The sequence below is a fragment of the Streptomyces sp. ATexAB-D23 genome (genome assembly GCF_000373645.1).
GTDB classification, from domain to species: Bacteria; Actinomycetota; Actinomycetes; order Streptomycetales; family Streptomycetaceae; genus Streptomyces; species Streptomyces castrisilvae.
The window spans coordinates 442,535-499,580 of the sequence record NZ_KB892001.1 but is presented as its reverse complement, the minus strand read 5'-3'; the positions used below and the strand labels follow the sequence as shown (position 1 = coordinate 499,580).

Genomic DNA, 57,046 nt, shown 5'->3' with positions numbered 1-57,046 from the left:
GGAGGGCGAGCACGAAGCCCAGGATGCCCAGGTAGATCGGGTGGTCGATCAGGAAACCGATCGCGAGGATGACACCGAAGGTGACGATTCCCACACCCGCGACCACAAGACCGATCTTGGTGTCGGTCCGCCTGGTCATCTTGTAGGTCAGGGCGATCTGCTTGAGCCGCCCCGCGTTCTCGGCGCTGTCCGCGCCTTCAGTGGTGTTTGCCTTCCTCGCCATGCAAGGAAGTTTACGTGGCCCGGGAACGACGGGCGGCCACGGCCTCCCGTTCCAGTGCGTAGCCGGACTCGGCCCGGTCCTTGGCCCGGCGGCGGTCCTCCAGGACGGCCGTCCAGGCGTTGCGGCGGGCGGTGCGCTGGCCGCTGCTCAGCAGCAGCGACTCGACGGCGCGGAGGGCATCGGTGACGGTCGGGATGACGGTGGCGCGTACCGGCGCGGCCTGCATCGTGGAAGTCCCCTCAAAACGATGTGCGTGTGCTGCGCGGACTGGAGACGGGGCGCAGGGTCGGCGGTGGCGGTCGAAGTCACCGCGCTGCGCGTTCATCCAGCGTCACTGTCCGGTGTTACCAGCGCATGACCGGTCGGTCAAACACCAATGAAACCCTGATATCGGCGCCGCGCACGCCGACGCGGTCCGTCCGCGCCCCGGTGGCCTCTCGGACCTGCGAGGAGTGGAAGGACCGCGTCGGTTCGGCCATTACTCGGCGGTAGCCGCTTGTGCGCGATTTCACACAGGGCGGTCGCGCGGTGCTTACGCGGAAGGCGCCGCGATCTGGGCCCCGCGCCGGTCCATCGCCTGCTGGAACAGCCGGCCCGCGCGGTAGGAGGAGCGGACCAGCGGTCCGGACATCACGCCCGAGTAGCCGATCGCGTCGGCCTCGTCCTTCAGCTCCACGAACTCGTGCGGCTTCACCCAGCGCTCGACCGGGTGGTGGCGCGGGGACGGCCGCAGGTACTGGGTGATCGTGATGAGCTCGCAGCCGGCGTCGTGCAGGTCCCGGAGCGCCTGGCTGACCTCCTCGCGGGTCTCGCCCATGCCGAGGATCAGGTTGGACTTGGTCACCAGACCGGCCTCGCGGGCCCGGGTGATGACCTCCAGGGAGCGCTCGTAGCGGAAGCCGGGCCGGATCCGCTTGAAGATGCGCGGTACCGTCTCCACGTTGTGCCCCAGCACCTCCGGGCGCGAGGAGAAGACCTCGGCGAGCTGCTCGGGCTCGGCGTTGAAGTCGGGGATCAGCAGCTCGACCTTGGTGTGGCCGCCCTCCCGCTCCGCCGTCTGCGCGTGGATCTGGCGCACGGTCTCCGCGTACAGCCAGGCGCCGCCGTCCTCCAGGTCGTCGCGGGCGACGCCGGTGATCGTGGCGTAGTTCAGGTCCATCGTGACGACCGACTCGCCGACACGGCGGGGCTCGTCCCGGTCCAGCGCCTGCGGCTTGCCCGTGTCGATCTGGCAGAAGTCACAACGCCGGGTGCACTGGTCGCCGCCGATGAGGAACGTGGCCTCGCGGTCCTCCCAGCACTCGAAGATGTTGGGGCAGCCGGCCTCCTGGCACACCGTGTGCAGGCCCTCGCTCTTGACGAGTTTCTGCAGCTGGTTGTACTCAGGACCCATCTTGGCCCGGGTTTTGATCCACTCGGGCTTGCGCTCGATGGGGGTCTGGCTGTTCCGGACCTCAAGGCGCAGCATCTTGCGCCCGTCAGGTGCGACAGACACTCCGGCACTCCCCTTTGCTTTCACTGCATTGGATTCTTCGGCGAACACCAGGGTACGCCCGTAGTTCATTCGGCTTTACGTCTGCCCAACCTGGGGGCGGCAGGGCCTATTCCCGGAGGCGTGTTCCGTGGGTCACGCCGTGGCCATGGCGTCGTCGGCGCGGGCGACGACGCGCGGGGCCGGCTCGGCGTTCTCCAGGATGTCGCGCAGGTGCTTCTCGACGACCGGGAGGACCTCGGCGATGGTGATGTCGCGGCCGAGTTCGTACGCGAGCGAGGTGACGCCCGCGTCCCGGATGCCGCAGGGCACGATCCGGTCGAACCAGGTGTTGTCCGGGTTCACGTTGAACGAGAAGCCGTGCATGGTCACGCCCTTGGCGACCCGGATGCCGATCGCGGCCAGCTTGCGGTCCTCGCGGCGCTGGCCGGCGTTGGACGGGGCGTACTCCGGGCCGTTGAGCCGGGGGTCGAACTCGTCGTCCTGCATGCGCGGGTCGAAGTCGAGGGTGAGGCCGCCGACGGCGGGGCGCCGCTCGACCGGGTCGCCCAGGACCCAGACGCCGCTGCGGCCCTCGACCCGGGTGGTCTCGACGCCGAACTCGGCGGCGGTGCGGATCAGCGCCTCCTCCAGGCGGCGCACGTGCGCGACGACGTCCACCGGGCGGGGGAGCTTCTGGATCGGGTAGCCGACGAGCTGGCCGGGGCCGTGCCAGGTGATCTTGCCGCCGCGGTCCACGTCGATGACCGGGGTGCCGTCCAGGGGGCGCTCGCTGTCGGCCGTGCGCCGGCCCGCTGTGTAGACGGGCGGGTGTTCCAGGAGCAGGCAGGTGTCGGGGACGGTGTCCTCGAACCGTGCCGCGTGCACCTCGCGCTGCTTCTGCCAGGCCTCCTGGTAGTCGACGGCATCCTCGCCGAAACCCAGGCGGACGAACCGGAGCTCAGTCACGACAGCAGCCTCTCTACTCGCGGTGCCGTGGTCCGGAGGGTTTCCCCGGCACCGCGTCACCCTGCACGAATCGCGCCCGAGCCACTGTACGACCGTCGGGGGAGCGGGGGACGGGCAGGTCTTTCCCGTCAGCACCGCCCGCAATCCTCACACGATCGGATGAATGTGGAGCAAAGGAGACCGGGGCCGCCCCGCCGACAGTTAAATTCGCGCCGTTCGTCAGAGGAGGCCCTGAGGGCTGCCCGCCCGGCCCAGAAGGCAGGAGACCCTACAGCTGATGTCGGAACGACCCCCGCAGCGCACCCCCAACCGTCGGCTCGCCTCACTCATCACCGAGGCCGGATTCTCCAACGCCGGCCTCGCCCGCCGGGTGGATCAGCTCGGCCTCGAACACGGCCTCGACCTGCGGTACGACAAGACCTCCGTGACCCGCTGGCTGCGCGGCCAGCAGCCCCGGGGCACCACCCCCGCGCTGATCGCCGAGGTCTTCACCCGGCGGCTCGGCCGCCGGCTCTCCGCACAGGACCTGGGCCTGGACGCCTGCGCCCCCGTCTACGCGGGGCTCGAATTCGCCGCCACGCCCGCCGAGGCGGTCGACATCGTCAGCGGACTGTGGCGCAAGGACTCCGGCAGCCACGCCGAGCTGCGGAAGATCGCCTTCACCCCGGCGGGCCTGGTCGTCCCCAGCCGGGACTGGCTGATCGGCCGGGCGGACGAGTGGGTCGGCCGGGGCGGCCCCGTGAGCCCGGTCCGGACCGGTGGCGCGGTCCGGACCGGGGGCGGCGCCCCGGCCCCCGCGGCCTCCCGCGGCGCCTCCGGGCCGTACGCGGCACACGGCTCCGCGCCCGGCGCCCTGCCCGGCGTGCCCGAACAGGGCGGGGCCCCGGGGACCGGCGGCCGGCCCGGCGTCCGGGGGCCCGCGCCCTCCAGGCCCGGCGGGACGCCCGCCCCGCCCGGTGCCCCGGCCGCCGCCGTGCCCGGCGCCCCCGGCGTTCCCCGGCAGCGGCAGACCGAACGGGGCTCCGGACTGCGGGTCGGCGACGGGGACGTCGCCGCCCTGCGCTCGGTCGCCGAGCTGTTCCGCACCCTGGACCACGCCTACGGCGGAGGTCACGCCCGGCAGGCCCTCGTCCGGTACCTGGAGCACGAGACGGAGCCGATGCTGCGCGGCACGTACACGGAGGCCACCGGCCGGCGCCTGTTCGCGGCCGCCGCCGACCTGACCCGGCTGGCCGGCTGGACCTCGTACGACATCGCCGCCCACGGGCTCGCCCAGCGCTACTTCGTGCAGGCCCTACGGCTCTCCCAGGCCGCCGGGGACCGCGCCTACGGCAGCTACGTCCTCATCACCATGAGCCGCCAGGCGGTCTACCTCGCGCACGGCCGGGAGGCGGTCCAGCTGGCCAGGGTCGCCCAGCAGGGCATCGGCTCCGCCGCCCCCCACGCCGTCCTCGCCCTGCTGCACGCGGTCGAGGCGCGCGGCCACGCGGTGCTCGGGGACGCCAAGGCGTGCACCGCCTCGCTCGCGCGGGCCGAACGGGCGCTGGAGACGGCCCGCCCCGGTGACGAGGTGCCGCACTGGGCGCGCCACTTCGACGAGGCGCAGCTCGCCGACGAGTTCGGCCACTGCCACCGCGACCTCCAGCAGTACCGGCCCGCCGCCCAGCACGCGGAGCGCTCGCTCCAGCTGCGCGCCCCCGCGTACGCCCGCAGCAGGCTGTTCTGCCGGGTGGTGCTGGCCTGCGCCCGGCTCGGCCTCGGCGAGCTGGAGCAGGCCTGCCGGCTGGGCGCGGAGGCCGCCCAGCAGGCCGCCGAGATGCGTTCGGTACGGGCCACGGAGTACGTGCGCGACTTCGAGCGGCGGCTTGAGCCCTTCCGGGACGCGGCGGCCGTGCGCGGCTACCGCGAACGGGTCGCCGCGCTGGGCTGAGGCGTCAGGCGGCCCGGGGGAGCACCGCCCCGCCCCCGGCGGCCGGCCGTACGCCGAGGTCGCTCAGGATCGAGACGGCGGCCCGCCGGCCGGACGCCAGGGCGCCCCGGACCGTGCCGGTGTCGCGGTGGTCCCCGCACACGTACAGGCCCGCGAGCACCCGGACCGGGCGGGCCGGGTCGTGCGGCGGCGTCATCGCGGGCACCGCCTCCGGGTCGTGGTGGGCGGCCAGCAGTTCCCAGTCGTCGGTGGGCACGCCGTAGAGCGTGGCGAGGTGGGCGCGGACCGCGCGGTCGAGGCCGGGAGGCGGGGTGCCGAGCACGGTGGAGCTGATCAGGGTCCGGCCGCGCGGGGCGCGGGCCGGGTCGACCTCGCTCATCACCGCGGTGTGCGCGACGGGCCCCGAGCGGTCGGCGTCCAGCACCAGTGAGGCACCGGTCGGCGGGGGAGCGGGGGCGGTGTGGTGGAGCACCGTCACGGGGTGGAAGGACGGCATGCGCAGGCCCGGCAGCAGTTCGGCCGCGGCGCTCGCGCCGGTCGCGATCAGCAGGGAGCGGCAGCCCAGTTCGCCGTGTTCCTTGGTGCGGACCGAGGTGATGTCGGCGGAGGTGACGTGCACCCCGGTGCGTACGGTGCCGGGCGGCAGGGAAGCCGCGAGGAGTTCGGGCAGGGTGCCCGCCCCGCCCTCCGGTACGCACAGCCGCCCGCTCGCGTAGGTGCGCAGGGCGAGGTCGGCGTACCTGCTGGAGGTGGCGAGGTCCGGGTCGCTGAGCAGCGCGGTGAGCAGGGGGCGTACGAAGCCGTTGAGCGTACGGGCGGACAGCCGGCCGGACAGGGCGTCGAGTGCGGCGCGTTCGGGCCGGGCGAGGATGCGGGCCGGCGGGGTGGCGGCGAGGCGGGCCAGTGCCACGCCGAGCCGTGCGTGGTCGATCGCGCCGCCCATGGCTCCGCTGAGGGCGCCCGCCCGTGGCGGCCTGGGGGCGCTCGCGAGGGCGCGCGCCGCTTTCAACGCGCCCCGTGCGCTGCGTGGGCCCTGGGTGCCGCGCGTCTCCCCGGTCCGGTGGCGGCGGCCCTCGCTGTGGACGAGGACGCCGGGGTCGAAGGTACGCAGGACGAGACCGTCGAGACCGGGCGTCGTGCGCAGCTCCGGGTAGGCGGTGTTGAGCAGCGGGCCGACGTGGTCGAGGCGGAACCCGTCCACCTCGTCGGTCGTCATCCGGCCGCCGACGCCGGGGCCGGCCTCCAGGACGCTGACCCCGACTCCCGCGCTGGTCAGATGGTGGGCCGCTGACAGGCCGGCGATTCCGGCCCCGATGACGACGACGTCCGCGTGGTGTGCCGTGCTGAGCACGTGCCCTCCCCGATTCGGCGCGATTGGTGGGGGGCTCTTGCCCTCAACCGCCCACCGGAATGCGTGTGTTCATCAGGAGGCTAGGAGAGTGCCCGATCGTGCGCAGTCGCGCGCGTACGGGGGCACCGGTGCACGGGGTCGCACACCCGTCCGAGGCTGGTGCGGGTGGTGCGGGAGGTTCAGCGCAGGGCCGCGCGGATGGCGGCGTCGATGCCGGGGAAGGCGTACGAGAAGCCCGAGTCCAGCAGCCGTGCGGGCAGCACCCGCTGACTGCCCAGCACGTCCCCGGCGAACTCGCCCAGCGCGATCCGCAGCGCCGGCGCGGGCGCCGTGAACAGGGTGGGCCGCCGCAGGACCCGCCCCATCGCGGCCGTCACCTCGGCGTTGGTGACGGGCGCCGGGCCGGTCAGGTTCACCGGGCCGGACAGCTCCGGGGTGTCCAGGATGTGCCGCAGCGCCGCGATGTGATCGTGCAGCGCGATGAAGCTCCAGTACTGCCGCCCGTTGCCCAGCCGGCCGCCGAGCCCGGCCCGGAACAGCGGGAAGAGCCGGCCCCAGGCGCCGCTCTCCCGGGCGACCACCAGTCCGGTGCGGGCGTGCACCGTACGCACCCCGGCCTCCTCGGCGGCGGCCGTGGCCTCCTCCCACTCCACGCACACCGACGGCAGGAACCCGTCGCCCGGCGGCGCGTCCTCGTCGATCGCGCGGTCCGCGGTGTCGCCGTAGAAGCCGATCGCCGACCCGGACAGGAACACGGCGGGCGGGGTGTCCAGGGAGGCGACGGCGTCCGCGACGGCGGCGGTCCCGAGCACCCGGCTGTCCCGGATCTCCTTCTTGTACGCCTCGGTCCAGCGGTGGTCGCCCACCCCGGCCCCCGCGAGGTGCACGACCGCGTCGCAGCCCACCAGACCGGCCACGTCGACGTAGCCCCGCCCGGGGTCCCACTCCACCTCGTCACCGGCCCGCGCCGGGCGGCGGACCAGGCGGACCACCTCGTGCCCGTCGGCCCGCAGCGAGCGCACCAGCGCCGCTCCGATGAGTCCGGACGATCCGCTGACGGCGATACGGGAGTGCGGCATGGCACCCATCCTGCCCCATGGACCCCGCCCGGCACCGCCGTGGCACAGTGGCGGCCATGACCGAGTCACCCGCCGCCGCAGCCCCCGCCGTCCGCCGCGCCGTCCCGCAGGACGGCCCCGCACTCGGTGAACTGGACCGCGCCACCTGGTCGACGCTGCACGCCGTGCAGCCGCGCCCGCAGCCGCCCTACGAGCCGTTCTTCGACGAGCGGCACCTGCCCCAGGACATCCTGGTGGCCGAGGCGGTGAACGAGGCCGGGGTCCGGGGCCTGGCCGGATACATCCGGGTGGTGCCGCCCACCCCGCTGGCCTGCAACGCGCACGTCCGTCAGATACAGGGCCTCGCCGTCGCCGGCTGGGCGCGCGGCCGGGGCGTCGGGCGCGCGCTCGTCCGGGCCGGCTGCCTCGCGGCGCGCGGCGAGGGCGCGAACCGGATGACCCTGCGGGTCCTCGGCCACAACGCGCCGGCCCGCGCGCTGTACGAGGCGGAGGGCTTCACCGTCGAGGGTGTGCTGCGCGGCGAGTTCTTCCTGGACGGGCGGTACGTGGACGACGTGATGATGGGCCGGCCGCTCGCCCCGTGACCCGCGTGGCGCTCAGTGGCCGAACCGCTCCCACAGCGCGGGCAGCCGGGCCGCCGGCGCCGCGTCGTCGCCGGGGTCCAGCGGCGTGCCCTCCGGCTCCTCGGCCTGCGGCGGCAGCCCCAGATCGGGCGCGACCAGGCCGGTGAGCTGCTCGTACGCCTCGTCGGCCGCGTACCCCAGCTCCTCCGCGTCCCCGTCCAGCTCCTCGTCGAAGTCGTCCAGCAGCTCGGCCAGGCTGTCCGGGTCGTGCACCGCGCCCTCGAAGACCTCCCGGCCCCGGCCGATCAGCCAGCAGCGGAAGCAGTCGAAGGCGTCCTCGTCCGCGCCGCCGAGCAGCACGGCTGCCGCGGCCCACAGGTCCCAGCGGTAGGCGCGGTTGAAGCGGGCCTCGAAGTGCCGGGCGAAGTCCAGCACGGAATCGGGATCGAGCCGCACCAGCCGTTCGACCAGCAGGTCGGCATGGTCCTCGGGGTCGCCGTCGGCGGCCTCGCGGGTGCTGTCGATCAGCTCCCAGAACTCCGTCTCGTCCATCACGGGTCCAGCATCTGCCCTGGGGGCGGGCCACGCACGCCCAGTCACCGCGACGGGGCTCAGGAAGTGCCCCGGTAGAGCGCGTGCAGCCGGGCGGCGGCCGCCGCGAACCCGGCGCGCAGGGCCGCGGGTTCCAGCACCTCCAACTCCGGCCCGAGGCCCATCAGCTGGCCGCGGGCGACGTCCAGGGACTCGACCGGCAGGGTGACCGTGACCCATCCGTCGGCGCCGGGCGGCCCCGCCGCCTCCAGCGCCTCCCGCGCGGCGGCCCGGTCCACGGCGTGCGGCAGCAGACGCACGCCCGTCTCCGAGAGCCGTACCCTCACCCGCGCCCGCAGCAGCGACCGGGCGAACTCGGCCGACCGCTCCGCCCAGAAGGAGGGCAGGTCGAAGCCCTCGTCCCGGACGAACGGCGTGTCCGAGACGGCCGCGGCGGTGAACCGGTCGATCCGGTACACCCGGAAGTCGTCGCCCGCGCGGGCGCACAGGTACCAGACCCCGGCCTTCAGGACGAGGCCGTAGGGGGCCAGCTCCCGTTCCGCCCCGGTCTCCCGGCCGGCCCGCCGGTAGCGGGCGAGGAGCAGGCGGTCGCGCCACACGGCCTCGGCCACGGCGGGCAGCAGCTCGGGCGCGACCGGCTCCTGGTACCAGGCGGGCGCGTCCAGGTGGAAGCGGCGGCCCGCCCCGGCGGGGGCGTCCCGCAGGGCGGGCGTCAGGGCCGCCGAGACCTTCAGGCGGGCGGCGGACGCGGCGTCCGCGAGGCCCATCTCGCGCAGGGCGGACGGCAGGCCGGACAGGAAGAGCGCCTCGGCCTCGTCCCGGGCGAGCCCGGTCAGCCCGGTGCGGTACCCGCCGACGAGCCGGTAGCCGCCCGCCCGGCCGCGTTCCGCGTACACCGGGACACCGGCCTCGGACAGGGCCTGGGCGTCCCGGGTGACGGTCCGCTCGGACACCTCCAGCTCCGCGGCGAGCCCGGCGGCGGTCATACCGGGGCGGGCCTGGAGGAGCAGCACCATTCTGATCAGCCGGGCAGCACGCATACGGCCATTGTGGCCGTACGGAAACGGGACGAGCCCGCCCCGCGCACGGGGCGCGGGACGGGCTCGACCGTGCGCGGGATCAGAGACCGTACCGGTCCCGGGCCTCCTTGACCGCCGTCGCGGGGACCTCGCCGCGACGGGCCAGCTGGGCCAGGACCGCGACCACGACGGACTGGGCGTCGACACCGAAGTGGCGGCGGGCCGCGTCACGGGTGTCGGAGATCCCGAAGCCGTCCGTGCCGAGCGAGGACCAGTCCTGCTCGACCCACTGGCTGATCTGGTCCGGCACCGCGCGCATCCAGTCGCTGACCGCGAGGACCGGGCCCGGCGCGCCGTCCAGCGCCTGCGTCACGTACGGCACCCGCTGCTCGCCGCGGAGCAGCGCCTCGTCGCACTCCAGCGCCTCCCGGCGCAGCTCGCCCCACGAGGTCGCGGACCAGACGTCGGCCGTGACACCCCAGTCGGCGGCCAGCAGCTCCTGGGCCTCCAGGGCCCAGTGGATCGCCGTACCGGAGGCCAGCAGCTGGGCGCGCGGCGCGTCCGCCCCGGCGGGCGTGCCCTCCTTGAAGCGGTAGAGGCCCTTGACGATGCCCTCCTCGACGCCTTCCGGCATCGCGGGCTGCGGCTTCGGCTCGTTGTAGACCGTCAGGTAGTAGAAGACGTCCTCGGCGTCGGGGCCGTACATCCGGCGCAGACCGTCCTGGACGATCACCGCGATCTCGTACGCGAACGCCGGGTCGTAGTTGAGCGACGCCGGGTTCGTGGCCGCGATCAGGTGCGAGTGGCCGTCCGCGTGCTGGAGGCCCTCACCCGTCAGCGTCGTACGGCCGGCGGTCGCGCCGACCACGAAGCCGCGGCCGAGCTGGTCGCCGAGCTGCCAGAACTGGTCGCCCGTACGCTGCCAGCCGAACATCGAGTAGAAGATGTAGAACGGGATCATCGGCTCGCCGTGCGTCGCGTACGACGTGGCGGCGGCGATGAAGTCGGCCATGGCGCCGGCCTCGGTGATGCCCTCGTTGAGGACCTGGCCGTCCTTGGCTTCCTTGTAGTACATCAGCTGGTCGCGGTCGACCGGGTCGTACGTCTGGCCGAGCGGCGAGTAGATGCCGGCCGACGGGAACAGCGCCTCCATGCCGAAGGTCCGGGCCTCGTCGGGGACGATCGGGACCCAGCGCTTGCCGGTCTGCTTGTCCCGCATCAGGTCCTTGACCAGGCGGACGAAGGCCATCGTGGTGGCCAGCTCCTGCTTGCCGGAGCCCTTCTTCAGCGCGGCGAACGCGCGCTCCTCGGGCGTCGGCAGCGCCACCGCGTGCACCCGGCGGGCCGGGGCGGGGCCGCCGAGGGCGGCGCGGCGCTCCTGGAGGTAGCGGACCTCGGGGGAGTCGGCGCCCGGGTGGGCGTAGGGCACCAGGCCCTCGTCCAGCTTCGCGTCCGGGATCGGCAGGTCGAGCAGGTCGCGCATGGCGCGGAACTGCTTGCCGTCCAGCTTCTTCATCTGGTGGTTGGCGTTGCGCGACTCGAAGCCGGGGCCGAGCGTGTAGCCCTTCACGGTCTGCGCCAGGATCACCGTCGGCGCGCCCTTGTGCTCCAGGGCCGCCCGGTACGCCGCGTAGACCTTGCGGGCCTCGTGGCCGCCGCGCGAGGTGTGGAAGCACTCGGCGATCTTCGCGTCGGTGAGCAGCTTCGCCAGCTCGGCGAGGGCGGGCTCGGCGCCGAAGAAGTGCTCACGGATGTAGGCGACGTCGCGGGTGGCGTACGTCTGGAACTGCGCGTCCGGGACCTCGCGGAGCCGGCGTACCAGCGCACCCGCGGTGTCGAGCTGGAACAGCTCGTCCCAGGCGGTGCCCCAGAGCGTCTTGACGACGTTCCAGCCGGCGCCGCGGAAGGCACTCTCCAGCTCCTGGACCACGCGGAAGTTGGCGCGGACCGGGCCGTCGAGGCGCTGGAGGTTGCAGTTGATGACGAAGGTCAGGTTGTCGAGCTGCTCACGGGCCGCGAGGGCGAGGGCGGCGGTCGACTCGGGCTCGTCCATCTCGCCGTCGCCCAGGAAGGCCCAGACGTGCGAGTTCGACGTGTCCTTGATGTTGCGGTTGGCCAGGTAGCGGTTGAAGCGCGCCTGGTAGATCGCCGAGAGCGGGCCGAGGCCCATCGAGACGGTGGGGAACTCCCACAGCCAGGGCAGCCGCCGCGGGTGCGGGTAGGACGGCAGGCCGTTGCCGCCCGCCTCCTGGCGGAAGTTGTCGAGCTGCTGCTCGTCGAGCCGGCCGTCGAGGAAGGCGCGGGCGTAGATGCCGGGGGAGGCGTGGCCCTGGATGTACAGCTGGTCGCCGGAGCCCTCGCCCTCCTTGCCGCGGAAGAAGTGGTTGAAGCCGGTCTCGTACAGCCAGGCCGCCGAGGCGAAGGTGGCGATGTGGCCGCCGACGCCGAAGCGCGAGCCGCGGGTGACCATCGCGGCCGCGTTCCAGCGGTTCCACGCGGTGATCTTCGACTCCATCTCCAGGTCACCGTCGAAGGCGGGCTCCGCGGCGGTCGGGATGGAGTTGACGTAATCGGTCTCCAGCAGCTTGGGCAGCGCGAGACCGGCGCCCTCGGCGTGCTGGAGCGACCGGCGCATCAGGTACGCGGCGCGGTGCGGGCCCGCGGCCTTGGTGACGGCATCCAGGGAGGCCGCCCATTCAGCGGTCTCCTCCGGGTCGCGGTCCGGGAGCTGGTCGAGCTCGCTCGGAAGCTTTCCTACGGGGTCGGTCATGATCGCCGCCTTCCGGTGAGGAGGGGGGTGGAGAAGTCCCTGACTGGCAGGACAGGGCGATGGGGCCGGTGGGCCCGCGAAGTGAACTGTAAGTCGCCGATCGATGATCGATCAAAGGATGAAAGGAAAAACTTCTCGATCTGAAGAAAGTGGCATGCCGTGCCATGAAATGGGGCACCGAGTGACGGGATTTAGCGCGCAAAAGGGGCGTCGATCTGCACGGGTGAGCACTCCTGGTGACAGATGCGTCACCGGCCCGGTGCGGGGCTCAGGCGCGCGGCGCGCAGCCCAGCACGTGCGCCTTGACCAGGGTCCCTATGTCCGGGTCCTTGCGCAGGAAGGCGTCGATGAGCGCCTCGTGCTCCTCGGCGTAGGACTTCTGCACCGTCCCCAGCCAGCGGATCGACAGCGCCGTGAACACCTCGATGCCGAGCCCCTCCCAGGTGTGCAGCAGCACCGCGTTGCCCGCCGCCCGCACCATCTCGCGGTGGAAGGCGACCGTGTGGCGCACCTGTGCCTCGCCGTCCGCCAGCCGGTCCGCCTCGTAGAGCGCCGCCACGTGCGGGGTCAGCAGCGAGCAGTCCTCGCCGAGCCCGGGGGCCGCCAGCTCGGCGGCGATCTGCTCCAGACCGGCCCGTACCGGGTAGCTCTCCTCCAGATCGGCGGCCGTGAGGTTGCGGACCCGGACGCCCTTGTTGGGCGCCGACTCGATCAGCCGCAGCGTCTCCAGCTCCCGCAGCGCCTCGCGCACGGGCGTCTGGCTGACCTCCAGCTCGGTGGCGATGCGCCGCTCCACGATCCGCTCGCCCGGCTTCCAGCGCCCGCTGACGATCCCCTCCACGATGTGCTCGCGGATCTGTTCGCGCAGCGAGTGGACGACGGGCGGGGTCATGACGGGCTCCTTCGGACAGACCGGTACGCCTGCACCGGCACGGTGGCCGGGGCGACCGGTGGTGTCTAGACAATACGGCGGCGCCCCCGCCCGGGAGTGTTCCGGACGGGGGCGCCGATCGTGAGGCTGGTTACAGGCCGAGCTCGACCTCGAACTCGCCGGCCTCCAGGATCGCCTTGACCGCGGTCAGGTAGCGGGCGGCGTCCGCGCCGTCCACCAGACGGTGGTCGTAGGAGAGCGAGAGGTACGTCATGTCGCGGACACCGATGACGGTGCCCTCCTCGGTCTCGATGACCGCCGGACGCTTGACGGTGGCGCCGATGCCCAGGATGGCTGCCTGGTTCGGCGGCACGATGACGGTGTCGAACAGCGCACCGCGCGAGCCGGTGTTGCTGATGGTGAAGGTGGCACCGGACATGTCGTCCGGCGTCAGGCCGCCACCGCGGGCCTTGCCGGCCAGCTCGGCGGTCTTCTTCGAGATACCGGCGATGTTGAGGTCGCCCGCGCCCTTGATGACCGGGGTCATCAGGCCCTTCTCGGCGTCCACGGCGATGCCGATGTTCTCCGAGTCGAAGTACGTGATCGTGCCTTCGTCCTCGTTGATCCGGGCGTTGATGACCGGGTGGGCCTTCAGCGCCTGGGCGGCGGCCTTGACGTAGAACGGCATCGGGGAGAGCTTGACGCCCTCGCGGGCCGCGAAGCCGTCCTTCGCCTTGTTGCGCAGCTTCATCAGCTTGGTGACGTCGACCTCGACGACCGAGGTCAGCTGGGCCTGCGAGTGCAGCGCCTTCATCATGTTGTCGCCGATGACCTTGCGCATGCGGGTCATCTTGACCGTCTGACCGCGCAGCGGGGAGGTCTCCAGCTTCGGCGCCTTGGAGGCGGGGGCATGGCCCCCGGCGGTCACGGCGGCGGGCGCCGGGGCGGCAGCGGCGGCCTTGGCGGCCTCCGCGGCGGCCACCACGTCCTGCTTGCGGATACGGCCACCGACGCCGGTGCCCTTGACCGAGCCCAGGTCGACGCCGTTCTCGGCGGCGAGCTTGCGGACCAGCGGCGTGACGTACGCGCCGTCGTCGCCGGAGGTCGCGGCCGGAGCCTGCGCGGCCGGAGCCGGAGCCGGAGCCGGAGCGGCCGGAGCGGCGGGCGCCGGAGCCGGGGCGGGGGCCGCCGGTGCCGGAGCGGGCGCGGCGGGTGCCGGTGCGGGGGCGGCCGGAGCGGCCGGTGCCGGAGCCGGAGCGGCCGGAGCCGGTGCGGGGGCGGCCGGTGCCGGAGCGGCGGCCGGGGCGGCACCGGGCGCACCGATGACGGCGAGCTTGGCGCCGACCTCGGCGGTCTCGTCCTCGGCGACGACGATCTCCAGCAGCACGCCGGAGACCGGGGCCGGGATCTCGGTGTCGACCTTGTCCGTGGAGACCTCCAGGAGGGGCTCGTCCTCCGTGACCTCCTCGCCGATCTCCTTCAGCCAGCGGGTGACGGTGCCCTCGGTGACGCTCTCGCCGAGCGCCGGCAGGGTGACGTCGGTGCCGGAGGCGGAGGAGGCACCGGCGGTGGCCTCGGCGCTCGGCGCCTCGGCCGGGGCCGGGGCCTGGGTCTCGGTCGACGGGGCGGCCGGGGCCTCGGTGGCGGCCGGGGCGGGGACCGCGGCCGGCTCGGCGGCCGGGGCGGCCTCGGCGGCCGGAGCGCCCGAGCCGTCGTCGATGACGGCCAGCTCGGCGCCGACCTCGACGGTCTCGTCCTCGGCGACCTTGATGGAGGAGAGGATGCCGGAGGCGGGGGCCGGGATCTCGGTGTCGACCTTGTCGGTCGACACCTCGAGCAGCGGCTCGTCGGCCTCGACGCGCTCGCCCTCGGCCTTCAGCCAGCGGGTGACAGTGCCCTCGGTGACGCTCTCTCCGAGCGCCGGCAGGGTTACGGAAACCGACATGGTTTCAGTTGCTCCTAACGAAAATGCGGAAGTGGTCGGTCGTCGCGCCCGGTCGACTGGTCAGTCGTGGGAGTGCAGGGGCTTGCCGGCCAGGGCCAGGTGGGCCTCGCCGAGCGCCTCGCTCTGGGTCGGGTGGGCGTGGATGAGCTGGGCGACCTCGGCCGGCAGCGCCTCCCAGTTGTAGATCAGCTGGGCTTCGCCGACCTGCTCGCCCATACGGTCACCGACCATGTGGACGCCGACCACGGCACCGTCCTTGACCTGGACGAGCTTGATCTCGCCCGCGGTCTTGAGGATCTTGCTCTTGCCGTTGCCCGCGAGGTTGTACTTCAGCGCGACGACCTTGTCCGCGCCGTAGAGCTCCTTGGCCTTGGCCTCGGTGATACCGACGGAGGCGACCTCGGGGTGGCAGTACGTCACCCGGGGAACACCGTCGTAGTCGACCGGGACGGTCTGGAGACCGGCCAGCCGCTCCGCCACGAGGATGCCCTCGGCGAAGCCGACGTGCGCCAGCTGGAGCGTCGGGACCAGGTCGCCGACGGCGGAGATCGTCTCCACGTTGGTCCGCATGTACTCGTCGACCAGGACGTAGCCGCGGTCCATGGCGACCCCGGCCTCCTCGTAGCCCAGGCCCTGCGAGACCGGGCCGCGGCCGATGGCGACCAGCAGCACCTCCGCCTCGAAGGTCTTGCCGTCGGCGAGGGTCACCCGGACGCCGTCCTGCGTGTACTCGGCGCTCTGGAAGAACGTGCCGAGGTTGAACTTGATGCCGCGCTTGCGGAACGCGCGTTCCAGGAGCTTCGAGCTGTTCTCGTCCTCGACCGGGACGAGGTGCTTCAGGCCCTCGATGATCGTCACGTCGGTGCCGAAGGAGGTCCACGCGGAGGCGAACTCGACGCCGATGACGCCGCCGCCCAGCACGATCGCGGACTTCGGCACGCGGTCCAGCTTCAGCGCGTGGTCCGAGGAGATGATGCGGTTGCCGTCGATCTCCAGGCCCGGGAGCGACTTCGGCACGGAGCCGGTCGCCAGGAGCACGTGGCGGCCCTGGATGCGCTGGCCGTTCACGTCCACCGAGGTGGGGGAGGAGAGCCGGCCCTCACCCTCGATGTAGTGCACCTTGCGGGAGGCGACGAGACCCTGGAGACCCTTGTACAGGCCCGAGATCACGTCGTCCTTGTACTTGTGGACGGCCGCCATGTCGACGCCCTCGAAGGTGGCCTTGACACCGAACTGGCCGGCCTCGCGGGCCTGGTCCGCGATCTCGCCCGCGTGCAGCAGGGCCTTCGTGGGGATGCAGCCGTTGTGCAGGCAGGTGCCGCCGACCTTGCCCTTCTCGATCAGAGCGACGTCCAGGCCCAGCTGCGCTCCGCGCAGGGCCGCGGCATACCCGCCGCTGCCACCGCCGAGGATCACTAGGTCGAAAACGGTGCTGGCGTCGTTCGCCACGTCACGTCCTCCATGCATGTGCGCCGTACGCCGGGCCCCGTCCTCGGGGTGTGACCGGCCGGTCGGCTGGTGTGCGGCCGCTTTGTCTTCGGCCCTGTGGTGGGGGCCCTGTCCTGCCGAGAACCCATCTTCGCACTTGTTGACGGTGGGCGGGACGCGGGGCCCGTGTCCGGGACGGATGATCGTCCGTCCCAGTGGATTACCGCTGGGTAGGAAACAGGGGATTTCGTCGAGAGCGAAACCGTCCCTTTCCCGGTCGCGGTGCCGTGAGGGGAACGCGTACGGCCCCGGACGTATGCCCGGGGCCGCAGGGGCGCCTCGCCGGTCGTGGCCGGGGCCGCGGCGCGACGCCCCTGGCGCGGCCGCTGCCTCAGCCGAGGTCGCCGTCGGCGGTGCGCTCCGCCAGCCTGACCAGGGTGCGGATCGCCGATCCGGTGCCGCCCTTGGGCGTGTAGCCGTACGGGGCGCCCTCGTGGAAGGCGGGGCCCGCGATGTCCAGGTGCGCCCAGGCGATGCCCTCGCCCACGAACTCCTTCAGGAACAGACCGGCCACCAGGCCGCCGCCCATCCGCTCGCCCATGTTGGCGATGTCGGCGGTCGGCGAGTCCATGCCCTTGCGCAGGTCGGCCGGGAGCGGCATCGGCCAGGACGCCTCGCCGACCTCGTCGGCGATCTCGTGGATCGAGGTCCGGAAGGCGTCGTCGTTGGCCATGATGCCGAACGTGCGGTTGCCCAGGGCCAGCACCATCGCGCCGGTCAGGGTCGCCACGTCGACGATCGCGTCCGGCTTCTCCTCCGACGCGCGGGTCAGCGCGTCGGCCAGGACGAGCCGGCCCTCGGCGTCGGTGTTGAGGACCTCGACGGTCTTGCCGCTGTACATGCGCAGGACGTCACCGGGGCGGGTGGCGCTGCCCGACGGCATGTTCTCGGCGAGCGCCAGCCAGCCGGTGACGTTGACGCGCAGGCCCAGACGGGCGGCCGAGACGACGGTCGCGAACACGGCGGCGGCGCCGGCCATGTCGCACTTCATCGTCTCGTTGTGCCCGGCCGGCTTCAGCGAGATGCCGCCCGAGTCGTAGGTGATGCCCTTGCCCACGAGGGCCAGGGTCTTCTCCGCCTTCGGGTGCGTGTAGGCGAGCTTCACCAGGCGCGGGCCGCGGGCCGCGCCCTGGCCGACGCCGAGGATGCCGCCGAAGCCGCCCTTGACGAGCGCCTTCTCGTCGAAGACCTGCACCTTGACGCCGTGCTCCTTGCCGGCGGCGGTGGCCACGGCGGCGAAGGACTCGGGGTACAGGTCGTTCGGCGGGGTGTTCACCAGGTCGCGGGCGCGGTTGATCTCCTCGGCCACGGCGAGGGCGCGCTCCGCGGCGGCCTTGAACGCCTTGTCACGCGGCTTGGCGCCGAGCACGGCGACCTCGGCGAGCGGCGGCTTCGGGCCGCCGGCCTTGGCGTCCTTGGGGGCGAGCTTGTTCTCGCCGGCCTGGTAGGCGGTGAAGGCGTACGCGCCGAGCAGCGCGCCCTCCGCGATGGCCTCGGCGTCCTCGACGGAGGCGATGGGCAGCGCGAAGCCGGCCTTCTTGGCGCCGGCCAGCGAGCGGGCGGCCGCACCGGCGGCCCGGCGCAGCGCCTCGGCGTCGTACGCGCCGTCCTTCTCCGGGGCCGCGCCGAGACCGGCCGCGACGACGACCGGGGCCTTGAGGCCCTCGGGTGCGGGGACCTTGGTCAGCTCGCCCTCGGCACCCGAGGCGCCCAGGGTCGCCAGGACGGCGGCGAGCTTCCCGCCGAACGCCTTGTCCACGGCCTCGGCGCCCGGTGCGAGGACGAGGTCCCCAGACTTGGAACCAGCGCCCTTGGCGACGCCCACGACGAGGGCGTCGGCGCGCAGCGTCGCCGCACCGGCAGTGCTGAGAGTGAGAGCAGTCACGGTGGTGAAATCTCGCTTCCGTTGAGTTTTTTCCGGTCTGTGTTGGTCGAAGGGGTGGCCGACCGGGCCCGGCGCATCGTAGACGCCGCCGCAATGTGCCGGGAATGAGCCTACGCGCGCCTTTGCTGCCTGATCACGGCGGCGGGGCGTCCGGCGTCCGCGGGCGTCGTACGGTGGTGGTCCCGGGAAGATCGTCCCGGCGGAACGGGCCCCGGACGCAGAGGTGTTGGCGGGGGCCGAGGGAGCATGGGGGAACGATGCGCGACCGGACGGCCGCTCGGGTGACCGCGGGGCGCGGTGCTCTCGCCGTCACCGTACTGATGGTGCTGGTGGCGCTCACGGGCTGCTCGTCGCGGTCCGAGCGGGCCCCCGAGGGCAAGGAATCCGCCTCCATGCGGCCCGCCGCAGCGCGCTGGCAGCCGGAGCCGGGCACCGACTGGCAGTGGCAGCTGTCGGGCGGGCTCGACACGACGGTGGACGCCCCGGTGTACGACATCGACGGCTTCGACCGGGACGCGGCCGACGTCGCGGCGCTGCACGGCGCGGGGCGCAAGGTCATCTGCTACCTGTCCACCGGCGCCTGGGAGGACTTCCGCCCGGACGCGGCGCGGTTCCCCACCGCCGTCCTCGGCAAGGGCAACGGCTGGAAGGGCGAGCGCTGGCTCGACATCCGGCGCACCGACGTCCTGGAGCCGCTGATGGAGACCCGGATCGCGATGTGCGCGAAGAAGGGCTTCGACGCCGTGGAGCCGGACAACATGGACGGCTACCGCAACAAGAGCGGCTTCCCGCTGACCGCCGCCGACCAGCTGCGCTACAACCGGCTCGTCGCGCGCCTGGTCCACCGCCACGGGATGGCCGTCGGCCTGAAGAACGACCTCCCGCAGATCCCGGAGCTGGTCGCCGACTTCGACTTCGCGGTCAACGAGCAGTGCGCCCAGTACGAGGAGTGCGAGGAGCTCACCCCGTTCGTGAAGGCGGGCAAGGCGGTTTTCCACGTCGAGTACGAGCTGCCCGCGGCACGGTTCTGCGAGCGGTCCCGGAAGCTGGGGCTCAGCTCCCTGCGCAAGGAGTACGAGCTGGGCGCCGAGCGAGAGACCTGCGCGCGGGGCTGACGGGCCGCCTCAGCCGAGCGCCAGGCCCACCAGTGTCACCGTCGCCGCCGTCTCGGCCAGGGCGCCGAACACGTCCCCGGTCACCCCGCCGAACCGCCGCACGCAGTGCCGCAGCAGCAGCTGGGCGACCACGAGCGCGGCCACCGCCGACAGGGCGCAGCGCGGCGCCCCGTACCCGCCGAGCAGCGTGCCCGCGCCCGCGCACGCCGCCAGCGCCACGAGTGCGGCGGCCACCGCGCCGGCCACCGGGACCGTGCCGGCGACGGCCGCGCCCAGCCCCTCGGGCCGGGCCGCGGGGACGCCGCGCCGGGAGGCCAGGGTGAGCGCGAGCCGGGCGGTGACGGCGGAGACGACGGCCGCCACCGCCCCGTGCGTCCAGCCCCGCGCGTACAGCTGCTGAAGGACCGCCACCTGGGCCAGCAGGACGAACAGCAGGGTGATCACGCCGAAGGGCCCGATGTCCGACTGCTTCATGATCCGCAGCGCGTCGTCGGCCGGCTTGCCGCTGCCCAGTCCGTCGGCGGTGTCGGCGAGACCGTCCAGGTGGAGCCCCCGGGTGAGGGCGGCCGGCACCGCGGCCGAGGCGACGGCGGCGAGCAGCGGCCCCGCCCCGCCCCACAGCAGCAGGCTGCCCGGGACGGTCGCGAGCACGCCGACGACGAGCCCGGCCAGGGGCGCGCACAGCATCCCGGCACGCGCGGCCTCGCGGTCCCAGCGGGTGACGCGGACGGGAAGCACGGTCAGGGTGCCGAAGGCGAAACGTACGCCGTGGCTGTTCAGGGAGGTCACGGCGCGCAGGCTAATCGGTGGGGGAGCCCGCTAGATTGTCCGAAATACCGCATAACGGGGCAGAAGTGGATTGTCGGGAGTGAGTGGCATGGGTCACTGGTTCGATCAGAACTTCGTCGAGCCGGGGAAGCTGCCGCTGCTCCTGGCCCTGGCCGCCTTCGTGCTGACGTTCGGGATCACCCGGGTCATCACCCGGATGATCCGGGCCGGGAAGGGACCGTTCCGCAACATCACACCCGGCGGCATCCACGTCCACCACGTGGTGCCCGGCGTGGTGCTCACCGTGGTCGGCGGCTTCGGCGCGGTGGCCGGCGGGCAGCACGGCGTCACGGCCTCGGTCTGCGCGGTCGTCTTCGGGATGGGTGCGGGGCTGGTGCTGGACGAGTTCGCGCTGATCCTGCACCTGGACGACGTGTACTGGACCGAGGAGGGGCGCCAGAGCGTGGAGGTCGTGGTGCTCACGGCGGCCCTGGTGCTGCTGGTGCTCGGCGGGTTCTCCCCGCTGGGCGTGGACGACCTGAGCGACGATCAGCAGCAGGGCCGCCTCGGCGCCGTGCTCACCGTCGTCGTCAACTTCTGCTTCGTGCTGATCACCCTGTTCAAGGGCAAGGCGCGGATGGCCGTGGTCGGCACGCTGATCCCGTTCGTCGCCCTGGTCGGCGCCGTCCGGCTGGCCCGGCCGACCTCGGTGTGGGCCAGGCGGTTCTACCGCGGCCGGCACCGCGCCCGCTCCCGCGCGGTGCTGCGCGCCTACCACCACGACCTCCGCTGGGCCGGCCCGCGCCGCAGGTTTCAGGACCTGATCGGCGGGGCGCCGGACCGGGTCCCCGCCCCGTCGCCCAAGCCCTGACCGTCCCGCCGCCTCCCGCGCACCACCGGGGTCGCGCACAGGGCGACGGCCGCCACGATGGCCGCCAGGTGCTCCCGGCCCGCCAGGTTGTCCTTCACCACGGTCTCGGCCGCCATCGCCGCGATCACCAGCGCCCCGGTGACCCGGGCCCGGTGGACGCAGCAGACGCAGACGGCCAGCGCGACGACCGCCGCCGACGGGCCGGTGTCCACGATCCACGCGTCGGAAGCGGGCAGCCCGAAGAACCCGTCGGGCCCGGCCGCTATGCCGACCCGCGCGTACAGCGTCCCGGCGAGCGTCGCCGCGTACGCGATCAGCAGGGTCCGCCACCGGCCGAGGCAGATCTCCGCCGCCCCGAACACCACCAGCATCTGCACCAGCGCGCCCCACACCGGCAGGTCCGGAGCGGGTACGAACAGCGACAGCGGGGTACGCAGCAGAGCCATGCCGAGCGGGTCCTGGGCCCGCACCGCGCCGAGCGCCTGCACCGGCCCGTAGCCCCAGGGCCGGTTCTGCACCACCTGGAGCAGCCCCGTCAGGCACACCGCCGCCAGCGTCATCGGCACGGCCCGCGGCCCCTTGGCGGCGAGCGGGGCGCTTACGGCGGACCGGAGCGGGCCCCACTCGTGGCGGGCCGCCCGGCGGAGCACGCCCAGGACCTTCATCCACGCGGTCCCGACGGGACGTCGCGGCCCCGGCCGAGCCGCGAGCGGTGCAGCCACTTGGGCAGGCCCGGAGCCTCCAGGAACCCCTCGGCACGGCCGGCCGCGACGCCGATGCGCAGCAGGTCCGCGCTCTTCTCGAAGAGCAGGAACCGGGGCTCCCAGATCGGGCGGTACTTGGCGTTGGCGCGGTAGAGCGACTCGATCTGCCACCACCGCGAGAAGAAGCTGAGCAGCGACCGCCACATGCGCAGCACCGGCCCCGCGCCGAGCCGCGAGCCCCGCTCGAAGACCGAGCGGAACATCGCGAAGTTCAGCGACACCTGCGTCACGCCGATCTTCTCGGCCCGTTGCAGGAGTTCGATGACCATGAACTCCATCAGCCCGTTCTCGGCGTCCCGGTCACGCCGCATCAGGTCGAGCGAGAGCCCCTCGGGCCCCCATGGGACGAAGCTCAGCAGGGCCCGCAACTCGCCCCGCGTACCGTCCTCGCCGGGGGTGGCGTCCCGGCACTCCAGCATCACGCACTGCCCGTCGGCCGGATCGCCGAGCCGGCCCAGCGCCATCGAGAAACCGCGCTCGGTCGCCCCGTCGCGCCAGTCGTCGGCCCGCCGCACCAGCTCCGCCATCTCCTCTTCGGGGATGTCGGCGTGCCGGCGCACCGTCACCTCGTAACCCGCGCGCCGCACCCGGTTGTAGGCCTGGCGGACCGTCCTCATCGCCCGGCCCTCCAGGGTGAATTCGGCGGTCTCCACGATCGCCTCGTCGCCCAGCTCCAGGGCGTCGAGGCCGTGCCGGGCGTAGACCGTGCCGGCTTCCTCGCTCGCCCCCATCACGGCCGGGATCCAGCCGTGTTCGCGGGCCTCGGTCAGCCACGGTGTGATCGCCCCCGGCCAGGCCTCCGGGTCCCCGATCGGGTCGCCGGACGCCAGCGAGACCCCGCCGACCACCCGGTAGGCGACCGCCGCCTTCCCGGTCGGCGACCAGACGGCGCTCTTCTCGCGGCGCAGCGCGAAGTAGCCCAGCGAGTCCCGCTCGCCGTGCCTGTCGAGCAGCGCCCGCAGCGCCGTCTCGTCCTCGGGGGTGATCGGGTCGACCGCGCGGCGGGAGCGGAAGGCCGCGTACACGACGGCGATCAGCAGCAGCGTGGACAGGACGTTGACGGCGACGTCGACCCAGCCCGGCGCGGTGATGCCGGGGAACCGGTAGTCGCTGGCCGCGACGGACACCAGCCGCAGCGCGCCGTAGCCCCAGCGGTCCAGGAACGTCGAACGGTATTCGTCGTGCGCGGTGTTGGTGACCGTGACCAGGAGGGCCGCGAGCAGCGAGGTGATCAGCAGCCCGCCGACCGCCACCGCCGCCGCGAGCTTCGGGTTGGACCGGTCGCCCTTCGCGTAGAACTCGCGCCTGCCGAGGGCCAGCGCGACCACGAACGCGGCGGTCAGCGCCAGCGAGATCCAGTTCTGCGGGTACCGCCGGACCTCCGGGAAGCCGATCACGGCGGCGAGGAGCAGCAGCGTCAGCCCGCTCAGCACCATGTTGACGATCCAGGCGGCCCGTTTGCGCCGCCGCATGGTGACGGCCAGGAAGAGCGCGACCACACCCGAGGAGAAGCCCGCGGTGAGCAGGTACGGGGTGAAGTAGTTGTCCGTGTTGTGGCGGCGCAGATCCTGGCCGAAGGTGACCCAGACGGCGCTCAGGAAATTGATGAACGACACGACGCGCAGGTACCAGATGACCAGGGCCGCGCCGCGCCGTGAACGCTGTGTGCTGGGTCTGCGGGCGGCACTCCGCCCGGATTCCTCACCGGCCATCTGGACCTCTCCCATGAAAAGCGATCATATGGGGCATCACACTTCATGGGGGCTGCTCCGCGGCCGGTGTCAGGCAGCCGCGGAGCGAGGAACCGGCAGCCTGCCGTCAGTCCTCCGCGTCGCCCTTCCCGGCGTCCGTGCCGTCCTCCTGTGCCACCGGCTCACGCTCGGGCAGCTCCGCCGCCAGCGCGGCCGCGGCCTGGACGAACGGCAGGGCGAGCAGCGCCCCGCACCCCTCACCGACGATGACGCCGTGGTCCAGCACAGGGTTGAGCGCCATCCGGTCGAGCGCCTTCGCCTGCGCCGGCTCACCGCTCAGCTGCCCCGCCAGCCACCAGTCCGGCGCCCGGAACGCGGCCCGCTGGCCGACCAGCGCCGCGGCCGCGCCGACCACCCCGTCCAGGACCACCGGGAGCCGTCGCACCGCGCACTGGAGCAGGAAGCCGGTCATCGCGGCCAGATCGGCGCCGCCCACCGTGGCCAGCAGCTCCAGCTGGTCGCCCAGCACCGGCCGGGCCCGCCGCAGCGAATCGCGCACCGCCGCGCACTTGCGCATCCACGCCAGGTCGTCGATCCCCGCGCCGCCGCGCCCGGTGACCACCGAGGCGTCCGTGCCGCACAGAGCCGCGATCAGCGTGGCCGCGGCCGTCGTCCCGCCGACGCTCAGGTCGCCGAGCACCACCAGGTCGGTGCCCGAGTCGGCCTCCTCGTCGGCCACCGCGACACCGAGCCGGACCGCCGCCTCGGCCTCCTCGGCCGTCAGCGCGTCCTCGACGTCGATCCGGCCGCTTCCCCGGCGCACCCGGGTCCGCACCACCGCTTCCGGCAGCAGCTCCGGGTCGCAGTCGAGACCGGCGTCGACGATCCGCACCGGCACGGAGAACCGGCGGGCCAGCACCGCCAGCGGCGTAGCCCCGTCCAGCGTGGCCCGCACCAGCTCGTGCGCCGTACCGGCCCTGCGCCCGGACACATCGAGCTCCGCCACCCCGTGGTCACCGGCGAACAGCACCACGCGCGGCTGCTCGACGGCCCGCACCGGCACCGCCTGCTGGGCGGCCGAGAGCCACTCGCCCAGCTCGTCCAGGCGGCCGAGGGCCCCCGGAGGGACGCTGAACCGCTCCCGGCGTTCCTCGGCGTCTCGCCGTACACCCCCGTCGGGGCGTTCGATCAGGTCGGAGAAGTCGTCCAGATTCACGGGGATCTGCCTCGCGGGTCGATACGTGGGGTGGGCCGGGGAGCCCGGCGGGGGCTCACTGCGGAACAGTACCCGCCGCGTTTTCCGGCCCCGGCCGGTGCGCCGGAGCCCACGCGCGCGGCCGGGCCGGGACGCCCGTCCGTTCGGCCCGGACGGCCGTCCCCGGAGCCCACGCGCGCAGGGCCGGGCCCGCGAAGTGCGCGGCTGCCCCGCCCGGCACGGTCAGCCGCGCAGCGTCAGCACCTGTCCGGCCACCACCAGCAGCACCTGCTCGCACTCCTCGGCCACCGCCGCGTTCAGCCGCCCCAGCTCGTCCCGGAAACGCCGCCCGGCCGCCGTCGCCGGGACCACACCGGAGCCGGTCTCGTTGGTCACCAGGACGACGCTGCGCCGCGTCCCGCGCACCGCGGCGACCAGCTCGCCGGTCCTGTCCCGCAGCGCCCGCTCACCGCCCCGCGCCCACGCCGCGTCGTCCCAGGCGTCCACCCGGTCCATCGCGTCGGTCAGCCAGAGCGACAGGCAGTCGATCAGCAGCGGCGGCCCGTCCGAGGCCAGCAGCCCGGCCACCTCGCACGTCTCCTCGGTGCGCCAGGCCGCCGGCCTCCGCTCCCGGTGCAGCCCCACCCGCGCCGCCCACTCCGCGTCCCCGTCCCGGCCGCCCCCGGTCGCCACGTACACGACCTCGGGGTACGTTTCCAGGCGCCGTTCGGCCTCGACCGACTTGCCGGAGCGCGCGCCGCCGGTGACCAGCGTGCGCCGGGGCACGACGGGTGGCGCGGGGTAGCCGCCCACCGTCAGGGTCGTGCCGTCCGGGACGGCCTGCGCCCCGGCCGCGGCGAGCCGGCGCTCCAGCTCGGGCCCCGGCGGGGCGTCGTGGCCCAGATGGACGGCGATCAGCTCGGTGGCCGGCCCGGCCGCCCCGACGGCCCGCAGCCGTGCCACCGCGTCCGGCCGCCCCACGATGTCCGCCGCCACCAGGTCGTACGGCTGGGCGGCCGGCTCGGTGAGGCCGGCCGGTGCGCCGCCCGGCGGCAGGTAGAGCAGCCGGGCGCCCTCCGGCGACGTCACCTCGTAACCCGTCCCCGGCGCGTCCATCGGCACGGCCCGCACCCGGTGTCCGCTGATCAGCGTCAGCACCCGGCCGTCCGGCACCCGGCCCGCGGGCGGCAGCCCGGCGGGCAGTTCGACGGCGGGCCCGTCGTGCGGATGGGTGAGGAGCACCTGGCGTACGCCGGTGAGCGAGTGCCCCGCGCGGGCGGCGGCGAACACCGCCCCGGGCGTGAGGTCGAGCAGCAGCGCGTCGTCGACCAGGAGGGCGGTCGCGGCCCGGCTGCCCGCCCCGCGGGCGGTGGCGCAGGCGGCGCAGGGGCAGTCGGGCCGCGGCAGCCCGTCGGGGGCTCCGGTGCCGAGGAGAGTCAGTTCCACGTTCCGATCCTCCCGCGTGCACGCGGCAGGTGCGCGACGTGGGGTACACGAGGCGGGACCGGGCCCCTTCTGTTCCGGACCGGAGCGATTAGGCTGCGGACCGTAACAAATGACCAGGGAGGCGCACATGGCGTGGACGTGGCGGTTCGAGAAGTCCGACGGTACGGAGACGGAGCCGGCCCTGCAGCCGGAGGAATTCACGACGCAGGGTGACGCGGAGTCCTGGATCGGCGAGTACTGGAAGGAACTCCTGGACGGCGGGGCGGACCAGGTGACGCTCTTCGACGACGGGACGAAGATCTACGGCCCGATGAGCCTCCGGGCGGACGAGGCCGGCTGACGGGACGCGACGGCCGCCGGGCGGGCCCGACGGGCCCGCCCGGCGGCCGTCGCCGTGCCGCGTCCCTCAGATCTCGCCGAGCGTCACATCGGCGGTCTTCTCCGCGTTGCCGCGCATGTAGGTCACGGTCACCTTGTCGCCCGGCTTGTTCCCGGCCAGGGCCTCGGAGAGCGAGGTGATCGTGGTGACGGGGGTGTCGCCGATCCTGGTGATGATGTCGCCGGACCGCAGCCCCGCGTCGGCGGCCGCGCCGCCCTTCTTCGCGCTGACGATCGCGACGCCCGCGGGCTGGTAACTGGCGTTGACGACCGTGCGGCCCGTGATGTCCAGAGCGGCCCGGCCCGAGTCGATGACCTTGCCGTTCTTGATGATCTGGTCCGCGACCGTCCGCACCATCGAGGCGGGGATGGCGAAGCCGATCCCGGGCGCCGCGCTGTCGCCCATCTGCGGGTCGGAGGCCGCGAGCGTCGGAATGCCGATGACCTGGCTGTTCAGGTTGACGAGGGCGCCGCCGCTGTTGCCCGGGTTGATCGCGGCCGACGTCTGGACCATGTTCGCGATGGTCGCGCCGGTCCCGCCGCCCGAGCTGCTCTCGCTCACGGTCCGGCCGAGCGCCGAGACGATGCCCTGGGTGACGCTGCTGGACAGGCCGAGCGGCGAGCCCATCGCCAGCACGATCTGCCCCACGGCGACCTTCTCCGAGTCGCCGAACTTCGCGGCCCGCAGCCCGTCGGGCACGTCGTCGAGCTTGATGACGGCGAGATCCTGCTCGGGATAGGTGGCGACCAGTGACGCCTTCAGCACCTTCTCGCCGGTGGCCACCGTGACCTTGAACGTCTTCTCCTCGCCGACGACGTGGGCGTTGGTGACGATGTGGCCCTTGGCGTCGTAGACCACACCGGAGCCGAGGCTGTCGGACGCGTCGATCTGCACGACGGACGGCAGTACGTCGTTGATCACCGACTGGTACTCGCTCTGCAGATCACCGGCGGCCTTCGGGGCGGGGCCGGGCTGGGCCGATCCGGACTTCGTCGCGTCGGGCTTCGAGGCGGAGGCGTTCGAACCGGAGCAGCCGCTCACCAGCGCGAGGGCGCAGAGGCCGGCGGACAGGGGCAGCAGCAGCCGGCGCGCACGACGGCGGGAGTCAAAGGCATCCATGTCCGGATTATTGCTTTCGGTCCCGATAGCGGCCTGTTGAGCGCATCCACCGGGGCACCGCGAGGCCGGACGGGAGACCTACCCCCGCACCCCGCACAGGTGCAGCAGCGCGGCCCCCCCGCGATAGGGGTCCGTCCGCCCCGCCCGGTCCTCCGCCGCGAGCACCCGTTCCAGCTCGGCCGCGGGCGGCAGCTCGACGTCGTTGCTCACGTTGTCCGTGAAGAGCCGCACCCCGTACCAGGCGTGCAGCGGCGCCGCGATCGAGGCCAGCGTCGCCGTGAGCGCGTCGAGCCGGTCCGCGCGCACGGACAGCCCGAGCCGGTTGGTGTACCGGGCACTGTCGAACGCGGCCAGCGCCCCGTCCCAGTCCCCGGCCATCCCGGGCCGCATCGCCAGCGCGTCCGCGTTCCGCACGAGCAGCGACAGCAGCCCGCCCGGCGCCAGCATCCTCGCCAGGCCCGCGACCATCGCGTCCGGCTCCTGTACGTACATCAGGACGCCGTGGCAGAGCACCACGTCGAAGCTGCCGGGCAGGAAGTGCACCCCGGTGTCCTGGCCGTTGCCCTCGATGAGGCGGACCCGCTCGCGGATGCCCGCAGGCTCGCCGCCGAGCGCCTCACGTGCGACCCGCAGCATCTCCGGGTCGGATTCCAGGCCGGTCACCGTGTGGCCGGCGCGGGCGAGCCGGAGCGCCTGCGTGCCCTGGCCCATGCCGACATCGAGGATGCGCAGCCGCTGCCCGACCGGGAAGCGGGCCGCCATCTGCTCGTCCAGCTGCCGGGCGACCAGCTCCTGGCGCACGGTGTTGCGCAGCCCGGAGAGCCCCTTCGTCCAAGCCGGAGCGGCCCCGGCGAAACCGGTGACCGCACCGTCCCGCCGGCCGGCGGCCACGCCGTCGGCCGAGCCGGGGGACTCCGTACTCAGGGCCGCTCCCCGCGCTTGACCTGCGGCTTCGGCAGACGGAGCCGGCGCATCTGGAGCGTACGCATCAGCCCGTAGGCGACCGCGCCGCGCTTCGGGGTGTCCGGGAAGCGCGTGTTCAGCTGCTTGCGCAGCCGGAACGCGAGCCCGATCGAGTCGATCACGATCAGCACGATCACGATCAGCCACAGCAGCAGCGAGATGTTCTGGATGCCCTGCACCTGGATCACGCTGAGAATCAGGATGATCACGGCGAGCGGCAGGAAGAACTCCGCGATGCAGAAGCGCGAGTCCACGAAGTCGCGGACGAAGCGGCGCACCGGCCCCTTGTCGCGCGCGGGCAGATAGCGCTCGTCACCACTGGCGAGCGCCTCCCGCTGCTTGGCCATGTCCACACGCCGCGCCTCGCGCTGGCGCTTCATGGCCTCCTTGCGGTCGAGCGGCGCGCCACTGGAGGCACGACGGCGCTGCGACTGGGCCTCGCTGCGCTTGGGGGTGGGGCGACCTTTGGGGGCCTGTGGGTCGCGGGACGTCTTGGAGAGGTCCGCCGTCACCTTGTCGGTGGGGGCCTTCTCTTCCTTGGAGCGGCTACGGAACACAAGGCCCAAGGGTACGGGGTCGATCGCGACGACCCCAGGCCGGCCGGGAACGATCCGGCAACGGCCTGCGTCCTGGTGGGTGTACGAGCGGGACGATACGGGCGTCATCCGCGGATTCCCGGACCGTCACCCGCCCGATTCCCGGCCTTCACACCGTTTCCCGGACCCTCACCTACTCCCTGGGCCGGAGCGGTACGGGGGCACAGTCGTCCTTGGGGAGGACCCCATCCTCGCTCGAACAGTGCGGTAATAGAGGCAGGGCCCGTACTGTGGGTTCTGTTGGAGTGCTGGAGCCCAGTTGAGTCAGAAGGGGGCGCGCGAAGCCCATGAGCGGTGTCATGAAGCGTATGGGGATGATCTTCCGCGCGAAGGCAAACAAGGCCCTTGACCGGGCCGAGGATCCGCGCGAGACCCTCGATTACTCGTACCAGAAGCAGCTGGAACTGCTTCAGAAGGTGCGCCGCGGGGTCGCCGACGTGGCGACTTCGCGCAAGCGGCTGGAGCTGCAGCTGAACCAGTTGCAGGGCCAGTCTTCGAAGCTGGAGGACCAGGGCCGCAAGGCGCTCGCGCTCGGCCGCGAGGACCTGGCGCGCGAGGCGCTGTCGCGCCGTGCCGCCCTCCAGCAGCAGGTCACCGACCTGGAGACGCAGCACACCACGCTGCAGGGCGAGGAGGAGAAGCTCACTCTGGCGGCCCAGCGGCTTCAGGCCAAGGTGGATGCCTTCCGGACGAAGAAGGAGACCATCAAGGCCACCTACACGGCGGCCCAGGCGCAGACCCGGATCGGGGAGGCCTTCTCCGGCATCTCCGAGGAGATGGGCGACGTCGGCCTGGCCATTCAGCGCGCCGAGGACAAGACCCAGCAGCTCCAGGCGCGCGCGGGCGCGATCGACGAGCTGCTCGCCTCCGGCGCCCTGGACGACCCGAGCGGCACGGCGAAGGACGACATCGCCGCCGAGCTGGACCGGATCTCCGGTGGTACGGATGTGGAGCTGGAACTTCAGCGCATGAAGGCCGAACTGGCCGGCGGTTCCTCCTCGCAGCAGGCGATCGAGGGCGGCCCGCAGGACGCCCAGCAGCAGACCGGTCAGTCCCACAAGTTCGACAAGAATTAAGGCAGCGTCATGATCGTACGGATCATGGGGGAGGGCCAGGCAGTCCTGGCCGACAGTCATCTCGCCGAGCTCGACAAGCTCGACGACGCCCTGCTCACCGAGATGGAGAGCGGTGACGGGCCGGGCTTCCGCACCACCCTCCACGCGCTCCTGGCCCGGGTGCGCGAACTCGGCACACCCTTGCCCGACGACTCCCTGGAGCCGTCCGAGCTGATCCTGCCGTCGCCCGACGCGACCCTCGAAGAGGTACGCGCCATGCTCAGCGACGACGGCCTGATCCCCGGCTGACACCCGGCGGCTCTCCAGCACCCGCACTTCTGTGCCCCGCGCCCGGCCCGCCGGACGCGGGGCACAGTGCCGTACGGGCGGCGGCCCCGCCGCGCGCCGTGCTCCCCGGCAGCCGGACCGGGCCGCGAGCGACACGCCGTAACGTAGCTGGACGTGACCACCCTCGGAACCGGGGTCCTGCGCGTACGCCACTGGCTGCGCGCCCATCCCCTCGCGCTGGACGGCGCGCTCGCCCTGGCCGTCCTCGTGGCCATGCTCGTCGCGTCGTACGTCGACCCGGGCGGGCACCACGGGCCGCCCACCTTCGGCACCCGCACCCCGGCCCCGAGCAGTGTGCTGCTGATGACGCTGGGGGGCCTGGCGCTGGTCCGGCGCCGCCGCGAACCCATGGCGGTCCTCGCCGTCACCGTCGCGCTGGCCTTCGTGGAGCTGGTCACGGCCGACCCGCCGACGCCCGTGGTGATGAGCGCGGTCATCGCGCTGTACACCGTCGCCGCCCGCACCGACCGGCCCACCACCTGGCGGGTCGGGCTGCTCACCATGGCCGCGCTCACCGCCGGAGCCATGCTCTTCGGCTCGGCGCCCTGGTACGGCCAGGAGAACCTGGGCGTCTTCGCCTGGACCGGCATGGCCGCGGCGGCTGGCGACGCGGTCCGCTCCCGGCGCGCGTTCGTCGACGCGATCAGGGAGCGCGCCGAGCGGGCCGAGCGCACCCGCGAGGAGGAGGCCCGCCGCCGGGTGGCCGAGGAGCGGCTGCGGATCGCCCGCGACCTGCACGACGTCGTCGCCCACCACATCGCCCTGGTCAACGTGCAGGCCGGAGTCGCCGCCCACATCATGGACAAACGCCCCGACCAGGCCAAACAGGCCCTCGCCCACGTCCGCGAGGCGAGCCGCTCCGCGCTCAACGAACTCCGCGCCACCGTCGGACTGCTGCGCCAGTCCGGCGACCCGGAGGCCCCCACCGAACCCGCCCCGGGACTCGCCCTCCTGGGCGAACTCGTGGCGAGCGTCCGGCAGGCCGGACTGCCCGTCGAAGTGGCCTGCGCGGTGGGGGAGGAGCCCCCGTTGCCCGCGGCCGTCGACCTGGCCGCGTACCGGGTGATCCAGGAGGCCCTGACCAACGCCCGCAAGCACGCGGGCCCGGATGCCAGGGCCGAGGTGAGTGTCGTACGGGTCGGCGCCACGGCCGAGGTCATGGTGCTGGACGACGGCCGGGGGAACGCCGCCGGCACCCCGCAGGCCACGAGCGGCGGCGGTCACGGCCTGCTCGGGATGCGTGAACGCGTCACCGCGCTCGGCGGCACCCTCACCGCCGGTCCCCGCTACGGGGGCGGCTTCCGCGTCCATGCGATCCTGCCCGTCGAGGCCCGCGCGCAGGAGCCCGGTCGGCCGGGCGCGGCGGACCGGACGGGGGAGAACGCATGACGGCTGCCATCAAGGTCCTGCTCGTGGACGACCAGGCGCTGCTGCGCAGCGCGTTCCGGGTGCTGGTCGACTCGGAACCCGACATGCGGGTGGTGGGCGAGGCGGCGGACGGGGCGCAGGCCGTGGAGGCGGCCCGCGCCGAGCGGCCCGACGTGGTGCTGATGGACATCCGGATGCCCGGCACGGACGGGCTGACCGCGACCCGGATGATCAGCGCCGACCCGGATCTCGCCGACGTCCGCGTGGTCATGCTCACCACCTTCGAGGTGGACGAGTACGTGGTGCAGTCGCTGCGCGCCGGTGCCTCGGGCTTCCTCGGCAAGGGCGCCGAACCGGACGAACTCCTCAACGCCATCCGGATCGCGGCCGGGGGCGAGGCGCTGCTCTCGCCCGCCGCGACCAAGGGCCTGATCGCCACGTTCCTCGCACAGAGCGCGAACGGGGCCGAGGCGGGGCCGGGGGCGGCCGTGTACTCCGAGCGGCTGGCGGCCCTCACCGGCCGGGAGCGCGAGGTGCTGGTCCTGGTCGCGGGCGGGCTGTCCAACGACGAGATCGCCGAGCGACTGGTCGTCAGCCCACTCACCGTCAAGACGCATGTGAACCGGGCCATGGCGAAACTGGGCGCCCGCGACCGCGCACAACTGGTGGTAATTGCGTACGAATCGGGCTTGGTGCGCCCTCGGGTGGAGTAAGGGTGCAGCTGGGGCGTACTCCAGCTGCGGTATGCGCGGCATGAGAAAGCGACCCTGGGGCCGACGCTTTTGCCTTCGGGGATCGGCGATCGTATAGGTGGGCCGGGTGTGTCCCCGAGTTACCCCGCCCACCTGCCGCGTAAGCCACAGAAGAGAGACCCACCCATGTCCTGGCTGTCCAGATTCAGCCTCGCGCAAAGGGCCCTGATCGGGCTGATCTCGATCGTCGCGCTCGTTTTCGGCGCGATCGCGATCCCGCAGCTCAAGCAGCAGTTGCTGCCCACCATCGAACTTCCGATGGTGTCGGTGCTCGCCCCCTACCAGGGCGCGTCCCCCGATGTGGTCGAGAAGCAGGTCGTCGAACCGCTCGAGAATTCGATCAAGGCCGTCGACGGTGTCACCGGCATCACGTCGACCGCCAGCGAGGGCAACGCCGTCATCATGGCGTCCTTCGACTTCGGTTCCGAGGGCACCAAGCAGCTCGTCGCCGACATCCAGCAGGCCGTGAACCGCGCCCGCGTCCAGCTGCCCGCCGACGTCGACCCGCAGGTCATCGCCGGCTCGACGGACGACATCCCGACCGTCGTCCTCGCCGTCACCTCCGACAAGGACCAGCAGGCGCTCGCCGACCAGCTGGACCGCACCGTCGTCCCCGCCCTGGAGGACATCGACGGTGTCGGCCAGGTCTCCGTCGACGGTGTGCGGGACCTCCAGATCTCCGTCACCCCCGACGACAAGAAGCTCGCCGCCGCCGGTCTGGACGCGTCCTCGCTCTCCCAGGCCCTCCAGGCGGGCGGCGCGACCGTCCCCGCCGGCGCCTTCTCCGAGTCCGGCAAGAGCCGCACCATCCAGGTGGGCGGTGCCTTCTCCTCGCTGAAGCAGATCGAGGACCTGCGGGTCACCGGTCAGGACCCGGCGTCCGGCAAGCCCGGCAAGCCGGTGCGCGTCAGTGACATCGCGACGGTGAAGCAGGAGCCCGCCGCCGCGGACTCCATCACCCGCACCAACGGCAGGCCGAGCCTCGCCGTCATGGCGACGATGGACAAGGACGGCAGCGCCGTCGCCATCTCGAACGCGGTCGAGGACAAGCTCCCGGACCTGCGCAAGGACCTCGGCTCCGGCGCCGAGCTGACCGTCGTCTCCGACCAGGGCCCCGCCGTCTCCAAGGCGATCTCCGGTCTGACCACCGAGGGCGCGCTCGGCCTGGTCTTCGCGGTCATCGTGATCCTGGTCTTCCTCGGCTCGCTCCGCTCCACCCTGGTCACCGCGGTCTCCATCCCGCTGTCCGTGGTCCTCGCGCTGATCGTGCTCTGGACCCGTGACCTCTCGCTCAACATGCTGACCCTGGGCGCGCTCACCATCGCGATCGGCCGGGTCGTGGACGACTCGATCGTCGTCCTGGAGAACATCAAGCGGCACCTCGGCTACGGCGAGGAGCGCCACTCGGCGATCCTCACCGCGGTGAAGGAGGTCGCGGGCGCGGTCACCTCGTCCACGCTCACCACCGTCGCCGTCTTCCTGCCGATCGGCCTCGTCGGCGGCATGGTCGGCGAGCTGTTCGGCTCCTTCTCGCTGACCGTCACCGCGGCCCTGCTGGCCTCGCTGCTCGTCTCGCTGACCGTGGTCCCCGTCCTGTCGTTCTGGTTCCTGCGCGCCCCCAAGGGCACCGCGGAGGACCCGGACAAGGCGCGCCGCGACGCCGAGGAGAAGGAAGCCCGCAGCCGGCTCCAGCGGATCTACGTCCCGGTGCTCCGCTTCGCCACCCGGCGCCGCATCACCAGCGTCGTCATCGCCGTCGCCGTCCTGTTCGGCACCTTCGGCATGGCCCCGCTGCTGAAGACGAACTTCTTCGACCAGGGCGAGCAGGAAGTCCTTTCCATCAAGCAGAAGCTGACCCCGGGCACCAGCCTGGCGGCCGCCGACGAGGCGGCCAAGAAGGTCGAGAAGCTCCTCTCCGACGACAAGGCCGTCAAGGACTACCAGGTCACCGTCGGCTCGTCCGGCTTCATGGCGGCCTTCGGCGGCGGTACGGGCGCCAACCAGGCCTCCTACCAGGTCACCCTGAAGGACTCGGCCGGCTTCGAGGCCACCCAGGACCGCATCGAGAAGGGCCTCGCCAAGCTCGACGGCATCGGTGACACCACCATCAGCGCCGGCGACGGCTTCGGCAGCCAGGACCTGAGCGTCGTGGTCAAGTCGGCCGACGGGGACACCCTGAAGAAGGCGTCCGAGCAGGTGCGCGCCGAGGTCGCCAAGCTCAAGGACGTCACCGACGTCCAGAGCGACCTGGCGCAGAGCGTCCCGCGGATCTCGGTCAAGGCCAACGACAAGGCGGCCGACGCCGGATACAACCAGGCCACGCTGGGCGCGGCCGTCGCCGCGGCGGTGCGCGGCACCCCGTCCGGCAAGGCGATCATGGACGACACCGAGCGCGACGTCGTCATCAAGTCGGCCCACCCGGCCACCACGATGCAGGAGCTGAAGGACCTTCCGCTCGGCGGCACCAAGCTCGGCTCGATCGCCGAGGTGAAGCTGGTCCCCGGTCCGGTCTCCATGACCCGCATCGACGGTCAGCGCGCCGCGACCATCACCGCGCGCCCCACGGGTGACAACACCGGCGCGGTCAGCACCTCGCTCCAGACGAAGATCAACGCGCTGGACCTCCCGGACGGTGCCACCGCCACCATCGGCGGCGTCTCCGCGGACCAGGACGACGCCTTCGTGAACCTGGGCCTGGCCATGCTGGCGGCCATCGCGATCGTCTTCATGCTGCTGGTCGCCACCTTCCGGTCACTGATCCAGCCGCTGATCCTGCTGGTCTCCATCCCGTTCGCGGCCACCGGCGCGCTCGGCCTGCTCATCGTCACCGGCACCCCGATGGGCGTCCCGGCGATGATCGGCATGCTGATGCTGATCGGCATCGTGGTGACCAACGCGATCGTGCTGATCGACCTGATCAACCAGTACCGCACGCAGGGTCTGGGCGTCGTCGAAGCGGTCATCGAGGGCGGACGCCACCGTCTGCGCCCGATCCTCATGACCGCCCTGGCGACGATCTTCGCCCTCCTCCCGATGGCGCTCGGCGTCACCGGCGAGGGCGGCTTCATCTCCCAGCCGCTGGCCGTGGTCGTCATCGGCGGCCTGATCAGCTCGACCCTGCTGACGCTCCTCCTGGTGCCGACGCTGTACGCGATGGTCGAGCTCCGCAAGGAACGGCGCGCGACGAAGAAGGCCGCGAAGCGGGCCAGGAAGGCGGGCCTCCCGGCCCCGGCCGAGTCGCAGGAAACGTCCTCCGACGAGCTGGAGCCGGCGAAGGGCTGATCGGACGACGGGCTGATCGGGCGACGGGCCGGAGCCCGCGTAGGGCTGATCGAGCCGGCGAAGGCCTGATCCGGTCCGGCTGTCCGGTCCGCCCGGCACGAACAGGGGCCTGTCCCGCACCGAGTGTGCGGGACAGGCCCCTTCGCGGTGATCCCGTGTCCCCCGGCCCGGGAGGGCCTGGGGTCCTGGCGTAAAACGAGGGGGTGTCTCGACCTCAACCCTCGGATGTCGAGGGAGAGTTCATCTTCGCGTTCCCGCCGATTGGTGGGTACGGGCCGGACCCGGAAATCCTGCGGGCGCACTTCGAGGGCGTCGCGCGGCGGTTCAGGAACGGTGCGAAACGGCGGGAGTCGCCCCGAACGATTGGCGCCGATCCACCCTTTACGGCCGGTTTCGGCAGTGGTGGGATGCCAGGGCGCCATCGCCGAGGCGGCGAAACGGGCCCGGTCCAGGTTCATCCATACCGGCGGTGCGGGCATGCTCCGCATGCGGGGGCTGCGCACCAGCCGAGGCCGGCCGCGAGACGGCCCTCAGTCCCGTGAGGACAGCGGTGCCCAGGTGTACCGGACGCGTACGCCCTGGTCCTGGAGCCAGGTGGCCTCTCGGTGCCGGAGGTCCCGTGCGCACTCCGGGGCGATGGCGCTGGGCCACCGGACGAGCACCGCCGTGACGTCGCCCGTCTGCGCCAGCTGCCTCACGCGGCGCCACCCCCGGCGCTGGGCCGGGTCGGGCTCGCCGTACGTGTCGGTGACGACCTCGGCGATCGTCAGCCCACGCTCCTGGGCGAACGCCCGGCCTTCCGACTGCGCGCGCCGCGTGGCCTCCCCGGGCACGGCCCGGTCCCGGTCGGCGCACACGTACAGCACGACGGAAGAAACGGATTTATCGTGTTCATCGTGGGGGCCATGGTCGCCTTCCGCGGATGGGTCGAGGGGGAGGAGAGGGCCGCTGCGCGCAGGGGACGCGACGGAGCCGTACGGTCATGGCCGGGCCCGGCTCCGTCTTCCCGCCTCGCGGCATCAGGGATGGGCCGCCAACTCCGCCCAGACCAGCTTTCCCCGGGTCCGCGTCGACCGTGCGCAACCCCAGTCGTCCGCGATCTGCCGAACGATGAACAGCCCTCGGCCGCTCTCCTCGCAGGGGCCCGCACGGTGCTCGGACGGGCGGATGGAGGTGCTGCCCTCGTCGTGGAGCTCGATGCGAAGGCGCTGGTCTTCGCCGCTCAGTGCGAGGCCGCACAGGAGATGACCGCTGCCGGTGTGGAGCACGGCGTTCGTGGTCAGCTCGGACACCAGCAGCACCGCGTCGCAGCACGTGTCGCCCGGCAGCTGCCAGGCGCGGAGCCGGTCACGCACGGTGTCGCGGGCGGATCTCGCACTGGTACGCAGGGCGGGCACGCCGAACCAGTACTCCCGGCGCGGCGCGGCCCCGGCTAAGACGGGGCGCGCGGCCGGAGCCGAGGACGTGGACAGAGTCACGGATGTCGCCTTCCAGCGCCTTTTGGGGGCAAGGCGCGGTGAGGGGGGTGCGGAACTGCAACTCGAGCGGTGAGAGGCACATGCCGGGGCGGGCGCCCGGCGGTGAGGTGCCGGCGACGCCGTCGGTATCGCGCGCCCCCAGCCGGATGCTGTGTCATAGCTGTGACTTGACCGCTCACGCATCCACTATGCGCGTGATGGGTGTCACGCTGCAACCGACTCCCTGATAATTTCAGCAGAGCGGTTATCACTCTGGCGTCAACATCAAATGGCTGTAACAATGGTGTTGTTGACGGTTTCTCAGGAGGTTGGGCGTGAGTGATGCCCGTTCCGGCACCAGCGCACCCACCGTCCTGCGCATGATCCTCGGCCGACGGCTGCAGGACAGGCGAATCGGCGCCGGTGCCTCGTTGGAGAACGCGGCAAAGGCCCTGCGGGTCACGCCCCTGACGATCCGTCGGCTGGAGAAGGCTGACGTCGCGCTGAAGCCTCTCTACGTGGAGAAGCTCCTGGAGACCTTCGGCGCGAACCGCGAGGAGATCGACGAGTTCGTCGACCTGGCCGAGCAGGCCAACAAACCCGGCTGGTGGCACTCGTACCGCGATGCCGTCCCCAGCTGGTTCACGGCCTACGTCAGCCTGGAGACGAGCGCCAAAACCCTTCGTACGTATGAACCCCAGTACGTCACTGGCCTTCTGCAGACCCGCGACTACGCGCACGCCGTGCTGCGCGGCGGGCTGCCGCACGGCAGCGACGAGGAACTGGAGCGCCGTGTCGAGCTGCGGCTGCGCCGCCAGAGCCTGCTGGAGCGGGAGGACGCGCCCACGTTGTGGGTGGTCATGGAGGAAGCCGTACTGCACCGAGTGGTCGGCGGCCCGCAGGTGATGCGGGAACAGCTCGAACGCATCCTGGAGCTCTCCGAGCTCCCGCACATCAGCCTCGACATCGTTCCCTTCACCGCGGGCGCGCACGTCGGAGCCTGTGCCCCGTTCACGTACTTCCGGTTCGAGGAACCCGAACTGCCCGATGTCGTCTACAGCGAGCTGCTGTCCGCCTCGGTCTATCTGGACCAGCGCGCAGACGTCGTCTCCCATCTGGAGGCGCATTCCCGCATGGCGCTGCTGACGTCGTCCGAGGACAGCAGGGCGCTCCTGGACCGCATGCGTAAGGAGTACTCATGACGATGACCGACGAGAGTGTCCACGCCGACGAGGGCGTCTACAACGGAATGCCGGCCCACGATCTCGGGGAACACGGCTGGGAACGCCCCTGGAGCGGGCCGAACGGCGGCCAGTGCGTCGAGACGAAGCGACTCGCCGACGGGCGCGTTGCCGTACGGCAGTCCACCGACCCCGCAGGGCCGGCGCTGATCTACACACCCGAGGAGATCGCCTCGTTCGTCCGGGGGGTCAAGGAGGGCCTGGCCGATCACCTGGCCGCCGGTTGAGCCGACGGCCCGCGGCGGGGGCGACGGCATTGGTCCCGTCTCCGCCTGCCGGCCGAACAGACACACGTATAAAGGGGAGAACATGACTACCAGGCTGGCCGGCCACGGACTCGACACGAGCAAGGCGCACTCGGCCCGGATGTACGACTATTTCCTCGGTGGCAAGGACCACTTCGAGATAGACAAGGAAGCGGCCCTCGTCGCCGCCCGTGCCCACCCCGGCATCTACCTGACCGCGCGCGAGAACCGGGCGTTCATGCACCGGGCGACGCGCGTCCTGGCGCAGGATCACGGCATCCGCCAGTGGCTCGACATCGGCACGGGCATCCCGACCGAGCCCAATCTGCACCAGGTCGCCCAGTCCGTCGCGAGCGACGCCCGCGTCGTGTACGCGGACAACGACCCGCTCGTCCTCAAGTACGCCGAACGCCTGATGCGCAGCACGGCACAGGGCCGCACGGCCTACGTCCAGGCCGATGCCACCGACGCGGATGCGCTGATGAACGCCGTGGAGGACGCGGGGGTTCTGGACTTCGACCGGCCCATCGCCCTCTCCCTCAACGCACTCATGCACTTCATCACCGACCCGCACGACCCGTACGCCATCGTCCGCCGCCTGCTCGACCCGCTCCCGGTGGGCAGCGCCCTCGCCATGACCCATTGCACGCCCGACTTCGACCCCGCCACCTGGAACAAGGTCGCGGAGGTCTACACGAAGTCCGGGGCTCCGGTGCAGTTCCGCTCGCACAGCGCGGTCGGCCGCTTCTTCGATGGACTCGACCTGATCGACCCCGGAATCTGCTGCTGCCACCGCTGGCGGGCCCCCGAACACGCCCAGGGCGAGACCGAGATCACAGACGCGCAGATCAGCCTGCTGGCGGGCGTGGGCATAAAGCGCTAAGGGCTGTCCCGTCATCCCTGGCGGGGCGCGGCTTCCGCCGGTGACGACGGCGGTCCTTCCGGCAGGGCTGTGAGGGCGCCACCCTCGCAGCCCTGACAGAGGCCATGGGCATCAGCCGCACCAGCCCGTACGCGGTCTTCGCTGACGAGGAGGAGGCGCTGTTCCGCAGGGCACTCGACCGCTGCACCGAGGGGCCGGCGGCGTACGTGGCCGGGGCCCTGGAGGAGCCCACCGCTCAAGCCGTGGCGCGGCCGTCCCCTCAACGGCGCGGTCCGGGCCGTGGCCTGCCCGGCTCGCTCCCTCCGTCAACCGGCTCCGCGTCACACCGTCCGATCCGCGGGATTCGCCCCCGGGGCGAGGGCGAATCCCGCGGATCGGCACGACTCAGTACAGGCCCGTGTGCGGCGGCAGGTGTCAGGCGGCCCCGCTGAGTGCCTGGACCATGCGGAGCCACAGCTCGCCGTGCGGGTGGGCGTGCTGGACGCTGAGGCCGGCGATCTCCCTCAGCAGCCGGACCCGGATCTCCTCGCGCGAGCGGGGGATCAGGATGGCCAGTTCGCTCGGTTCGACGCCCTCGACGGCGCCGGCGAGCACCATGCCGGCCTGTGCGTGGGTGAGGGAGGACAGCTGGTCGTTGAAGACCTGCCCCTCGATGGCCGCCGCGGTCATCAGGGCGTTGCCGTCCCCGGCCGCCATCGCCCGCTCCACATAGGCGTGGAGGGCGTCGCGGTCCTCGACCAGGCGGTACGCGGCGTCCATCCCCTCCGCGCGGGAGACATCGAGGAGGGCGACGTGCGAGAGCGGGGTGTCCGGGGACGGCCGGACCCCGAGGAGGCGCGGGTGGTCCTGGAGGAAGGCCCGCGACTCGGCCCAGGACTCGCAGCCCACCCACTCGGCCAGCTGCTCCGAGAGGATCAGCGGGTCGTACGCGGCGGTCACCCCGTGGGCGAGCACGAGCTCACGGAGCGCGGCGTGCCGCTGCGCGGTCCGGGCATCCAGGAGCGCCAGCTCTTCGAGAGCCGTCGCGGTCTCCTCGCCCCCGAGAACCTCGGTGTTCCGGGACCAGACATCGCGTGACGTGGGCCAGTCGGGCGCGAACAGCCAGGAGCTGACCAGGTCCAGCGTCTCCTGCGACAGGCCGAGCCAGTCGGGCACCGGGCCGAAGGTCTCCGCTTCCCACGCGGCGCGCACGGCCTCGGCATCGCCATGGGCGCGAAGCGCACGCCGGGCCCGTACGGTCACCACGTCCGGGCCGTCGTCCTCCTCGGCACCGCTGTCCCCGCCGAGGAAGGAAACGAGTTCCCGTACGCCGTCCGAGGGGCGGGTACCGGGGCAGTCCAGCAGGAAGATGCTCCGCTCGACACCGAGGCGCCGGGCGGTCGCCGGGTGGACGGTGGCGAACTCCGCCACGACCGCGTCGAACGCCGCGACCGCCGCGTCGTGGTCGTCGGTGCGGGCGAGCGCGTGGGCCAGGTCGCCCAGGGAGTGCAGCAGGTCCCCCGCGAAGGCGCGGGGGTCCGTCAGGGCCAGGGCCCGGTAGGCGGTGACCGCTTCCCGGGCCGTGCCCACCGCCCCTTCGAGGTCCTGGCCCATCCCCAGGAGCTTGCCGAGGTTGCGCAGGGCGAGAGCCAGATCGGGGAGGTGGGCGCCGCTCTGCTCGTCCGCGAGCCCGCGCCAGAGGAGGACACCTTCCTCAGCCGCGGTCAGGGCTTCCTGCGGGCTTCCGGTGTGGGCGAGGTTCTGGGCCAGGGTGCCGAGCGAGCCCGCGAGGGAGGAGCGGAGGACGGGTGCGTCGGCGACGAGTTCCCGCAGGAGCGCGACGCCCTCCTCCGATGCCCGCAGCCCCTCCGCCGGTTCCCCGGCCCTGTTGAGGTGGGCGGCGAGATTGGCGAGCGAGGTGGCCAGCTCCTGCCGGAAGACGGCGGGCTGCTGTGCGGCGAGTTCACGGCGGATGGTGACCGCTTCCCGGCCGGCCGCGAGCGCCCCCGACATGTCGCCCAGGGTCGCGCGGAAGTTGCCGAGGTTGTTGAGGGCCACCGCGAACTCCGCAAGGAAGGCGTCCCGGTCCTCGGTGGCGAGGTGCCCGTAGAGCGCGACCGCCTCCTCGGAGTGGGGCAGGGCCTCCCCGGGCTCGCCCGCGGTGCCGAGATGCATCGCGAGGTTGTTGAGCATCGCGGCCAGCCCCGGCGCCGAGGCCGTCGGCCGGTTCCGGACCAGATCGCGCTGGATGCGGACGGCCTCGCGGGCGAGCAGCACCCCCGACGCACGGTCGCCGGCGGTGGCGGTCTTGTTGGCCAGCGACGTCAGGGTGCGCGCGAGATCCGGCTGGAAGACGTCGGGGTGCTCCTTGGCGAGTCCGGCGAACATGCGCGCGGCCTCCCGGGCCGGGGCAAGGGCGCCCTCGTGGTCCCCGGTGGCGGAGATCCGTTCCGCCAGGTTGTGGAGGGAGGCGGCCAGGTCCTGCCGGAAGGCGTCCGGGTGCCGTGAGACGAGTTCCCGGCAGATGTCCACGGCCTCCCGGGCGGGCGCGAGAGATCCCGCGAGATCGCCCGTGTCCGCCCGGTGCTCGGACAGATTGGTCAGGGAGCCCTGCAGCGCGGCCCGCAGGGCGGTGGGATGGCGCTCGGCGACCTTCCGGTTGACCCGGACCGCCGCTTCCGCGTGCGGGAGCGCGTCCGCCTGCCGCCCGACGGCCTTCAGGACGTAGGCCAGATTGGTCAGGGAGGAGGCGAGGGGCGCCAGGAACTCGTCCGGGTGCGAGGCGGCCAGTTCGGTGTGGAGCCGTACCGCCTCCTGCGCGGGCTCAACGGCGGCCCGGCGTTCCCCGACGGCCGCCAGGCTCACCGCCAGGTTGGTCAGCGAGGCGGCGAGCCGCGGACGGAAGGCCGCGGGTTCCTCCTCGGCCAGCTCCCGGAAGATACCGGTGGCGGCCCGCGTCAGCGTGAGCCCCTCCTCGCGGTCACCGATGTCGTGGACGCGGCGGCCTAGCGTGGCGAGGGCGAGAGCCAGGTCCGGCCACGACGCACTGCCTCCCGCCTCGGCGGCCTTCCGCTGGAGCGCGACCGCCTCGCGCGCCGGAGCCAGCGCCCCTTCACGGTCGCCGATGTCGGCGCACCGGTTGGCGACGCTGACGAGCGTGTGGACCAGCGACGTCGTGCAGGACCCGGGGGCGGCCTCCTCCAGCGCCCCGTAGAGGACCGCGGCCTCCCGTGCCGCCTCCAACGCCCCGTCCAGGTCCCCTTCCCTCCCGAGCCGTTCGGACAGGCCGTGCAACGCCTGGGCCAGCACCGGCACCGCGCTCGGCCCGACCCGCTCCGCCAGTCCCCGCAGCATCCCGATGCCCGGCTCACCCGCCCGCACCGCGTGCCGCGACAGCCCCCGCACCACGTACGGATCGACCGACTGCCGGCCGCCGTCCGCCGTGCGCCGCTCGGCGTGCGCGGCGAGCGCGGCGAGCACCACCTCGGCGGCCTCCCCGCCCCCCGGCACCGGCCGGTCCGCGAGGTGGGACACGAACTCCCGGTGGTACAGCCGGTACACCGCCTGCCCGCTCTCCGAGTCCTCGACGATGTAGCGCCCGTACGCGGAAAGCACCCAGTCCACGTCGCTCTCGTCGTACGGCACGTCACGGCCGCCCAGCGCCCCGGCGACCTCCTCCCAGACGCCTCCGGCGGGCATCCCGCGCCCCACCGTCCACGCCAGCGCGGTCAGCAGATCCCGGGCGGCGGACGGCAGTTCGGTGCCATCCGCCAGGGCCCGGACCGGACCCGCCCGCAGGTCGTCCTCGAACGCCGCCTCGATGGAGCCCGGCAGCCCGTCCTGCCAGCCGTCCTCCCCGGCGGCCTGCCCCCGCGCCAGCAGCGACCCCGTCACCAGCCTGGCGAACAGGAACCCGCCGTCCACCGCCGTGGCCCGCGAGGCGACCGCGTCGCCCACCTCCCGCGCCCGGTCCTCCGGGACACCGGCCGCCGCGCACCTGCGGAACACGTACGCGGCGATGTCCTCCTGCGTGTGCGGCTCCCGCTCCAGGTCCGCGGTGACGACGCCCGCCCCGATCAGCCTGGCCAGCGCGTCCGGCAGGGTCTCGTCCGGGTGCCCGCCGTCCGACAGGCGGCTGCGGAACGCGCGTTCGCGGGAGCCGAGCAGGACCGGGACCGCCCGCCCGAGCGGGAAGACCAACTCCTCGATCATGGCGCGCAGATGCTCGGCGGGCACCTCGTCCAGACCGTCCAGCACCAGCACCGGCTGCCGGGGCAACTCGCGCAGCTCACCCCGGAAGTCGTCCGTGTTGCGGGGCTCCGGCAGCCCGAGCTGCCGGGCCAGCTCCGAGGCCGCCTGGAGCGGGCTCAGTCCGCGCAGATGCACCGAGGCGAGGGAGCGCCCGGGGCGCGGGCCCGGGTCCGGGTCGTCCTCGCGCAGCCCGCCCCGGGCCTCGGTCTCCTCGCGCTGCACGGGATCGGTGAGCGTCGCGATCCGGCCCAGCACGGCCGACTTGCCGCAGCCGGCGGGACCGGTCACCAGGAAGAGCCCGGCCTCGTCCGCCTCCAGCCAGGAGACGATCCGGCCCAGCACCTCCTTGCGGCCCGTGAAGAACCAGCCCTCCTCGCGGTAGCCGACCCCGCGCGCCGCGAGCACCAGGTGCTCCACCAGCCGGGCCGGGGCCCCGGGCACATGGCGCGGGTTGGGGAAGACCGGCCGCCCGGTGCCCACGGTCGCGGGCACCGGCGTCTGCCCCTCGCCGCGCCAGCGCTCACCCAGCGCGGCCAGCAGGTCCGGGCCGCTGATCCACGCGTTGTGCGCGCTCCACGCCGAGCGGTACTCGGTGGTGGCCGGACCGGCCTTCAGCACCTCCGTCAGCGCGTCGAGCAGCGGGCCGTCGCCGTCCGAGGTCTCCCCGCGCCGGCAGCTCGCCATGATCCCGAACCACTGGACCCGGCCGGGCGGCATGGACGCGGCCTCCCAGCGCCGCAGCGCCTTCTCCAGGCCCCGGCCCACCGCGTCCCCCGCATGGCAGGTGTCGATGACCAGCAGAATCTGGTCGGCGCCCGAGGCCACCGCCTCATTGACCAGAGTCTCGGCCGCGACGCCCCGCCTGAGGGCGCGTGTCTCACGCGTCACCTGATCGGCGTCGAGATCCAAATCGCTCAGGGCGAGGCGCAGTTCGCCGTCGACCAGCACGCCGTGCCCCGACCAGACGATGACCGCGGGCTTCGGCGCGCCCGACCCGCGCCACTCCTCGCTCCAGGCGGTGAGGGCCTGCTCGAAGGCCGCCCAGGACGGGTTCCCGCTATCCACCACCCGCGCCGCGATGCCCAGCCCCTCCAGCAGCTCCGCGATGCCCTCCATCTGGGCCACGGCCCCGGTCAGCCGGGGAAAGCTCCGCTCGTCGGCGTACTCCTCGCACACCACACACAGCGCCGTTCCCGCGGGCTCGTGTCCCTCGTCGTCCACCATGCCCGCCTCATACGCCATCGTTCGCTTCGCCTTCCCGTACCAGCACCAGAGAGGTCATCACCGACCGCCGGACACGCTGCGTGTGCAAGCGGGCCCGCTCCGTACTCACGCCGATGAAGAAAGCAGCGTACGCACGGATGGGGCGCCCCGGGGCCGGTCCGGACAAACTCGGCTGTTTCCAGCCCTCGGGTGGTAAGGGCAAGTTCGGGCGGTGCGGAGGTTCGGCCAGGTGCCGGGCGCAAAGGAAGGTCGCAAAGGAAGACGGCCTGTCCCACACCCGCGTGTGGGACAGGCCGTTGCGCTGTTTTCCGAGCCCCTACTTGAGGGAAGCGACGAAGCCGTTCCAGGCGGCGGCCCGGACGACGAGGGCGGGGCCGGTGGGGTTCTTGCTGTCGCGTACGGGGACGATGCCGGGGAAGTCGTCGCTGATCTCGACGCATTCGCCCCCGTTGGAATTGCTGTAGCTGCTGCGGCGCCAGCGGGCGGTACTCAGCTCGGGGGAGTGGGGCATGGTCATAAGTCCTCCGCTTGGGGGCCTTACTTGAGGGATGCGACGAAGCCGTTCCAGGCTGCGGCCTGGACGACGAGGGCGGGGCCGGTGGGGTTCTTGCTGTCGCGTACGGGGATGATGCCGGGGAAGTCGTCGCTGATCTCGACGCATTCGCCCCCGTCGGTGTTGCTGTAGCTGCTGCGGCGCCAACGGGCGGAACTCAGCTCCGGGGAGTGGTTCATGGTCGGTAGTCCTCCATCGCGGTACGGATCAGTTCCGCCGACTCGGCCAGGGAGTGCGAGTTGGCGCGCAGTACGTCGTACCGCCGCCGCCAATTCTTCACCGCGTCCGGGTCCTCGTAGAGGTGACCGGTCTGGATGCTCTCCTCGTACGCCACCGAGGTGCCGTCGGGCAGGGTCAGCAGAGTCAGTGCGCCCCCCAGCAGCGAGTGCGGCCCCGCACTGAACGGCATCACCTGAACTTTACTGTTCGGAGTATCCACTTGCTCCAGCAGCGAGGCCAGTTGCTGGTGCATGCAGGACCGGCTGCCCACCTGCCGCCGCAGCACGGCCTCGTCGACGATCGCCCATCGGAACGGCGGATTCGCCGAGTGCTGCCGCTCCTGCCGGGACATGCGGGCGGTGACGCGCTCATCGACCATTTCGGCGGTCAGGTGCTCCTGACAACGGAGTAACTCCCGTGCGTACTGCTCGGTCTGGAACAAGCCGGGCAGCGCCTGCGCGCCGTACTGCTCTATGACCTCGGCCCGGGCTTCGAAGTTCATGTACCGCTTGTACTTGTCGGGATGGATGTCCTGCTTGGTGAGTTCGTAGAGACCCGTGAAGTACTGGTCCGTCCCGAAGGCGATGTCCAGGCAGCTGGGCATGTCCGGCGGGGGCATCAGTTCCGCCGTCTCGATCCGGGCCAGCGTGCTCTTGCTGGAGTTGACGATGTCCGCCAGCTGTACGAGGGAGAGCTTCGCGTGCTCGCGGTGGCGGCGCAGCTCCGAGCCGAAGTAGTGGCGCGTGGAGGCGAAGGGGGAAAGCGGCTGGGGCCTGAACGTCATGGAGCGGGCCTTCCGTGTGTCCCGTGTCGAACGTCGGGACGCGGCGCCCCTGTTGGGGGACCCGCCGCAGCGCGACGATTGCGGCACACACCGTAACCAGCGGGTGCGACCGGGGGCCAGAGTGCTCCTCGAACGGAGGCGGAGACGACATGATGTTCGACGCGCAGGGGAGCCCGATGAGGTTGCTCCCATGGGTCGGCGAGAGCGGGGCGCCGTGCTACCTGAGCACCGACGACCCGGGCGGCCGGATGTCGCGGCTGGCCGACGAGGTGGAGACGGACCTGCTCGACTCGGCCCAGTACGTCCTGACCGAGGCGCGGGCGTTGTTGGCCGAAACAGGCGTGGGGGAACGCGAGTTGCGGTTCACCGGGGTGCGGCTGGCGGAGTCGTTGCGGGACACCCTGCGGATCGCGGAGAGCCGGGGGTACCGGCTGGCCCCGGCCCTCACGTCTCTGGAGGACGAGGGAACCACGGCTTGCGCGGCGGCCCCGGGGGCCGGTACCAGCGAGGCTTGAGCGGCTTGCCCGGCGGGACGGGGCGGTCCGAGGCGGCGATCAGGAAGTGGGCCTCGGGGAGGTGCCCGGGGGTGCTGTGCAGCACGGGCATCTCCGTGCAGCCGATGAGCGCGAGCAGCTTGCAGGCGGTGGCGTGGGCGCTCAGCACGGAGTCGCCTTCGGCGAGGTTGCGGTAGAAGACCCGGGCGTACGCACACGCGTGCGCGTCGGGGACCTGACCCTCCCACCCGATGGCTACGGGGACGAGGCCGGCCATCTCCTTGGCCAACGGCTCCGTCCAGCACGCGTTGAGCACCACCAGCCGCAGCCCGACCGGGGCGGCGTCGCCGACGCAGTCGCGTAACCCGTCCAGGGTTACGGGCGCCTCGCCGCCGTCGTCGGTGACGAAGCGGGGCCCGCCGTCGGGCGTCCCGCGCCCCGCGAAGTGCAGGACGTGCGGCACGGTGGCCGCCAGGTACTGCACCAGGTCCTCGGCCCGAGCGGCCGGCAGGACGTCGAGCCGGAACAGGTGCCCGAACCGGGCGTGCGTGACGCTGCGCTGCACGTCCCGGTGCTCCTCATGGAGCGCGGGCGCCCGGCCGGCCTCGGGCGAGGCGGCGAGCACGAGACAGACGGCGGTCGTCACCCGGTGGCGGCCAGTGCCTGAATAATCCGCACCCAGTGCGCGGCGTGCTGGGTCGCGTGCGCCGCGCTCAGGGCGGCGGTCTCGGAGATCAGCCGGTTGCGGGTGTCGGGTGAGGCGTCGGCGACGAGGGGGGCGAGGCTTTCGGGGTCGGCCTCGTCGGGGGTGCCTGCGAGGAGCAGGGCGGCCTGGCGGTGGGTGAGGCCGGAGAGCTGGTCGTCGAACACCTCGTACTCGATGGCGGCCGCGTGGCGGAGGGCTTCGGCGTCGCCGCTGGTGAGGGCGTTGGCGATGTACTGCTGGAGGGCGGTGCGGTCGCGTACGAGGGCGTAGGCCGTGGGGATGTCGTGGGTGCGGGCTGCGTGAAGGAGGGCGCCGGGGACCGAGTCCGGCGGGTCGAGTTCGAGGAGGTCCGGGTGGGCGCGGAGGAACTGCTCGGACTCGTCCCAGGTGGTGAGGGCCGCCCAGTCGGCGAACTGCTCGCCGAGGATGAGGGGGCGGTAGGCGCTGGTTGCGCCTTCGGTGAGTATTTCCTCGCGGAGCGCCTGGTGTTCGGCTGCGACTTCCGGGCCGAGGAGCGCGTACTCGGCGAGAACGACGGTGGCTTCGGGGCTGCTCAGGAGCTCGGTGTGGTCGGTCCAGTGGGCGTACGAGTCGGACCAGGTGGGCGATTCCAGCCATGCGCTGACTGTGGCCAGCGTCTGAGGGGCGAGGGCCAGCCAGGCGGGGAGCGGTGTGGTGGTCTCGTCGTGCCAGACGGTTGCCAGTTCGTTGTGGTGCGCCGCGTTCTCTTGCGCGTAATCGCGGAGGGCGCTCCGGGCTTGCAACGTCACTCGGTCCGACGCTTCGGCGGTTGGGGTGCTTGCCAGTTGAGCGAGTCCTCGCAGCCCCGCCGTGGTCGAACACTCCGGCCTCTGGGTCAGGAACGTGTCCCGTTCGAAGGTGAGAGCCCGGCCGACTTCAGGCCGCTCGGCGCCGAGATCGGCGATGGCTTGCTCGTATGCCTGGACTGCGGCTCTGGGGTTTCCGGTGTTGGCGAGGTGGGTGGCGAGGTTGTTGAGGGAGCCGGCGAGGTTGGGGAGGAAGGCGGCGGGGTGTTGTTGGGCGAGGGTGNNNNACCATGCGGCCGGCCGCGTCGTACACGTAATTCCAGGCCAGCCCCTGCGGGTTGGTGACGCGGGTGAGGCGCAGTGCGCGGTCGTGCTCGAACTCGTAGCGGGCGCCGTCCGGTCCGGTGCGGGCGGCGAGGAGGTCGAAGTGGGTGTACTCGAAGCGGGAGACGCCGCCCGCCGCGTCGGTGTGCGTGCGGGCGTTGCCTTCGCCGTCGTACGTCCATGACTCGGTGGTGCCGTCGGGGGCGGTGCGGCGGGCGAGTTGGCCGTCGGGGTGCCACTCCAGGCGGGTGACGCCGCCCACGGGGTCGGTGATGCGGACGGGGCGGCCGAGGGCGTCCCGCTCGGTGCGGGTGACGGCTCCGGTGGGGCCGGTGACCCGTACGGTCAGGCCGGCCGCGTCGCACTCCACGCGGGTGGTGGCGCCGAGGGCGTCGGTGACGGAGGTGAGCCGCCCGGCGGTGTCGTAGAGGTAGCGGGTGGTCGCGCCGGCCGGGTCGGTGGCCGCGGTGCGGTTGCCTCGTTCGTCGAACTCCTGGAGCACCCGGTTGCCGTCCGGGCCGATGATCTCCACGGGCAGGCCGGACGGGTCGCGCACGGTGCGCAGTTCACTGCCGTCGGGCGCGGTGGTGGCGACGAGGCGGCCGTTGTCGTCGTAGGAGAAGGCGGTGCGCAGGCCGAGCGGGTCGGTGCGGGAGACGAGGTTGCCGTGCGGGTCGTGGGTGAAGCGGGTGGTGTGGCCGAGCGGGTCGGTGACGGCGAGGGGGAGGCAGCCGGGGCCGAAGAGGTGGCGGGTGATGTGGCCGTCGGCGGTGGTGAGCGTGGTGGTGCGGTGGCCGGTCTCGGGGTCGGGGTCGGTGTAGGCCAGGGTGATCTGTACGTGCCCGGCCTCGCCGCCCTCCGCGACGACGCGGTCCTGGTCGTCGTAGACGTAGTCGTAGCGGCTGTTGTTGGAGTCGATCCAGGCGATGACGCGGCGGTGCTCGTCGTAGACGAAGGTGGTGGTGGCGCCGGACGGCTTGGTGACGGTGGTGAGGTCGCCGTCCGTGTAGCCGTAGCTCATGAGGGGCAGGTCCGTGCCGTCCTCGCCCGCGCCCGTCAGGGACAGGGCGGTGATCCGGCCATCGGCGGTCGTCAGGACGAGCCGACGGCCCGCGGAGTGGACCAGGGCCAGCGGCAGGCCGTCCTCGTCGCGGTCGATGGTGATCCGGTGGCCGTTGCGGTCGGTGAGGTCGGCGAGCCAGGCCACGCCGTCGCCCCCGGGCTCCGCGCCGGGCGGGGCGTCGAAGTCGAGGACCAGGCCGCTGTCGGGGTCGGTGACCGTGTAGTCGCCGTTCGCGTCGCGGGCCAGCAGCGTGCGGGCCCGGCCCGACTCCGGCCGTGTGGGGGCGCCGGGTGCGGGGTGCGGGTAGCGGATCAGGAGGCCGTCGGCGGTGACGTGGAGGACGCCGATGGAGTCGATCTGGAGCCGCTCATCGACGGTGGAGGTCCAGGACGGGCCCAGGAAGCGGCCGGCGGTCAGGCCGGATTCGGTGCGGCGGGTGAACAGCAGCGGCAGGATGCCGGGGAGTACGACGTCGGTCTGCGGCAGGAACATCCGGCCCGACGCGAGGTCGACCGGGTCGGTGTCGTCGGTGACGCGCTCGCCGGGCTTGCGGGTGTGGGTACCCTCCGGGGCGTCGTCCACCACCTTGCGCAGCCGGGCGATGTCGGACGCCTCGTCCACGATGCGCAGGCCCTTGACCGCGGCACCGCCGCCACCCGTGGCGACGGTCAGCGCGAGGTCGGGGATCAGCCGGCCCACGCCCTCGGCCGGGTCCTTCATGAAGTCCTTGACCATCTGGGTGCCGGTGCCGACCGGGTCGTTCGCGGCGACCACCAGACCCGCGGCCAGGCTGTTGAGCGAGGTGACGTACTCGGCCGGATGCGTCAGGTTGTACGGGTCCATCGGGTTGATGCCGCGCACGAAGTTGACGATGCCCGCCGACGCCTTGATGATCCCGCCGTCCAAGTGCATCCCCATGACCTGGGACTCCTCGAACCCGTCCCGCACCTGCTCCGCGTACGACGGCTTCTCCGGCGCCATGTCCCGGGCGGCCTGCACCGCCGTACGCGCGGTCCGCGCCGCCGTGTTGCGCTGCTCACGGGCGGCGGCGAGCAGCTCCTGCGCCTCCTGCATCAGCTTCTTGCCCGGGTCGGTGAACGTCGAGGCGGGCCTCGGCGGCAGCGAGGACGGATCGCGCTGGTCGGCCGGCTGGGCGTTGTAGCGGTCGACGGCACTGTTGTAGGCGTCGACCTTCTTGCGGTGGGCATCGGCGGCGTCCTCGGACGCCTTGACACCCTCCTTCCACTTGTCGATCGCCGTCTGCGCCTGACCCTGCGCCCAGGTCACGGTGTCCGCGAACGCGTCGAGAGCCCCGAGCGCCTTCGCGGTGGCGTCCGACGCCGCGTACCACTTCGGCGGCTGGGTACTCACCGCCGTACGCAGCGCGTTCGCCGTCTCGCCCTTCAGCTCACCGGAGTTCAGCCCCTTCAGCCCGTCACCCGTGCCGTCGAACGCCGACTGGAACGCCCGGAGCTTCGTCACCGTGGCGTTGATCTTGCTGGGACTGCCGTAGATCAGCTTGGTCTTGTCCTCGGTCTGCCCGAGGTCCATCTCATCGACCTCGGCGCCCAGCCGGTTGGCGACCGAACGGGACTGCTCACGCACCCAGTCCGCACCGGAATCCCAGCCGACATCATCCAGCCGGTCTGCCGTCCAGTTCCCCGCGTCCTCGACACGGTCGCCCACCCACTCGACGCCGTCCTCGATCATGTCCTCGACCGCGTCCGGCGTGAGGTCGCTGATGATGTCGCCGATACCCACGGTCAGTTGCCCCCCGGCTCGCCCTGCTGCTGCGCCTGCTGCGCGCGTTCCTCCGGTGACGGGCCGAACGTCTCGTCCAGGGCCTGGTCGAACTGGCCGTCGGAGACCCCGAGCGCATGGTTGAACAGGTCGGACTGCCGGCCCCCGTAGCCCTCGGTGAGGACCGTGCGGCCGGTGTCCTTCCAGGTCTGGCCCATGTCCTGACCGGCCTGCTGAAACGATTCCGCGCTGTAGTCCGGGCTCAGATAGTCCGGAGTGAAGATGTCACCCCAGCCCTGCTGCGCGATCTCCTCCTCGCTCGCGTGCGGGTTCCCGCCGAACACGGCGTTCGCACCCACCTTGAGCGTGCCCGCGAGGTACTGGTCGTTCTCCCACTGCGTACCCGCCGCAAGCCCCAGCCGGTCCGCGAGCCCGCTCGCGTCCCGCACCAGCGCCCGCACCCCCCACTCCCACCGCTCGCAGAAGTCCTCGAAGTCGACCGAGAGCCCGTGGTGCCCGGTCTCCATCCCCGTCATCGACAGCTCCGAGAAGCCCTTGCCCATCACCGAACCGGTGGCACCGCCGAGGTCCCCCAGCTCGTCGATGGTCGTGTTCAACCCCTTGGTGAACTTGGCCACCGACGACTTGTCGAGATGCAGATCCGCCCCGTCCCCGCTCACGCCCCCACCTCACCGGCATCGACGGCAACCGCCTCCGGAACGATCCCCACGACCGGCGGGAAGAACATCGCCCCGTCCTCCGTCGCCACATCCACGGCGAGACCGGCGGGCTCGCCCAGCGCCGGCACCACCTCGTCCACGATCCGCGCACCCAGCAGCGCAACGTAATCCACCGGCTCGTCGCCCGGGACGTGATGCCGGACGAACCGGGCCAGTGCCGTCTCGTCCGTGAAGCCGTGGACCCACCGCACCCCGCCCACCCGCGCCGACCACAGACGGTCACCGGACACCGGCACCAGAAGCACCGAACGCCGCATCTCACCGACCAGCGCCCGAGGGTCCCCGACCCCGCTCCTCCGCTCGGCTATGCGCTCGGCCAGCGCTGCCCCAGATCGCTCCACGGCCCCTCCCCCTCCCGCGAACTCACGACACCGTAGACCAGGACGCGTGGCCGGCCGGTCGCGGTTCTCTCAGGCCTGGCCGCCTCCGCGGAAATCCGGTAAGGGACGCCTCCCCCCATTCGATAGGATGCCCGTGGCCTGCAACAGAGGTACCGGCACGCTCCGCATGCGAGCGGTGCCGCCTCGGCAGGAATCCGACCTCGACTCCATTGCCGGGCCGCAGACGGCTCATCGCAGTAGAAATTGGGAGCATCCGACGATGACTCGACACCTGATCACCAGCGCGCTTCCCTACATCAACGGGATCAAGCACCTGGGGAACCTGGTCGGGTCGATGCTCCCGGCGGACGTCTACACGCGGTATCTGCGCCAGCGGGGCGAGGAAGCGCTGTACATCTGCGCGACCGACGAGCACGGCACCCCGGCCGAGCTGGCCGCGAAGACCGCCGGGCTGCCGGTGGCGGACTTCTGCGCCGAGCAGCACGAGGCGCAGAAGGCGGTCTACGACGGCTTCGGGCTCTCCTTCGACTACTTCGGCCGCAGCTCCTCCGCGCAGAACCGCGAGATCACGCAGCACTTCGCCCGCAAGCTCCAGGAGAACGGCTTCATCGAGGAGCGGGCGATCCGCCAGGTCTTCTCGATCGCCGACGACCGCTTCCTGCCGGACCGCTACATCGTCGGTACGTGCCCGCACTGCGGGTACGACAAGGCGCGCGGCGACCAGTGCGAGAACTGCACCCGGGTGCTGGACCCGACCGACCTGATCGAGCCCCGCTCCGCGATCAGCGGCAGCAGCGAGCTGGAGGTCCGCGAGACCAAGCACCTCTTCCTCCTCCAGTCCAAGCTGGACGGCGAGGTCGAGGCGTGGATCGACGAGACCAGCGGCGAGTGGCCGCACCTGGCCTCCTCGATCGCCCGCAAGTGGCTCACCGAGGGCCTGCACGACCGGTCGATCACCCGCGACCTGGAATGGGGCGTGCCCGTCCCCGCCGACACGTGGCCGGAGCTGGCGGCGGAGGGCAAGGTCTTCTACGTCTGGTTCGACGCCCCCATCGAGTACCTCGGCGCGACGAAGGAGTGGGCGGACCTGGAGCCGGAGACCCGGGACTGGAAGTCCTGGTGGTACGAGGCGTCCGACGTCCGGTACACGCAGTTCATGGCCAAGGACAACGTCCCGTTCCACACGGTGATGTTCCCGGCCATGGAGATCGGCACCCGCGAGCCGGTCAAGCGCGTCGACCACGTCAAGGCCTTCAACTGGCTGAACTACTACGGCGGCAAGTTCTCGACGTCCCAGCAGCGGGGCATCTTCTCCGACACCGCCCTCGAACTGCTGCCGGCCGACTACTGGCGCTACTTCCTGATGGCGCAGGCGCCGGAGTCGGACGACACGTCCTTCACCTGGGAGCTGTTCGCCACCTCGGTGAACAAGGACCTCGCCGACACCCTCGGCAACTTCGTGAACCGGGTGCTGTCCTTCTCGCGCAAGCGGTTCGGTGACGCCGTACCTGCGGGCAAGGAGGCCGGGGACGCCGAGCGGAAGCTGGGCGAGGAGATCGCGGGCCTGCTCGCCGAGTACGAGGGCCACATGGAGGGGCTCCAGTTCCGCAAGGCGGCCCAGGCCCTGCGGGCGCTGTGGAGCGCGGGCAACTCCTACCTGGAGGAGAAGGCCCCCTGGCTGGAGATCAAGACCGACCAGGAGGGCGCGGCCCTCACCCTGCGGACCGCGATGAACCTGATCCACCTGTACGCGGTCGTCTCGGAGCCGTTCATCCCGTCGTCCGCGCGGGCCATGCGCGAGGCGTTCGCCCTGGCCGACGACACCGCGACGTGGGTGAGCGCCGACGAGGCCCGCGCCCTGGCGTCCGTGCCGGCCGGGACCGCGTTCACGGTGCCGCCGGTGCTCTTCGCCAAGATCACCGACGAGGACCTCGACGCCTGGCGCTCGCGGTTCGGCGCCCAGTAGCAGCACGGGACGGCGAAGGCGGGTCCGCGCACCGCGGGACAGGGTGCGCGGGCCCGCCTTCGCCGTTTCGGCGGCCCACCCCTGGCCACCCTTCCGGGTCCGTGGTCTGCTGGAACCCACGCCCCGACGACCGCGGAAGGGCCGGTATCCCATGGCAGCGGCACCCCCACCGATATCCGGGCCGTCCGCCGGGCGGTCCGCCCCGCACGCCGACACCGTCCATGGAACCGTCCGGGGCGCGCACGAGCGGGGCGTCGCCGTGTTCCGGGGCATCCCGTACGCGGCCGCCCCGGTGGGCCCGCTCCGGTTCCGTCCGCCGGAGCCGCCGGAGCCGTGGGCCGGGGTGCGGGCGGCGGTGGACTTCGGCCCGACCGCGCCCAAGCGGCCGTACGCCCCGCCGCTCGACCGGCTGCTGGCCGATCCCTCGGTGCCGGGCGAGGACTGCCTCAACCTGAACGTCTGGACACCGTCCCCGGACCGCACCGGGCTGCCCGTCCTGGTCTGGATACACGGCGGCGCGCTGCTGCACGGCTCGTCCGTCCTGCCGCTGTACGACGGGACGGCGTTCGCCCGTGACGGCGTGGTGCTCGTGTCGCTCAACTACCGCCTGGGCATGGAGGGGTTCGGGGTCTTCCCGGACGCCCCCGCCAACCGCGGCCTCCTCGACCAGCTGGCCGCCCTCGCCTGGGTACGGGACAACATCGCGGCGTTCGGCGGCGATCCGGACCGGGTCACCGTGTGCGGCGAGTCGGCGGGGGCCATCAGCCTCGGGGCGCTGCTCGCCGCTCCCCGGGCCCGGGGGCTGTTCCGGCGGGCGGTGCTCCAGAGCGGGGCACCGGACGCGGTGCCGGTGGCCGAGGGGCGCCGTACGACCGAACTCGTCGCGAAGCGGCTGGGGGTGGCGGCGACGGCCGAGGCGCTGGCCGGTGTGGCCCCGGCCGCGCTGCTGGCCGCGCAGGGCGAGGTGACCGCCAAGGGCACCCCGCTGACCGGCGGGAACACCTTCCGGATCGTGGTGGACGGCGAACTGCTGCCCCGCGACCCGATGGAGGCCCTGCGCGCCGGGGCCGCGTCCGGTGTCGACCTGCTGATGGGCTCGAACATCGAGGAGTACCGCCTCTGGTTCGTGCCCAGCGGCCTGACCGAACAGCTCTCGCGCGGCAGACTCCGGCTGGCGCTGCTCAAGTTCCGGGTGCCGCGCGCCACCACGCGGACGTACCGCGCCAACCGGCCCGGCGCCACGCCGGGTGAACTGCTCGGGGCGCTCGCCACCGACGTGCTGCTGCGGGTGCCGCTGAACCGGCTGGCCGACGCCCGTACGGCCGGCCCCGGCTCCACCCGCCTGTACGAGTTCGGCTGGCCCTCCCCCGTGATGGGGCTCGGCGCCTGCCACGCGCTGGAGATCGGCTTCGTCTTCGACACCCTCGGCGGGCCCGACGCCGTGGCGCTGGCCGGGCCGGACGCCCCGCGCGAGCTGGCCGCCTCGATGCACGCGGCCTGGGTGCGGTTCGCGACGTCCGGCGACCCGGGCTGGCCGGTCTGGGACGCCTCGCGCCCGGTGATGCGCTTCGGGCCCGGCGCGCCGGAGCTGGTGCGGGCCCCGCGCGACGACGAGCTGCGCGGCTGGCCGCCGTACCGGTAGGACGTACGCGGTCAGCGGGTGCTGAGCCAGTGCGGGTCGGGGACGACGGTCAGGACGGCGGAGACCAGCACGACGGCCACCAGCGCGACCACTTCGCGGCGGGCGGCCCGGTGGGCGCCGGCCGGGTCGGCCCCGCTGCGCAGCCGCCGCCGCGCGCTCAGGGCGAGGACGCTCACCACCGCCATCAGGGCGAGCTTGGCGAGCAGGGTGCGTCCGTACGCCGAGGTGAGGACGACATCCGCCGGCAGCCGGCGCAGGGCGCTGCACGTACCGGTCACCGCGAGCGCCGCGTACAGCCACGCGGCGAGGCGCGCGTACCGGGCGAGCAGCGCGCGGGCCGCGTCCGGGGCGGCCCGCCAGAGGCGCAGGGTGCGCAGGACGTGCACGAGCCCGCCGGTCCACAGCGAGGCGGCGGTCAGGTGCACGACGGTGAGCGCGGCGCCCACCAGCGGGCTGTACGCCTCCGGGTGGGCCCGCAGCGCCTCCGCTCCGACGACCGCGGCGAGCGGCAGGGCGGCGAGGCCGGGGCGCCTGCTCACCGCGCAACAGGCGGCCAGCGCGAAGCCGTTGGCGGTCAGGAGGAGCAGCCCGCCCTCGCG

At 72.6% G+C, this 57,046-nt stretch carries 48 protein-coding genes and 1 pseudogene (2 of these 49 cut by a window edge); 16 read left to right on the top strand and 33 right to left on the bottom strand.

Going from position 1 to position 57,046, the window contains the following annotated elements; all coding sequences use genetic code 11:
• The 4 genes from B082_RS0102160 to lipB form a co-directional block, all read right to left on the bottom strand.
• Nucleotides 1–223: the beginning of a DUF4191 domain-containing protein gene (locus B082_RS0102160; protein ID WP_018550177.1), read on the bottom strand. The gene continues 488 nt to the left of window position 1, outside the view; 223 of the gene's 711 nt are visible here — the first part of the coding sequence; it begins with the start codon at nt 221–223; the stop codon falls past the left edge of the window.
• Nucleotides 224–233: 10 nt separating this feature from the next.
• Nucleotides 234–449, bottom strand: coding sequence for a hypothetical protein (locus B082_RS0102155; protein WP_018550176.1), 216 nt, complete (start codon nt 447–449; stop codon nt 234–236).
• Nucleotides 450–755: 306 nt separating this feature from the next.
• Complete coding sequence (gene lipA / locus B082_RS0102150) at nt 756–1,691, bottom strand: lipoyl synthase (protein WP_018550175.1); 936 nt, start codon at nt 1,689–1,691, stop codon at nt 756–758.
• A gap of 159 nt (nt 1,692–1,850) precedes the next feature.
• Entirely contained in the window at nt 1,851–2,663 is an 813-nt protein-coding gene (gene lipB / locus B082_RS0102145) for a lipoyl(octanoyl) transferase LipB (protein WP_018550174.1), read from the bottom strand.
• A 277-nt stretch (nt 2,664–2,940) separates the two neighbouring features.
• On the opposite strand from lipB, the gene B082_RS0102140 reads away from it, so the two are divergent.
• Entirely contained in the window at nt 2,941–4,593 is a 1,653-nt protein-coding gene (locus tag B082_RS0102140; protein ID WP_018550173.1) for a hypothetical protein, read from the top strand.
• 4 nt (nt 4,594–4,597) lie between these two features.
• Here the strand turns inward: B082_RS0102140 and B082_RS0102135 are convergent, their stop codons facing one another.
• Complete coding sequence (locus tag B082_RS0102135) at nt 4,598–5,944, bottom strand: NAD(P)/FAD-dependent oxidoreductase (RefSeq protein WP_018550172.1); 1,347 nt, start codon at nt 5,942–5,944, stop codon at nt 4,598–4,600.
• A 179-nt stretch (nt 5,945–6,123) separates the two neighbouring features.
• Nucleotides 6,124–7,023, bottom strand: a complete 900-nt coding sequence (locus tag B082_RS0102130) for a TIGR01777 family oxidoreductase (RefSeq protein WP_018550171.1) — start codon at nt 7,021–7,023, stop codon at nt 6,124–6,126.
• A gap of 56 nt (nt 7,024–7,079) precedes the next feature.
• Between B082_RS0102130 and B082_RS0102125 the strand changes: the two genes are divergently transcribed.
• On the top strand, nt 7,080–7,607 hold the full coding sequence (locus B082_RS0102125) for a GNAT family N-acetyltransferase (RefSeq protein WP_018550170.1): 528 nt from the start codon (nt 7,080–7,082) through the stop codon (nt 7,605–7,607).
• Nucleotides 7,608–7,619: 12 nt separating this feature from the next.
• Here B082_RS0102125 and B082_RS0102120 read toward each other — a convergent pair whose 3' ends face one another.
• The 7 genes from B082_RS0102120 to B082_RS0102090 form a co-directional block, all read right to left on the bottom strand.
• Nucleotides 7,620–8,138 (bottom strand): DUF4240 domain-containing protein, encoded by a 519-nt coding sequence (locus B082_RS0102120; RefSeq protein ID WP_018550169.1) that lies wholly within the window; start codon nt 8,136–8,138, stop codon nt 7,620–7,622.
• A gap of 59 nt (nt 8,139–8,197) precedes the next feature.
• Nucleotides 8,198–9,178, bottom strand: a complete 981-nt coding sequence (locus B082_RS0102115; protein WP_026249335.1) for a helix-turn-helix transcriptional regulator — start codon at nt 9,176–9,178, stop codon at nt 8,198–8,200.
• Nucleotides 9,179–9,257: 79 nt separating this feature from the next.
• Complete coding sequence (gene aceE / locus B082_RS0102110; RefSeq protein WP_018550167.1) at nt 9,258–11,927, bottom strand: pyruvate dehydrogenase (acetyl-transferring), homodimeric type; 2,670 nt, start codon at nt 11,925–11,927, stop codon at nt 9,258–9,260.
• Nucleotides 11,928–12,195: 268 nt separating this feature from the next.
• Nucleotides 12,196–12,819 carry a GntR family transcriptional regulator gene (locus B082_RS0102105; RefSeq protein WP_018550166.1) on the bottom strand — a complete coding sequence of 208 codons (624 nt, stop codon included), beginning with the start codon at nt 12,817–12,819 and terminating at the stop codon, nt 12,196–12,198.
• Nucleotides 12,820–12,949: 130 nt separating this feature from the next.
• Complete coding sequence (gene sucB, locus B082_RS0102100; RefSeq protein WP_018550165.1) at nt 12,950–14,743, bottom strand: 2-oxoglutarate dehydrogenase, E2 component, dihydrolipoamide succinyltransferase; 1,794 nt, start codon at nt 14,741–14,743, stop codon at nt 12,950–12,952.
• Nucleotides 14,744–14,803: 60 nt separating this feature from the next.
• Nucleotides 14,804–16,192, bottom strand: coding sequence for a dihydrolipoyl dehydrogenase (gene lpdA / locus B082_RS0102095; protein ID WP_018550164.1), 1,389 nt, complete (start codon nt 16,190–16,192; stop codon nt 14,804–14,806).
• Between the two features lie 370 nt (nt 16,193–16,562).
• Nucleotides 16,563–18,116, bottom strand: a complete 1,554-nt coding sequence (locus B082_RS0102090) for a leucyl aminopeptidase (protein ID WP_018550163.1) — start codon at nt 18,114–18,116, stop codon at nt 16,563–16,565.
• 257 nt (nt 18,117–18,373) lie between these two features.
• On the opposite strand from B082_RS0102090, the gene B082_RS0102085 reads away from it, so the two are divergent.
• Nucleotides 18,374–19,231 (top strand): endo alpha-1,4 polygalactosaminidase, encoded by an 858-nt coding sequence (locus B082_RS0102085; RefSeq protein WP_018550162.1) that lies wholly within the window; start codon nt 18,374–18,376, stop codon nt 19,229–19,231.
• A 9-nt stretch (nt 19,232–19,240) separates the two neighbouring features.
• Here the strand turns inward: B082_RS0102085 and B082_RS0102080 are convergent, their stop codons facing one another.
• Nucleotides 19,241–20,020 (bottom strand): adenosylcobinamide-GDP ribazoletransferase, encoded by a 780-nt coding sequence (locus B082_RS0102080; protein WP_018550161.1) that lies wholly within the window; start codon nt 20,018–20,020, stop codon nt 19,241–19,243.
• A gap of 88 nt (nt 20,021–20,108) precedes the next feature.
• On the opposite strand from B082_RS0102080, the gene B082_RS0102075 reads away from it, so the two are divergent.
• Entirely contained in the window at nt 20,109–20,870 is a 762-nt protein-coding gene (locus B082_RS0102075; protein ID WP_018550160.1) for a hypothetical protein, read from the top strand.
• Here the strand turns inward: B082_RS0102075 and B082_RS0102070 are convergent.
• The 4 genes from B082_RS0102070 to B082_RS0102055 form a co-directional block, all read right to left on the bottom strand.
• Nucleotides 20,813–21,535 (bottom strand): hypothetical protein, encoded by a 723-nt coding sequence (locus B082_RS0102070; protein WP_018550159.1) that lies wholly within the window; start codon nt 21,533–21,535, stop codon nt 20,813–20,815. The two genes, B082_RS0102075 and B082_RS0102070, sit on opposite strands and share 58 nt — an antisense overlap.
• The gene (locus tag B082_RS0102065; protein ID WP_018550158.1) at nt 21,532–23,361 is read right to left on the bottom strand and encodes a phosphatidylglycerol lysyltransferase domain-containing protein; all 1,830 of its coding nucleotides are present in this window, start codon (nt 23,359–23,361) and stop codon (nt 21,532–21,534) included. The genes B082_RS0102070 and B082_RS0102065 overlap by 4 nt, the downstream gene beginning before the upstream one ends.
• 91 nt (nt 23,362–23,452) lie before the next feature.
• Nucleotides 23,453–24,541, bottom strand: coding sequence for a nicotinate-nucleotide--dimethylbenzimidazole phosphoribosyltransferase (locus B082_RS0102060; protein ID WP_018550157.1), 1,089 nt, complete (start codon nt 24,539–24,541; stop codon nt 23,453–23,455).
• Nucleotides 24,542–24,763: 222 nt separating this feature from the next.
• A complete protein-coding gene (locus B082_RS0102055; RefSeq protein ID WP_018550156.1) occupies nt 24,764–25,966 on the bottom strand; it encodes a bifunctional adenosylcobinamide kinase/adenosylcobinamide-phosphate guanylyltransferase in 1,203 nt (400 codons plus the stop codon).
• A gap of 127 nt (nt 25,967–26,093) precedes the next feature.
• On the opposite strand from B082_RS0102055, the gene B082_RS0102050 reads away from it, so the two are divergent.
• Nucleotides 26,094–26,306, top strand: a complete 213-nt coding sequence (locus tag B082_RS0102050; RefSeq protein ID WP_018550155.1) for a hypothetical protein — start codon at nt 26,094–26,096, stop codon at nt 26,304–26,306.
• Nucleotides 26,307–26,372: 66 nt separating this feature from the next.
• Here B082_RS0102050 and B082_RS0102045 read toward each other — a convergent pair whose 3' ends face one another.
• From B082_RS0102045 to B082_RS0102035, 3 genes are all read right to left on the bottom strand, one after another.
• Entirely contained in the window at nt 26,373–27,464 is a 1,092-nt protein-coding gene (locus tag B082_RS0102045; protein ID WP_018550154.1) for a S1C family serine protease, read from the bottom strand.
• Between the two features lie 78 nt (nt 27,465–27,542).
• Nucleotides 27,543–28,226, bottom strand: coding sequence for a methyltransferase domain-containing protein (locus B082_RS0102040; RefSeq protein ID WP_051094568.1), 684 nt, complete (start codon nt 28,224–28,226; stop codon nt 27,543–27,545).
• A 158-nt stretch (nt 28,227–28,384) separates the two neighbouring features.
• Nucleotides 28,385–28,984, bottom strand: a complete 600-nt coding sequence (locus B082_RS0102035; RefSeq protein WP_026249333.1) for a DUF3043 domain-containing protein — start codon at nt 28,982–28,984, stop codon at nt 28,385–28,387.
• A gap of 338 nt (nt 28,985–29,322) precedes the next feature.
• Between B082_RS0102035 and B082_RS0102030 the strand changes: the two genes are divergently transcribed.
• The 5 genes from B082_RS0102030 to B082_RS0102010 all read left to right on the top strand — a co-directional run bounded on the left by B082_RS0102030 (nt 29,323) and on the right by B082_RS0102010 (nt 35,828).
• A complete protein-coding gene (locus B082_RS0102030) occupies nt 29,323–30,099 on the top strand; it encodes a PspA/IM30 family protein (RefSeq protein ID WP_026249332.1) in 777 nt (258 codons plus the stop codon).
• Nucleotides 30,100–30,108: 9 nt separating this feature from the next.
• A complete protein-coding gene (gene pspAA / locus B082_RS0102025) occupies nt 30,109–30,387 on the top strand; it encodes a PspA-associated protein PspAA (RefSeq protein WP_018550150.1) in 279 nt (92 codons plus the stop codon).
• Between the two features lie 153 nt (nt 30,388–30,540).
• Nucleotides 30,541–31,815: a sensor histidine kinase gene (locus B082_RS0102020; RefSeq protein ID WP_018550149.1), complete on the top strand. Its 1,275-nt coding sequence runs from the start codon at nt 30,541–30,543 to the stop codon at nt 31,813–31,815.
• Nucleotides 31,812–32,507: a response regulator gene (locus B082_RS0102015; protein ID WP_018550148.1), complete on the top strand. Its 696-nt coding sequence runs from the start codon at nt 31,812–31,814 to the stop codon at nt 32,505–32,507. The genes B082_RS0102020 and B082_RS0102015 overlap by 4 nt, the downstream gene beginning before the upstream one ends.
• Nucleotides 32,508–32,672: 165 nt before the next feature.
• Nucleotides 32,673–35,828 (top strand): efflux RND transporter permease subunit, encoded by a 3,156-nt coding sequence (locus B082_RS0102010; RefSeq protein WP_018550147.1) that lies wholly within the window; start codon nt 32,673–32,675, stop codon nt 35,826–35,828.
• Between the two features lie 530 nt (nt 35,829–36,358).
• Here B082_RS0102010 and B082_RS0102005 read toward each other — a convergent pair.
• Entirely contained in the window at nt 36,359–36,694 is a 336-nt protein-coding gene (locus B082_RS0102005) for a recombinase family protein (protein WP_018550146.1), read from the bottom strand.
• A 153-nt stretch (nt 36,695–36,847) separates the two neighbouring features.
• The gene (locus B082_RS39695; RefSeq protein ID WP_018550145.1) at nt 36,848–37,225 is read right to left on the bottom strand and encodes an ATP-binding protein; all 378 of its coding nucleotides are present in this window, start codon (nt 37,223–37,225) and stop codon (nt 36,848–36,850) included.
• Between the two features lie 395 nt (nt 37,226–37,620).
• Here B082_RS39695 and B082_RS0101995 point away from each other — a divergent pair, with 395 nt between their 5' ends.
• The 3 genes from B082_RS0101995 (at nt 37,621) to B082_RS0101985 (ending at nt 39,654) form a co-directional block, all read left to right on the top strand.
• On the top strand, nt 37,621–38,487 hold the full coding sequence (locus tag B082_RS0101995; RefSeq protein ID WP_018550144.1) for a helix-turn-helix domain-containing protein: 867 nt from the start codon (nt 37,621–37,623) through the stop codon (nt 38,485–38,487).
• Nucleotides 38,484–38,753, top strand: coding sequence for a DUF397 domain-containing protein (locus B082_RS0101990; RefSeq protein ID WP_018550143.1), 270 nt, complete (start codon nt 38,484–38,486; stop codon nt 38,751–38,753). Before B082_RS0101995 ends, B082_RS0101990 begins: the two co-directional genes overlap by 4 nt.
• Nucleotides 38,754–38,835: 82 nt before the next feature.
• A complete protein-coding gene (locus B082_RS0101985; RefSeq protein WP_018550142.1) occupies nt 38,836–39,654 on the top strand; it encodes an SAM-dependent methyltransferase in 819 nt (272 codons plus the stop codon).
• A gap of 414 nt (nt 39,655–40,068) precedes the next feature.
• Here B082_RS0101985 and B082_RS0101980 read toward each other — a convergent pair whose 3' ends face one another.
• The 4 genes from B082_RS0101980 to B082_RS0101965 all read right to left on the bottom strand — a co-directional run bounded on the left by B082_RS0101980 (nt 40,069) and on the right by B082_RS0101965 (nt 46,664).
• Complete coding sequence (locus B082_RS0101980) at nt 40,069–45,126, bottom strand: tetratricopeptide repeat protein (protein WP_018550141.1); 5,058 nt, start codon at nt 45,124–45,126, stop codon at nt 40,069–40,071.
• A gap of 298 nt (nt 45,127–45,424) precedes the next feature.
• Entirely contained in the window at nt 45,425–45,619 is a 195-nt protein-coding gene (locus B082_RS0101975; RefSeq protein WP_026249331.1) for a DUF397 domain-containing protein, read from the bottom strand.
• Nucleotides 45,620–45,645: 26 nt separating this feature from the next.
• A complete protein-coding gene (locus tag B082_RS0101970; protein WP_018550139.1) occupies nt 45,646–45,840 on the bottom strand; it encodes a DUF397 domain-containing protein in 195 nt (64 codons plus the stop codon).
• The gene (locus B082_RS0101965; RefSeq protein ID WP_018550138.1) at nt 45,837–46,664 is read right to left on the bottom strand and encodes a helix-turn-helix domain-containing protein; all 828 of its coding nucleotides are present in this window, start codon (nt 46,662–46,664) and stop codon (nt 45,837–45,839) included. The genes B082_RS0101970 and B082_RS0101965 overlap by 4 nt, the downstream gene beginning before the upstream one ends.
• A gap of 176 nt (nt 46,665–46,840) precedes the next feature.
• Here B082_RS0101965 and B082_RS0101960 point away from each other — a divergent pair, with 176 nt between their 5' ends.
• On the top strand, nt 46,841–47,179 hold the full coding sequence (locus tag B082_RS0101960) for a hypothetical protein (protein WP_324608490.1): 339 nt from the start codon (nt 46,841–46,843) through the stop codon (nt 47,177–47,179).
• Here B082_RS0101960 and B082_RS0101955 read toward each other — a convergent pair.
• From B082_RS0101955 to B082_RS35400, 5 genes and pseudogenes are all read right to left on the bottom strand, one after another.
• Nucleotides 47,109–47,840, bottom strand: a complete 732-nt coding sequence (locus tag B082_RS0101955) for a CHAT domain-containing protein (RefSeq protein WP_202453391.1) — start codon at nt 47,838–47,840, stop codon at nt 47,109–47,111. The two genes, B082_RS0101960 and B082_RS0101955, sit on opposite strands and share 71 nt — an antisense overlap.
• Nucleotides 47,801–48,634, bottom strand: coding sequence for a hypothetical protein (locus tag B082_RS38605; RefSeq protein ID WP_018550135.1), 834 nt, complete (start codon nt 48,632–48,634; stop codon nt 47,801–47,803). The genes B082_RS0101955 and B082_RS38605 overlap by 40 nt, the downstream gene beginning before the upstream one ends.
• Before the next feature lie 286 nt (nt 48,635–48,920).
• Nucleotides 48,921–51,779: pseudogene (locus tag B082_RS35405) on the bottom strand (putative T7SS-secreted protein); the annotation flags it as partial.
• 2 nt (nt 51,780–51,781) lie between these two features.
• Nucleotides 51,782–52,438 (bottom strand): hypothetical protein, encoded by a 657-nt coding sequence (locus tag B082_RS0101940; protein WP_018550134.1) that lies wholly within the window; start codon nt 52,436–52,438, stop codon nt 51,782–51,784.
• The gene (locus B082_RS35400) at nt 52,435–52,839 is read right to left on the bottom strand and encodes a hypothetical protein (protein ID WP_018550133.1); all 405 of its coding nucleotides are present in this window, start codon (nt 52,837–52,839) and stop codon (nt 52,435–52,437) included. Before B082_RS35400 ends, B082_RS0101940 begins: the two co-directional genes overlap by 4 nt.
• 259 nt (nt 52,840–53,098) lie before the next feature.
• Between B082_RS35400 and metG the strand changes: the two genes are divergently transcribed.
• Nucleotides 53,099–54,805 carry a methionine--tRNA ligase gene (gene metG, locus B082_RS0101930; RefSeq protein WP_018550132.1) on the top strand — a complete coding sequence of 569 codons (1,707 nt, stop codon included), beginning with the start codon at nt 53,099–53,101 and terminating at the stop codon, nt 54,803–54,805.
• Nucleotides 54,806–54,956: 151 nt separating this feature from the next.
• Nucleotides 54,957–56,447 carry a carboxylesterase/lipase family protein gene (locus B082_RS0101925; protein WP_037709172.1) on the top strand — a complete coding sequence of 497 codons (1,491 nt, stop codon included), beginning with the start codon at nt 54,957–54,959 and terminating at the stop codon, nt 56,445–56,447.
• An 11-nt stretch (nt 56,448–56,458) separates the two neighbouring features.
• Here B082_RS0101925 and B082_RS0101920 read toward each other — a convergent pair whose 3' ends face one another.
• Nucleotides 56,459–57,046 carry the 3' portion of a CopD family protein gene (locus B082_RS0101920; RefSeq protein ID WP_018550130.1) on the bottom strand. 375 nt of this gene lie beyond the right edge of the window, so only the last 588 of its 963 coding nucleotides appear in the window; the start codon falls outside the window, past its right edge — the gene reads right to left on this strand; it ends in the stop codon at nt 56,459–56,461.

Excerpts from the sequence above, each read along its gene's own strand:
- metG (WP_018550132.1), top strand. The coding sequence starts at position 53,099 with ATGACTCGACACCTGATCACCAGCGCGCTTCCCTACATCAACGGGATC.
- B082_RS0102115 (WP_026249335.1), bottom strand. The coding sequence starts at position 9,178 with ATGCGTGCTGCCCGGCTGATCAGAATGGTGCTGCTCCTCCAGGCCCGC.
- B082_RS0101925 (WP_037709172.1), top strand. The coding sequence starts at position 54,957 with ATGGCAGCGGCACCCCCACCGATATCCGGGCCGTCCGCCGGGCGGTCC.
- lipA (WP_018550175.1), bottom strand. The coding sequence starts at position 1,691 with ATGCTGCGCCTTGAGGTCCGGAACAGCCAGACCCCCATCGAGCGCAAG.
- aceE (WP_018550167.1), bottom strand. The coding sequence starts at position 11,927 with ATGACCGACCCCGTAGGAAAGCTTCCGAGCGAGCTCGACCAGCTCCCG.
- B082_RS0102125 (WP_018550170.1), top strand. The coding sequence starts at position 7,080 with ATGACCGAGTCACCCGCCGCCGCAGCCCCCGCCGTCCGCCGCGCCGTC.
- B082_RS0101970 (WP_018550139.1), bottom strand. The coding sequence starts at position 45,840 with ATGAACCACTCCCCGGAGCTGAGTTCCGCCCGTTGGCGCCGCAGCAGC.
- B082_RS0102015 (WP_018550148.1), top strand. The coding sequence starts at position 31,812 with ATGACGGCTGCCATCAAGGTCCTGCTCGTGGACGACCAGGCGCTGCTG.
- B082_RS0102140 (WP_018550173.1), top strand. The coding sequence starts at position 2,941 with ATGTCGGAACGACCCCCGCAGCGCACCCCCAACCGTCGGCTCGCCTCA.
- B082_RS0102120 (WP_018550169.1), bottom strand. The coding sequence starts at position 8,138 with ATGGACGAGACGGAGTTCTGGGAGCTGATCGACAGCACCCGCGAGGCC.
- B082_RS0102045 (WP_018550154.1), bottom strand. The coding sequence starts at position 27,464 with ATGGATGCCTTTGACTCCCGCCGTCGTGCGCGCCGGCTGCTGCTGCCC.
- B082_RS0102065 (WP_018550158.1), bottom strand. The coding sequence starts at position 23,361 with ATGGGAGAGGTCCAGATGGCCGGTGAGGAATCCGGGCGGAGTGCCGCC.
- B082_RS0101980 (WP_018550141.1), bottom strand. The coding sequence starts at position 45,126 with ATGGCGTATGAGGCGGGCATGGTGGACGACGAGGGACACGAGCCCGCG.
- B082_RS0102085 (WP_018550162.1), top strand. The coding sequence starts at position 18,374 with ATGCGCGACCGGACGGCCGCTCGGGTGACCGCGGGGCGCGGTGCTCTC.
- B082_RS0101975 (WP_026249331.1), bottom strand. The coding sequence starts at position 45,619 with ATGCCCCACTCCCCCGAGCTGAGTACCGCCCGCTGGCGCCGCAGCAGC.
- B082_RS0102070 (WP_018550159.1), bottom strand. The coding sequence starts at position 21,535 with ATGAAGGTCCTGGGCGTGCTCCGCCGGGCGGCCCGCCACGAGTGGGGC.
- B082_RS0102075 (WP_018550160.1), top strand. The coding sequence starts at position 20,109 with ATGGGTCACTGGTTCGATCAGAACTTCGTCGAGCCGGGGAAGCTGCCG.
- B082_RS0102130 (WP_018550171.1), bottom strand. The coding sequence starts at position 7,023 with ATGCCGCACTCCCGTATCGCCGTCAGCGGATCGTCCGGACTCATCGGA.
- B082_RS0102105 (WP_018550166.1), bottom strand. The coding sequence starts at position 12,819 with ATGACCCCGCCCGTCGTCCACTCGCTGCGCGAACAGATCCGCGAGCAC.
- B082_RS0101965 (WP_018550138.1), bottom strand. The coding sequence starts at position 46,664 with ATGACGTTCAGGCCCCAGCCGCTTTCCCCCTTCGCCTCCACGCGCCAC.
- sucB (WP_018550165.1), bottom strand. The coding sequence starts at position 14,743 with ATGTCGGTTTCCGTAACCCTGCCGGCGCTCGGAGAGAGCGTCACCGAG.
- B082_RS0101990 (WP_018550143.1), top strand. The coding sequence starts at position 38,484 with ATGACGATGACCGACGAGAGTGTCCACGCCGACGAGGGCGTCTACAAC.
- B082_RS0102010 (WP_018550147.1), top strand. The coding sequence starts at position 32,673 with ATGTCCTGGCTGTCCAGATTCAGCCTCGCGCAAAGGGCCCTGATCGGG.
- B082_RS0102040 (WP_051094568.1), bottom strand. The coding sequence starts at position 28,226 with ATGGCGGCCCGCTTCCCGGTCGGGCAGCGGCTGCGCATCCTCGATGTC.
- B082_RS0102030 (WP_026249332.1), top strand. The coding sequence starts at position 29,323 with ATGAAGCGTATGGGGATGATCTTCCGCGCGAAGGCAAACAAGGCCCTT.
- B082_RS0102050 (WP_018550155.1), top strand. The coding sequence starts at position 26,094 with ATGGCGTGGACGTGGCGGTTCGAGAAGTCCGACGGTACGGAGACGGAG.
- pspAA (WP_018550150.1), top strand. The coding sequence starts at position 30,109 with ATGATCGTACGGATCATGGGGGAGGGCCAGGCAGTCCTGGCCGACAGT.
- B082_RS0101985 (WP_018550142.1), top strand. The coding sequence starts at position 38,836 with ATGACTACCAGGCTGGCCGGCCACGGACTCGACACGAGCAAGGCGCAC.
- B082_RS0102155 (WP_018550176.1), bottom strand. The coding sequence starts at position 449 with ATGCAGGCCGCGCCGGTACGCGCCACCGTCATCCCGACCGTCACCGAT.
- B082_RS0101960 (WP_324608490.1), top strand. The coding sequence starts at position 46,841 with ATGAGGTTGCTCCCATGGGTCGGCGAGAGCGGGGCGCCGTGCTACCTG.